General features: G+C 68.9%; 49 protein-coding genes and 1 tRNA gene (2 of these 50 running past the window's edge). 25 read left to right on the top strand and 25 right to left on the bottom strand.

What is annotated here, in order from left to right:
* Window positions 1-26, bottom strand: partial view of a PadR family transcriptional regulator gene (locus ACM26Y_RS09565; protein WP_416063308.1) — the 5' portion only. Its footprint begins 520 nt before the window's first position; the window shows 26 of its 546 coding nt (coding positions 1-26); it begins with the start codon at window positions 24-26; its stop codon lies beyond the left edge, outside the window.
* 164 nt (window positions 27-190) lie between these two features.
* On the opposite strand from ACM26Y_RS09565, the gene ACM26Y_RS09570 reads away from it, so the two are divergent.
* Complete coding sequence (locus ACM26Y_RS09570) at window positions 191-1,525, top strand: MFS transporter (protein WP_416063309.1); 1,335 nt, start codon at window positions 191-193, stop codon at window positions 1,523-1,525.
* On the opposite strand, the gene ACM26Y_RS09575 is transcribed toward ACM26Y_RS09570, so the two are convergent.
* Window positions 1,510-2,331, bottom strand: a complete 822-nt coding sequence (locus ACM26Y_RS09575; protein ID WP_371383366.1) for an acyl-CoA thioesterase — start codon at window positions 2,329-2,331, stop codon at window positions 1,510-1,512. The genes ACM26Y_RS09570 and ACM26Y_RS09575 overlap by 16 nt on opposite strands.
* A gap of 95 nt (window positions 2,332-2,426) precedes the next feature.
* Between ACM26Y_RS09575 and ACM26Y_RS09580 the strand changes: the two genes are divergently transcribed.
* Window positions 2,427-3,011, top strand: coding sequence for a TetR/AcrR family transcriptional regulator (locus tag ACM26Y_RS09580; protein WP_003936831.1), 585 nt, complete (start codon window positions 2,427-2,429; stop codon window positions 3,009-3,011).
* A 742-nt stretch (window positions 3,012-3,753) separates the two neighbouring features.
* On the opposite strand, the gene ACM26Y_RS09585 is transcribed toward ACM26Y_RS09580, so the two are convergent.
* The 3 genes from ACM26Y_RS09585 to ACM26Y_RS09595 form a co-directional block, all read right to left on the bottom strand.
* Window positions 3,754-5,199, bottom strand: coding sequence for an NAD-dependent succinate-semialdehyde dehydrogenase (locus tag ACM26Y_RS09585; protein ID WP_416063310.1), 1,446 nt, complete (start codon window positions 5,197-5,199; stop codon window positions 3,754-3,756).
* A gap of 131 nt (window positions 5,200-5,330) precedes the next feature.
* Window positions 5,331-6,200, bottom strand: coding sequence for an alpha/beta fold hydrolase (locus tag ACM26Y_RS09590; RefSeq protein WP_371383363.1), 870 nt, complete (start codon window positions 6,198-6,200; stop codon window positions 5,331-5,333).
* A gap of 34 nt (window positions 6,201-6,234) precedes the next feature.
* Window positions 6,235-6,642, bottom strand: a complete 408-nt coding sequence (locus ACM26Y_RS09595) for a hypothetical protein (protein ID WP_416063311.1) — start codon at window positions 6,640-6,642, stop codon at window positions 6,235-6,237.
* Window positions 6,643-6,860: 218 nt separating this feature from the next.
* On the opposite strand from ACM26Y_RS09595, the gene ACM26Y_RS09600 reads away from it, so the two are divergent.
* Window positions 6,861-7,829: a LysR family transcriptional regulator gene (locus ACM26Y_RS09600; RefSeq protein ID WP_040782521.1), complete on the top strand. Its 969-nt coding sequence runs from the start codon at window positions 6,861-6,863 to the stop codon at window positions 7,827-7,829.
* Between the two features lie 319 nt (window positions 7,830-8,148).
* Here ACM26Y_RS09600 and ACM26Y_RS09605 read toward each other — a convergent pair.
* From ACM26Y_RS09605 to ACM26Y_RS09620, 4 genes are all read right to left on the bottom strand, one after another.
* Window positions 8,149-8,957 (bottom strand): IS5 family transposase gene (locus ACM26Y_RS09605; protein ID WP_375295872.1). Its coding sequence is split into 2 segments (ribosomal slippage): window positions 8,149-8,607 and window positions 8,610-8,957, totalling 807 coding nucleotides; the frame shifts between segments, so codons are not numbered across the junction.
* A 48-nt stretch (window positions 8,958-9,005) separates the two neighbouring features.
* Window positions 9,006-9,923: an SGNH/GDSL hydrolase family protein gene (locus ACM26Y_RS09610; RefSeq protein ID WP_416063312.1), complete on the bottom strand. Its 918-nt coding sequence runs from the start codon at window positions 9,921-9,923 to the stop codon at window positions 9,006-9,008.
* Window positions 9,924-9,945: 22 nt separating this feature from the next.
* The gene (locus tag ACM26Y_RS09615; RefSeq protein WP_003936838.1) at window positions 9,946-10,785 is read right to left on the bottom strand and encodes an alpha/beta fold hydrolase; all 840 of its coding nucleotides are present in this window, start codon (window positions 10,783-10,785) and stop codon (window positions 9,946-9,948) included.
* 23 nt (window positions 10,786-10,808) lie between these two features.
* Entirely contained in the window at window positions 10,809-11,510 is a 702-nt protein-coding gene (locus ACM26Y_RS09620) for a TetR family transcriptional regulator (protein ID WP_003936839.1), read from the bottom strand.
* A gap of 95 nt (window positions 11,511-11,605) precedes the next feature.
* On the opposite strand from ACM26Y_RS09620, the gene ACM26Y_RS09625 reads away from it, so the two are divergent.
* From ACM26Y_RS09625 to ACM26Y_RS09635, 3 genes are read left to right on the top strand one after another with little or no spacing between them, the layout of a single operon-like run.
* Complete coding sequence (locus ACM26Y_RS09625; protein WP_416063313.1) at window positions 11,606-12,718, top strand: ferredoxin reductase; 1,113 nt, start codon at window positions 11,606-11,608, stop codon at window positions 12,716-12,718.
* Window positions 12,719-12,744: 26 nt separating this feature from the next.
* Window positions 12,745-13,938 (top strand): fatty acid desaturase family protein, encoded by a 1,194-nt coding sequence (locus ACM26Y_RS09630; RefSeq protein WP_289380425.1) that lies wholly within the window; start codon window positions 12,745-12,747, stop codon window positions 13,936-13,938.
* 13 nt (window positions 13,939-13,951) lie between these two features.
* Window positions 13,952-14,188 carry a hypothetical protein gene (locus ACM26Y_RS09635; protein ID WP_003936842.1) on the top strand — a complete coding sequence of 79 codons (237 nt, stop codon included), beginning with the start codon at window positions 13,952-13,954 and terminating at the stop codon, window positions 14,186-14,188.
* 90 nt (window positions 14,189-14,278) lie between these two features.
* Here the strand turns inward: ACM26Y_RS09635 and gdhA are convergent, their stop codons facing one another.
* Both gdhA and ACM26Y_RS09645 read right to left on the bottom strand, forming a co-directional pair.
* Window positions 14,279-15,622: an NADP-specific glutamate dehydrogenase gene (gene gdhA / locus ACM26Y_RS09640; protein ID WP_003936843.1), complete on the bottom strand. Its 1,344-nt coding sequence runs from the start codon at window positions 15,620-15,622 to the stop codon at window positions 14,279-14,281.
* 137 nt (window positions 15,623-15,759) lie between these two features.
* Entirely contained in the window at window positions 15,760-16,443 is a 684-nt protein-coding gene (locus ACM26Y_RS09645) for a GntR family transcriptional regulator (RefSeq protein ID WP_003936844.1), read from the bottom strand.
* A 153-nt stretch (window positions 16,444-16,596) separates the two neighbouring features.
* Between ACM26Y_RS09645 and ACM26Y_RS09650 the strand changes: the two genes are divergently transcribed.
* Together ACM26Y_RS09650 and ACM26Y_RS09655 are read left to right on the top strand one after the other, a co-directional pair.
* Window positions 16,597-18,255: an L-lactate permease gene (locus tag ACM26Y_RS09650; RefSeq protein ID WP_416063314.1), complete on the top strand. Its 1,659-nt coding sequence runs from the start codon at window positions 16,597-16,599 to the stop codon at window positions 18,253-18,255.
* Window positions 18,252-19,643: an FAD-binding oxidoreductase gene (locus tag ACM26Y_RS09655; protein ID WP_416063315.1), complete on the top strand. Its 1,392-nt coding sequence runs from the start codon at window positions 18,252-18,254 to the stop codon at window positions 19,641-19,643. The genes ACM26Y_RS09650 and ACM26Y_RS09655 overlap by 4 nt, the downstream gene beginning before the upstream one ends.
* 32 nt (window positions 19,644-19,675) lie before the next feature.
* Here the strand turns inward: ACM26Y_RS09655 and ACM26Y_RS09660 are convergent, their stop codons facing one another.
* A complete protein-coding gene (locus ACM26Y_RS09660) occupies window positions 19,676-19,930 on the bottom strand; it encodes a hypothetical protein (RefSeq protein WP_416063316.1) in 255 nt (84 codons plus the stop codon).
* Between the two features lie 184 nt (window positions 19,931-20,114).
* Here ACM26Y_RS09660 and ACM26Y_RS09665 point away from each other — a divergent pair, with 184 nt between their 5' ends.
* Complete coding sequence (locus tag ACM26Y_RS09665; RefSeq protein ID WP_416063317.1) at window positions 20,115-22,463, top strand: heavy metal translocating P-type ATPase; 2,349 nt, start codon at window positions 20,115-20,117, stop codon at window positions 22,461-22,463.
* Window positions 22,464-22,490: 27 nt separating this feature from the next.
* Here the strand turns inward: ACM26Y_RS09665 and ACM26Y_RS09670 are convergent, their stop codons facing one another.
* Together ACM26Y_RS09670 and ACM26Y_RS09675 are read right to left on the bottom strand one after the other, a co-directional pair.
* The gene (locus ACM26Y_RS09670) at window positions 22,491-23,120 is read right to left on the bottom strand and encodes a hypothetical protein (RefSeq protein WP_416063318.1); all 630 of its coding nucleotides are present in this window, start codon (window positions 23,118-23,120) and stop codon (window positions 22,491-22,493) included.
* Window positions 23,107-23,460, bottom strand: coding sequence for a hypothetical protein (locus ACM26Y_RS09675; RefSeq protein ID WP_289380407.1), 354 nt, complete (start codon window positions 23,458-23,460; stop codon window positions 23,107-23,109). Before ACM26Y_RS09675 ends, ACM26Y_RS09670 begins: the two co-directional genes overlap by 14 nt.
* A gap of 159 nt (window positions 23,461-23,619) precedes the next feature.
* Here ACM26Y_RS09675 and ACM26Y_RS09680 point away from each other — a divergent pair, with 159 nt between their 5' ends.
* The gene (locus ACM26Y_RS09680) at window positions 23,620-23,949 is read left to right on the top strand and encodes a DUF6191 domain-containing protein (RefSeq protein ID WP_003936851.1); all 330 of its coding nucleotides are present in this window, start codon (window positions 23,620-23,622) and stop codon (window positions 23,947-23,949) included.
* On the opposite strand, the gene otsB is transcribed toward ACM26Y_RS09680, so the two are convergent.
* Together otsB and ACM26Y_RS09690 are read right to left on the bottom strand one after the other, a co-directional pair.
* The gene (otsB, locus tag ACM26Y_RS09685) at window positions 23,946-27,197 is read right to left on the bottom strand and encodes a trehalose-phosphatase (protein ID WP_416063319.1); all 3,252 of its coding nucleotides are present in this window, start codon (window positions 27,195-27,197) and stop codon (window positions 23,946-23,948) included. The two genes, ACM26Y_RS09680 and otsB, sit on opposite strands and share 4 nt — an antisense overlap.
* Before the next feature lie 198 nt (window positions 27,198-27,395).
* Window positions 27,396-27,563 (bottom strand): hypothetical protein, encoded by a 168-nt coding sequence (locus ACM26Y_RS09690; RefSeq protein WP_017681093.1) that lies wholly within the window; start codon window positions 27,561-27,563, stop codon window positions 27,396-27,398.
* 104 nt (window positions 27,564-27,667) lie between these two features.
* Here ACM26Y_RS09690 and ACM26Y_RS09695 point away from each other — a divergent pair, with 104 nt between their 5' ends.
* Both ACM26Y_RS09695 and ACM26Y_RS09700 read left to right on the top strand, forming a co-directional pair.
* On the top strand, window positions 27,668-28,189 hold the full coding sequence (locus tag ACM26Y_RS09695) for an NUDIX domain-containing protein (RefSeq protein WP_040782516.1): 522 nt from the start codon (window positions 27,668-27,670) through the stop codon (window positions 28,187-28,189).
* Window positions 28,186-29,055: an SDR family NAD(P)-dependent oxidoreductase gene (locus ACM26Y_RS09700; RefSeq protein ID WP_416063320.1), complete on the top strand. Its 870-nt coding sequence runs from the start codon at window positions 28,186-28,188 to the stop codon at window positions 29,053-29,055. The genes ACM26Y_RS09695 and ACM26Y_RS09700 overlap by 4 nt, the downstream gene beginning before the upstream one ends.
* Before the next feature lie 96 nt (window positions 29,056-29,151).
* On the opposite strand, the gene ACM26Y_RS09705 is transcribed toward ACM26Y_RS09700, so the two are convergent.
* Window positions 29,152-29,225, bottom strand: a tRNA-Arg gene (locus ACM26Y_RS09705).
* Window positions 29,226-29,384: 159 nt separating this feature from the next.
* Between ACM26Y_RS09705 and ACM26Y_RS09710 the strand changes: the two genes are divergently transcribed.
* The 7 genes from ACM26Y_RS09710 to ACM26Y_RS09740 are packed head-to-tail and all read left to right on the top strand — an operon-like array spanning window position 29,385 to window position 38,231.
* Window positions 29,385-30,266 carry an FAD binding domain-containing protein gene (locus tag ACM26Y_RS09710; protein ID WP_371383350.1) on the top strand — a complete coding sequence of 294 codons (882 nt, stop codon included), beginning with the start codon at window positions 29,385-29,387 and terminating at the stop codon, window positions 30,264-30,266.
* A 4-nt stretch (window positions 30,267-30,270) separates the two neighbouring features.
* On the top strand, window positions 30,271-30,750 hold the full coding sequence (locus ACM26Y_RS09715) for a (2Fe-2S)-binding protein (protein ID WP_059174771.1): 480 nt from the start codon (window positions 30,271-30,273) through the stop codon (window positions 30,748-30,750).
* The gene (locus tag ACM26Y_RS09720) at window positions 30,747-33,143 is read left to right on the top strand and encodes an aerobic carbon-monoxide dehydrogenase large subunit (protein ID WP_416063321.1); all 2,397 of its coding nucleotides are present in this window, start codon (window positions 30,747-30,749) and stop codon (window positions 33,141-33,143) included. Before ACM26Y_RS09715 ends, ACM26Y_RS09720 begins: the two co-directional genes overlap by 4 nt.
* Window positions 33,144-33,172: 29 nt before the next feature.
* Complete coding sequence (locus ACM26Y_RS09725; protein WP_416063322.1) at window positions 33,173-34,060, top strand: XdhC family protein; 888 nt, start codon at window positions 33,173-33,175, stop codon at window positions 34,058-34,060.
* A gap of 25 nt (window positions 34,061-34,085) precedes the next feature.
* A complete protein-coding gene (locus ACM26Y_RS09730) occupies window positions 34,086-34,955 on the top strand; it encodes an AAA family ATPase (protein WP_416063323.1) in 870 nt (289 codons plus the stop codon).
* Window positions 34,952-36,166: a vWA domain-containing protein gene (locus ACM26Y_RS09735; protein ID WP_416063324.1), complete on the top strand. Its 1,215-nt coding sequence runs from the start codon at window positions 34,952-34,954 to the stop codon at window positions 36,164-36,166. Before ACM26Y_RS09730 ends, ACM26Y_RS09735 begins: the two co-directional genes overlap by 4 nt.
* Before the next feature lie 31 nt (window positions 36,167-36,197).
* Complete coding sequence (locus ACM26Y_RS09740; RefSeq protein WP_416063325.1) at window positions 36,198-38,231, top strand: cytochrome c oxidase assembly protein; 2,034 nt, start codon at window positions 36,198-36,200, stop codon at window positions 38,229-38,231.
* Here ACM26Y_RS09740 and ACM26Y_RS09745 read toward each other — a convergent pair.
* Entirely contained in the window at window positions 38,228-39,085 is an 858-nt protein-coding gene (locus ACM26Y_RS09745; protein WP_416063326.1) for a tryptophan-rich sensory protein, read from the bottom strand. The two genes, ACM26Y_RS09740 and ACM26Y_RS09745, sit on opposite strands and share 4 nt — an antisense overlap.
* 113 nt (window positions 39,086-39,198) lie before the next feature.
* On the opposite strand from ACM26Y_RS09745, the gene ACM26Y_RS09750 reads away from it, so the two are divergent.
* Window positions 39,199-40,326, top strand: coding sequence for an alpha/beta hydrolase family protein (locus ACM26Y_RS09750; RefSeq protein WP_416063327.1), 1,128 nt, complete (start codon window positions 39,199-39,201; stop codon window positions 40,324-40,326).
* A gap of 2,816 nt (window positions 40,327-43,142) precedes the next feature.
* Here the strand turns inward: ACM26Y_RS09750 and ACM26Y_RS09755 are convergent.
* From ACM26Y_RS09755 to ACM26Y_RS09785, 7 genes are all read right to left on the bottom strand, one after another.
* Entirely contained in the window at window positions 43,143-44,939 is a 1,797-nt protein-coding gene (locus tag ACM26Y_RS09755; protein ID WP_416063328.1) for an ABC transporter ATP-binding protein, read from the bottom strand.
* The gene (locus ACM26Y_RS09760) at window positions 44,936-45,424 is read right to left on the bottom strand and encodes a lasso peptide biosynthesis B2 protein (RefSeq protein WP_051446098.1); all 489 of its coding nucleotides are present in this window, start codon (window positions 45,422-45,424) and stop codon (window positions 44,936-44,938) included. Before ACM26Y_RS09760 ends, ACM26Y_RS09755 begins: the two co-directional genes overlap by 4 nt.
* Window positions 45,411-45,647 (bottom strand): PqqD family peptide modification chaperone, encoded by a 237-nt coding sequence (locus tag ACM26Y_RS09765; protein ID WP_416063329.1) that lies wholly within the window; start codon window positions 45,645-45,647, stop codon window positions 45,411-45,413. The genes ACM26Y_RS09760 and ACM26Y_RS09765 overlap by 14 nt, the downstream gene beginning before the upstream one ends.
* 20 nt (window positions 45,648-45,667) lie before the next feature.
* Window positions 45,668-47,539 carry an asparagine synthase-related protein gene (locus tag ACM26Y_RS09770; protein WP_416063330.1) on the bottom strand — a complete coding sequence of 624 codons (1,872 nt, stop codon included), beginning with the start codon at window positions 47,537-47,539 and terminating at the stop codon, window positions 45,668-45,670.
* A 16-nt stretch (window positions 47,540-47,555) separates the two neighbouring features.
* Complete coding sequence (locus ACM26Y_RS09775) at window positions 47,556-47,666, bottom strand: lariatin family lasso peptide (RefSeq protein WP_103079657.1); 111 nt, start codon at window positions 47,664-47,666, stop codon at window positions 47,556-47,558.
* Window positions 47,667-48,789: 1,123 nt separating this feature from the next.
* Entirely contained in the window at window positions 48,790-49,317 is a 528-nt protein-coding gene (locus ACM26Y_RS09780; RefSeq protein WP_152442234.1) for a hypothetical protein, read from the bottom strand.
* Window positions 49,318-50,140: 823 nt separating this feature from the next.
* Window positions 50,141-51,622: a hypothetical protein gene (locus ACM26Y_RS09785; RefSeq protein WP_416063331.1), complete on the bottom strand. Its 1,482-nt coding sequence runs from the start codon at window positions 51,620-51,622 to the stop codon at window positions 50,141-50,143.
* A 985-nt stretch (window positions 51,623-52,607) separates the two neighbouring features.
* On the opposite strand from ACM26Y_RS09785, the gene ACM26Y_RS09790 reads away from it, so the two are divergent.
* The 5 genes from ACM26Y_RS09790 to ettA form a co-directional block, all read left to right on the top strand.
* Window positions 52,608-53,246 (top strand): ScbR family autoregulator-binding transcription factor, encoded by a 639-nt coding sequence (locus tag ACM26Y_RS09790; RefSeq protein WP_416063332.1) that lies wholly within the window; start codon window positions 52,608-52,610, stop codon window positions 53,244-53,246.
* A 202-nt stretch (window positions 53,247-53,448) separates the two neighbouring features.
* A complete protein-coding gene (locus ACM26Y_RS09795) occupies window positions 53,449-54,339 on the top strand; it encodes an SRPBCC family protein (protein ID WP_416063333.1) in 891 nt (296 codons plus the stop codon).
* 169 nt (window positions 54,340-54,508) lie between these two features.
* On the top strand, window positions 54,509-55,591 hold the full coding sequence (locus tag ACM26Y_RS09800; RefSeq protein ID WP_416063334.1) for a lipase family protein: 1,083 nt from the start codon (window positions 54,509-54,511) through the stop codon (window positions 55,589-55,591).
* Window positions 55,592-55,669: 78 nt separating this feature from the next.
* Entirely contained in the window at window positions 55,670-56,806 is a 1,137-nt protein-coding gene (locus tag ACM26Y_RS09805) for a lipase family protein (RefSeq protein WP_416063335.1), read from the top strand.
* An 80-nt stretch (window positions 56,807-56,886) separates the two neighbouring features.
* Window positions 56,887-57,671, top strand: partial view of an energy-dependent translational throttle protein EttA gene (gene ettA / locus ACM26Y_RS09810; protein ID WP_003937117.1) — the 5' end (the start) only. Its footprint extends 889 nt past the window's final position; the window shows 785 of its 1,674 coding nt (coding positions 1-785); its start codon is at window positions 56,887-56,889; the stop codon falls past the right edge of the window.

Here is a 57,671-nt window from a genome sequence, read left to right on the forward strand (position 1 = left end):
GCGAGCAGCGCGTGTTCCAGTGCCATATCGCGAGTATGCACCGAGGTGCATATGCAATCAAGTGCACACCGGAGTCGACGTCCGCGAACCTCCCAGTCGGCCGCGAACGCGATTGCGTTCGCGGCCGACCGCGGAGCGCGCGGATCGTCAGAGGCCGGTTCTCGGCGCGGCGATCTCCTAGGCTGCGGGCATGAGCGCGCACACGGACGCCGTCGCCGGGATCGGGGAGGCTACCTCGCGGCGCCAGGTCTTCGCCTGGGGCATGTGGGACTTCGGGTCGTCGGCCTACCACGCGGTGGTGCTGACCTTCGTCTTCTCCGTGTATCTCACCGATGCCGTGGGCGACGACCTGCCGGGGTCGATGTCGGCGAGCACGTGGCTGGGGTGGGCGCTGGGCCTCTCGGGGTTCTTCATCGCGATCACCGCCCCCGTCTCGGGCCAGCGCTACGACGCGACCGGCCGACGCAAGCGGTCCCTCGCGGTGCTGTCCTACGCCGGCGTCGCGCTGATGGCGGCAATGGTTTTCGTGCGTGACGACCACCGCTACCTGTGGCTCGGCCTCGTGCTGCTGGGGGTGTCGTCCGTCGTCGTCGAACTCGCGCAAGTGCCCTACAACGCCATGCTCCGTCAGGTCTCCACCGACGAGAACATGGGCCGGGTCTCCGGTCTGGGCTGGGCCATGGGCTACGTCGGCGGACTGCTGCTGTTGCTGCTCGGGTACTTCGGTTTCATCGCCGGCGACGGCGACACCCGCGGCTTCCTCGGGGTGAGCACCGAAGCCGGTCTCAACATCCGCCTGGTGGTGCTGGCCGCGGCGGTGTGGTTCGCGATCTTCGCCGTCCCGGTGCTGCTCGCGGTGCCCGAGGTTCGGCCCACCGGCGTCGATCCCGGCGCGGAACGGGCCGGGATCGTGCAGTCCTACCGGGTGCTGCTGCGCGACCTGCGCGAGCTGTGGGCGATGGACCGGCGCACCGTCGGCTACCTCGGCGCATCGGCACTGTTCCGCGACGGATTGGCAGGGGTGTTCACGTTCGGCGCGGTGCTCGCGGTGAACGTGTACGACATCGACGCCGCCGACGTGCTGCTGTTCGGTGTGGCGGCGAACGTGGTGTCGGCGCTCGGCGCCCTCGCGGCGGGTCGCTTCGACGACCGGGTCGGACCCAAGGCGGTGATCGTCACCTCGCTCGCCGCGATGATGGCCGTCGGCATCGTGCTGCTCGTGGTGTCGGGGCCGGTGATGTTCTGGATCTTCGGTCTGCTGCTGTGCCTGTTCGTCGGACCCGCCCAGTCGTCGGCCCGCACCTTCCTCGCGCGCATCACCCCCGCCGGGCGGGAAGGCCAGATGTTCGGGCTCTACGCGACGACGGGCCGCGCCGTCTCGTTCCTGGCTCCGACCCTGTTCGCTCTCTTCGCCTGGACGTTCGGCGCGGACCGGGCCGGCATCGGCGGTCTGCTCGTCGTGCTCGGTGCCGGGCTGGTGGCGCTGCTCGCGGTGCGGGCCCCGGAGAGTCAGTCCTTGAAGTAGACGAGCTGGTGGCTCGTGGCGAGCAGCGTGCCGTCGCGGCCCCACAGCTGGGCGGCCTGGTCGAAGTAGCCCTGCGAGAAGCGGTGGGTGCGCGCGGTGCCCAGGACGAAGTCGTCGCCCTGGGTGTCGAGTTGCGCGGCGTCGGCGTGGAAGTACACCGTCAGAGACACGGTCCCGGCCGGCATGTACCGGCCGCGCCGCAGGAACACCCTCGGGTAGAAGACGTCGCTCAGCGCCGTCAGGGCCGGGAAGTCGAGCGGGCGGGCCGGAGTGTCGCGCACCCACAGCGTGGTGGTGGAGTCGGGGTGCTCGCCGGCGTCCTGCTCGGGCACCGCGCCCTCGACGAACCGCATCTCGTAGTTGCGGGCCCAGGCGATGAACTCCGGAAGGGTCTGCGCCGGAACCGTCTCCGCCGACGGCACCTCCGGAACGTCGAGCTCGGTATCCGACCAGGTGTCGCGGCGGGTGCCGAACACGGCGGTGGCGGTGGTGGCGACCACGCCGTCCTGGGTCAGCTCGAGCTGCCAGTGCTGATTGGTGCGGTTGGTGCGGACCGCTCGCACGGTGATGTCGAAGTCGCCGTCGGCGACCGGTCCGGCGTAGTTGACGGTCAGGGAGATCGGGTCACCGAGCCGGTCCGGGTGCTGTTGAACGGCCCGCAGCAGGGCGGCAGCGGTGACGCCACCGAACGGACCGACCATGTTCGTGTAGTCGGGGGTGGTCCGACCCCGCGTGCGGCCGTCCTCCGCGGGCCGGAGGGTCACGGCGGCGTCGAAGGGGTGGGGCGGGGCGGCGATCTCGGTCACGACGACTCCTCGGGAAGAACGGGTCCGTTCCGGCGCGAACCGGATCTAAGTATGACAACATACATAGAAACCGGCAGCAAGAGCGGAGCAGGAACATGGCCAGGCGTAGCGACCCGACCAGCGGTCCCCGTGCCGCGATGATCCGCAGCGCGATCCGGCTCATCCGGGAGCGGGGCGTCGCCGCGACCTCGTTCGCCGACGTGCTCGCCCACAGCGGCGCGCCGCGCGGGTCGGTCTACCACCATTTCCCCGGCGGAAAAGCGCAGCTCGTCGAGGAGGCCACGCGCAGCGCCGCCGAGCACCTGGGCGACGGGATGACCCGGGTGCTGGAAGCCTCGGACACCCCCGACGCGCTGCAGGCGCTCGCCGACCTGTGGCGCCGCGGGCTCGAGGACGGCGACTACGCGGTGGGCTGCCCGATCGTCGCGGCGGCCCTGGGCACCGAACGCGGCGCCCGCGACGTCGCCGGGGAGGCGTTCGGGACCTGGTCCGACCTGCTCGGCGACGCCCTCGTCGCGGACGGGGTCGGTCCGGAACGCGCACGGTCGCTGGCGGTGCTCGTCGTCGGCGCCCTCGAGGGCGCGTTGGTGCTCGCCCAGGCGCAACGCAGCTCGGCGCCGCTCGACGCGGTGGTCGACGAGCTCTCGGCCCTGTGCCGGTCGGCGATCGGCCAGGCTTAGAGCATGTCTCATTTTGGTGCGTTTCTCGAGGCAGGTCAACGCGGCGGCGAGTTGCAGAATCCGGCGAAGTGCACTCCGTGCCGTTCGTAGCGGATGGTCAGTCGGCGGTAGCCGGTCAGCCAGGGGTACCGAGGAGGTAGTGCCGCACGAGCGAGTGCGGTAACCACCTCTCTGGTGAAGGACCCAACGGCTCGGCGGGTCCTTCACCAGACGCCCCGGCGCACAAGGGGACAGCAATCGAGCTGAATGTCACCGCATACGAGTGGCGGCACATACCACCCGAACCAGCGGCCTTACAGGTGACTCACGATGCACAAAGGTCAGTGCCGCGGCGAGCGCTATTCGAGGACAGTGACATTCGCTGGGTTGGGTGCCACCGAAGGATGGCGGCTGCGGTTCGGTGCCCGCGGCCGACACACACCGCTGTTCGCGAATATCACGGGCGGACAACTCGTCGAGGTCGATATCGAGCACCGGCGCGCGCAGGCCCCGCACCACGGAGTATCTGCTGCGCACCCTTGGCCGATGGGTGCGCGGGCGCGATCACGTCGAGTTGGCCAGCGATCTCAGCGTGCAGGGTGACGCACAGGGCGTGAACCACGTCGATACAGGGTGGCCGTAGACCGAACGCAACGACGTCCTCATCTACGGGCACAACGCTTTCGGTGTCGTCATCAGGTTCGTCTGAGTGATGGGTCCTGGCACGGGCCGGCAACGCTTCCGGACCATTCTGTGGCTCTGATCAATGTGCAATGTACTTCGTGGCGAGGTACTCGTCGATTCCTTCGACGGATCCTTCGCGGCCGAAGCCGGATTCCTTCACCCCTCCGAAGGGTGCGGCCGCATCGGCGATGATGCCTCGGTTGATCCCGACCATGCCGGTCTCGAGTGCGTCGGCGACTCGGGAGGCACGGTCGAGACTCCGGGTGTAGAAGTACGCAGCGAGCCCATATTCGGTGTTGTTTGCCGTCGCGATCGCTTCGTCCTCCGTGTCGAAGGTGGTGATCGCGGCAACCGGGCCGAAAATCTCCTCCCGCAGCAGACGTGCATCGAGACTCACGTCGTCGAGAACTGTCGGGGCGTAGAACGTTCCCGGGCCGTCGGGACGGACACCGCCGGTGCGGAGGCGTGCACCCTTCGCGACGGCGTCTTCGACCAGAGCATCGACGGTGGCGCACTGTTTCGCGGTGATCAGCGGTCCGATGTCGGTTCCCGCTTCGAGACCGTGTCCCGTGCGCAATGCACCGATGCGTGCCGTGAACTTCTCGCTGAACTCTTCTGCGACGCTACGTGCGACGTGGAATCGGTTGGCTGCTGTGCATGCTTGGCCGCCGTTGCGGAATTTTGCTGCCATCGCGCCGTCGACCGCTGCATCGACATCGGCGTCGTCGAACACGAGGAAGGGGGCATTGCCTCCGAGTTCCATCGACGTTCGCAGGAGTCGGTCCGCTGATCGGCGAACCAGCAGCTTGCCGACGCCGGTGGATCCGGTGAACGTGATCTTGCGCAGTTCAGCGCTGTCGATCAGTGGAGCGGTCAGTGCTGCGGCATCGGAGGTGGGCAGAATCGACAGCACACCATCGGGCAGACCCGCATCTGCGAAAATTTGGCCGACCAGCAGCATCGTCAGGGGCGTTTCGGCCGCTGGTTTGACGATGATCGGACAGCCGGCAGCCAGTGCTGGACCGATCTTGCGCGTGGCCATGGCCAGCGGAAAGTTCCAGGGGGTGATGGCCAGTACCGGTCCAACCGGTTCTCTGGTGACGACAATGGTGCCGGTTCCCGACGGGGACGGGGAGATTCGCCCGCTGATACGGGTTGCTTCCTCGGAAAACCAGTGCAGGAATGACGCGCCGTATTCGACCTCCGCATACGCTTCGTGGAGCGGTTTACCCATCTCGAGAGTGATGGTGCGCGCGAAGTCGTCTGCCCGCCTGCGGATGAGTTCGAATGCGGTGCGCAAGATTTCGCCGCGTCGACGCGATGGGGTCCGCGCCCATTCCCCTTGCGCGGTGGTGGCGCGTTCGAGAGCGCGGAGTCCGTCTTCGGGCGCGGCGTCGGCGACGTGCGCAATCGCGGCACCGGTGGCGGGATCCTCCACGGAGAAGGTGATACCGGTAGACGAATCGACGAGCTTTCCACCGATCCAGAGTTGGGTCGGGACGCCCGCGGGGAGAGTGTGGGTCATGGCTCCTGCCGAGTTTGTGGAGGCTGAACGCCGCGCCGAGTAGCCGGCACGAAAGGGGCGCCGAGGCCGATTCCGTCGCCCGGGGTGTGGCCCCCATTGTTCAGCGACCACACCCGAGCGAGCGGCGGATTCTAGCTGGTGGCGACTGCCTTGCCGGCCTTGTCCTGGAGGACTTCGAGAGCCCGGATGAGGTATCCGCGGAAGACAGCGTGGTTCTCGCTCATCGGGAAGTGGCCGATCTCCTTCATCTCGATGAACTCGGCGTTCGGGATCTGCGCCGCGGTGCGTGCACTGTCCTCGGGGGTAGTGAGGTAGTCGTAGTCACCGGTCAGCATCACGACCGGGCACCGGTCCCCGTCGATGTCTGCGAGCTTTCCGCGCAGGTCGTGATCGACCGAGTAGAAGTGCAGGTCACCGCGGAAGGACTCGGAGCCCTGGCTGTAGTAGAACCAGGTCTTCCAGCGGTCGGCCTCCGGCGACTGCGGGGCCATGAGGTCCCACACGCCGCTGGCGCAGACCTGTGCCGCGTTGGCGTGAGGGTGCTGCCACCAGTCGAGGTAGAAGCCGGGCGAGTAGTCGGCACCCTCGACGGGAATGACGCCGGCGAAGCGGTCGGGGTGACGAAGCGCAAGTTGCAGTGCGATGTTCCCACCGAACGATGAGCCCATGAAGATGGGGTTCTCGAGTTCGAGCGCGTCGCACAGTGCCACGATGAAGTGGGCGTAGTGGTCCGCGGAGAGCTTGTACTCCTCGGTCCACCATTCGGTGTTCTCCGGCGGATCCGACTTGCCGTGCCGCGGCAGGTCGTAGGCGATGACACGGTAGTTCTCGGTGATCTCCTCGTCTTCGAGGAGACCGCGCCACTGGTGGTTGTGGCAGCCGGCGGTGTGCTGGCACACGAGGGGTTGCCCGGTGCCGTTCTCGAGGTAGAAGACCTTGTACAGCAGTCCGTCGACGTCCACGTCGACGTAGTGGCCGGTGACCGGGGAAATCTTGCTCATGAGTGTTCCTTACGGCTCGAGGGGGGTGAGAGGATCAGACCGGGACGCCGACGGCGCGCAGAAGCTCGATCTGGCGGGTGATACACCGCAGGTTCTGCATCAGCACCAGAATGTCGCCTTCGAGCTTCATGTCTCGCTGGAAGCTCGCAGCCCAGATGCCGTGGTACATCGGGGCGGGAACCGGGACGCCGAAGTTGCGCCAGGTGTCCGCGCTGGCACGCAGCGCGAACTGGTACGGCACATCCAACGGACCGGGGTCGATCGCGATGTCCACCACGTTGCCGCGGCTCATCTGGATGACGAACGTGTGGTCGGTCATGTCGAGCAGGTACGAGCAGGTGAAGTACTTGCCGTGCGCCTGGATCTCGGGGTCGGTGTTGTTCGCCTGGGTGAACGAGGCAGTCCAGTCGGCCGTGTCGAGGGCACGCGTAGTGACGGTCATATGGGATTCCTTCGATGAGGGAGACAGCGAGGCCGAGTGCGAGCACTCGCTCCGGTGGGCCGGGCCGAATCCGAGGAAGTGCTGCACTCCCGGATGCCGCGTCGGCCATGACAGCCATCACACCCCGTAGCTGCCGGGTGCGTCCAATACCTATCCAGCCCGGATCGATAGGCAACGACTACTGGTCTCCTCCGGAGGCGTTGTCTAACCTCGGTAACATGTACCCCCAGCTCGACCTGCGACTTCTGTCCTATTTCGTGGCAGTTGCCGAAGAGCTGCACTTCGGGCGCGCAGCCGCTCGCCTGCACATCGCTCAACCCTCACTGAGCGTGCAGATCCGCAAGCTCGAGCAGAACCTCGGCGCAGTGCTACTACTGCGCAGCAGCAGACACGTCGAACTGACCCCCGCCGGCCAGATCCTGCTCGACGAAAGCCGCCGGCTACTGGCGAACGCCGAACGAGCAATCAACCTCACCCGCGAGGCCGCCCACGGTATCAGTACCCGCAAATTGGTCATCGGCTTCCAAGGCAACGCAGCTGCCGAGCTCACACCCCACATCCTCAGCACGTTCCAGTCGCTGTATCCGGACATGCAGGTCCAGATGCATTCGCACGATTTCTCCGACCCATATGTCGGGTTGGCCGACGGATCCTCCGATGTAGCCTTCGTCCGGCCCCCGCTGCTGATGCAGGACTGGCTGGGCATGGAAACCCTGTTCGTCGAACCCCGTGTGATGGTCGTGTCAGCCAATCACCCGCTCGCCCAGTTGCCCGAGGTAAGCGTCCAACAGGTCACCAACGAGTTCTTCGTCGCACGCAAAGCACCCGAGAACTGGCGTAACTACTGGCTGGCCACAGAATCACGACAAGGCGAACCCGTCCGGGTCGGCGCAGACGTGGCCACCGTCGACGAATGTTTCGAAGCGATCCTCGCCGAGCGCGGCGTTGCATTCTCGCAAGCATCGACGCAACGCTTCTACAGCAGACCGAGCCTGGCCTTCGTGCCGGTGACCGACATTCCGCCCACAGCGCTGTCCATCGCCTGGCGGACGGACGTCGCGTCGAAGGCCGTACGCGACTTCATCGACACAGCACGTGCTGTGGCCTCACTCCACACCGTGCCCGGAGCGTGGTCCACCCGGCCTCACAACTCGATCACCGATGTCGCTCATCGCACGACAGGCTGACTTTCGCCTGACCCGTCGAGTCAGCGTTCCGCTCACGATGGTGCCTTCTCACCGAACTCACTGCTCGGCATGCGAGACCTGACCACCGCTGTCTCCACCGGTCCGCGTCTTCGATGCTCCCGCCGCCGGATTCGCCGAGTGCAACTATCCCGCCTCGCTCGTCTCCTCCATGCGTTGCCGCTGCCGGACCCCGTACGCCGCCTCTCTGACGGCGGCGTCGTCCTCGAGACCCGACCCAAGGGTCACAGTTTCACGCAGGACGACAACAGATCTCAATATGGGATCGTTTCCACGGGAGGAAATCCAATTAGAGCATGTCTCATGTGGAGAGCTTCTTGAAGCAGGTGAGCGCCGCGGCGAGTTGCAGGAAGCCGGTGAAGTGCTCGGCGTGGCGTTCGTAGCGGATTGTGAGCCTGCGGTAGCCGGTGAGCCAGGCGAGGGTGCGTTCGATCTTCCATCGGTGCCGGCCGAGGCGGTCGTTGCGTTCGATGCCGCGACGAGCGATCCGCGGGACGATCCGGCGCTCCCGCAACCAGCAACGGTGAGCGGCGGAGTCGTAACCTTTGTCGGCGCGCAGGCGACCCGGTTTGCGTCGTCGCGGCCCACGACGGGACCTGACCGCGGGAATGGCCTCGACCAGCGGCCGCAGCATGGTGCTGTCGTGGGTGTTCGCTGCAGAGACGCCGACAACCAGCGGAATTCCCTCGGCCTCGGACAGGACGTGGATCTTCGATCCTTTCTTGCCGCGATCGACCGGGCTGGGCCCGGTCAAAGATCCCCCCTTTTCGCCCGGACACTCGCGGCGTCCAGGATCGCTGCCGACCAGTCCAGCTCACCCGAGCCGCCGAGTCGATCGAGCACCTCGCGGTGCAGTTTCTCGAACACCCCCGCGCGTACCCAGGCCGTGAAGCGGCGATGCGCGGTCGGGACGCTGACCCCGAACGACGGCGGCAGGTGCCGCCAGGCGCAGCCGCTGGTCAATACGAACACGATTGCGGTGAACACCGCCCGGTCGTCGACCGGCGCACTGCCACCACCCTGCGGTCGGGGGGCGAAGGCCGGAATCAGCGGTTCGGCGATCTCCCACAACGCATCCGGCACCAACCGGATAGACAACTCGTCAACCACGAACTACATCATGCATCACAACCCACTTCATCCACGTGAGACACGCTCTTAGTCCGCGATCGTGACCAGCACCTGCTCGGCGGCGTTGCGATGGCCGTCCGCGTTGGGGTGCAGCGGGGCCGCCGGCTGGGACGGGAACAGGCCCTCGGTCCAGCGTTGCGCTGCCGGCTGGCACGCATCGTGCCCCACCGTGGACTCGCGCAGGTCGACGTAGTCGACACCCGCCGCGTCGGCCTGCTGCTGCATCACGGCATTGAGCCGGTCGATCTTCGCCTGCAGATACGTCGCGTCGTCCGGCAGGATCGGCTGGTCGGGATAGCAGCCGCCGTCCCGGATCCCGGTCGGGTAGCCGACCAGCAGGATGCGCGCCCGTGGGGCACGGTCGTGGATCTCGCGCACGATCGCGCCGTAGGTCGGGGCGAAGTCGTCGATCGCGCGATCCACGAGATCGACGCCGCCGCGGACGTTCGCGGTCGCGCACAGGGGCCCGGCCGGTGCCGCGGCCCTCCCGGACGAGCGGTCGAGCGCGAGACACGACCCGGCCAGGGCGACCAGACCGATGTCGTTGCCACCGATCCCGACGGTGACCAGCTCGGTGTCCGGGGTGAGCGCCTCGTACTGCGCGGCGACGGTGGCGCCCGACGAAACGACCTGGGGTCCGGCCAGATTCGCTGTCGTCGCCGAACTGCACGACACGTCGCGGAAGTCGTCGACGCCGAGCGTCTCGGCCACGGCGTGGGGATAGTTGCTGCCCGAGCGCGCGCACGCGGGGTCCACCTGGGGCGGAATCATCGGGCCTGCGGTGAACGAATCCCCCAGGGCCACATAGGAACTGTAGGCGGGGGCGGGATCGGACTCGGCCCCGGACCCGGCCGACGGCCCGGTGCCGGTACAGGCCGTGGCGGCCAGCACGGAGAGGGCGGCGGCCGCGACCACGCCGATCCGGCGGTGCGCTGTCGCGGTCACGGCCCCTCCTGCCGACATCCGCTCACGGCCGGTCGTCGATCCGGGCGAGGATCGTCTTCGCCAGCGCGTCCGGTGCCTCCTCCGGAATCCAGTGGCTGACGTCGTCGAGAACGACGAATTCGTACGGCGCGTCGACGAACTCGCCGCAGCGCTCGGCGCCCGCCCGGCCGAGTGCCGAATCGGCTGTGCTCCACACGTAGGTGGTGGGTACTCGCACCGGCGCGAGTTCGGAGAATTCGCGGGTCATCGCGCGGTACCAGTTGAGCGCGGCAGTCAGGGCGCCGGGCTCGGACAGCACGCGCACGTACTCGTCGATCGACTCGCGGCTGACCCGGTCGCCGTACATCGCGCGCAGCCGACGAGCATCGTCCTCGAGCAGGACGTGCTCGGCCTTTCCCTCCTGCCGGAGCAGCTTGATGTAGGCGGCGCGGGCCTGCTGATCGGCATCCTCGCGCAGCGCCCAGCCGTAGGCCGCGAGGTGCGGCACCGACACCGCGGTCAGGGTGCTGATGCGGTCGGGGTGGCGCGCCGCGACCTGCCAGGCCACGGCCGCCCCCCAGTCGTGCCCCACCAGGTGCACCCGGTCGAGCCCGGTCGCGTCGAGCAGTCCGATGACGTCGCCGACCAGCAGGTCGATGGTGTAGGCGGCCACGCCGTCCGGGCGGGCGCCGGGGGAGTACCCCCGCTGGTCGGGCACGAGTACCCGCAGTCCCGCCTCCGCGAGCCGTGGGGCGACGGACTCCCAGCTGCGGGCGGTTTCCGGGAAGCCGTGCAGCAGCACGACCGGCGTGCCGTCGACGGGCCCGGCGGTGTGGACGTCGAAGGTGAGGTCTCCGAGGGTGACGCGAGTGGTCTCGAGCATGGCGCCCACCGTACGGCCTGTCGTCAGCGGTGGGTAGGTTTCCAGGCCCCCATGCCGAGGACGATGAGCCGCATCTGCTTCTCCGCGCGCGCCAGGACCTCGGCTTCCGCCGGTCCGCCGGGCCGGTCCACGTCGAGCAGTTCGAGCACCACCTCGAGCATGGCGGTGACCAGGAGGTCGGCCGCCATCTCGAGGTCGTCGACATCCCACTCCGCCATGCCGGGCATGCGGGAGAGGTCGACGGACAGTTCGCTGGTGATCAGCCGCAATTCGACGGTGACGGTGCGCGCGACGGCCGGCTGGCCGCCGTGGCGTTCGCGGGCGAGGAAACGAAACGCCTGTTCGTGGGCGCGGACCTGCCGCACCAGGGTCTCGAGCGATGTCCGCGCCGAGGACGGGCTGCGCGTGCGCCGGGCCTCGCGCAGCAGCCGGCGGAGCATGCGCATGGTGTCGGCGGCGAGCGCGACACCGAGTTCTTCCATCGAGTCGAAGTGACGGTAGAACGCCGTCGGCACGATTCCGGCCCGCCGGGCCACCTCGCGCAGGCTCACCGTGGCGAAGCTGCGATCGGCCGAGAGTTCGAGCGCCGCGTCGAGCAGGGCCTGGCGGGTGCGCTCCTTGCGCGCAGCCCGCGTCGCGGGTTCGGGAACGGGGGCTGCGGACACGGATCCGAGTCTAGGCAGTGCGGTGAACCGGCGGCCGAGGACGGGGGTGACGGCGGCCACATCGACGTTGACAGCGGACCGGGCCGCCCTGGCACACTGAGTTCAGTGCACGTTTGTACACTGAAATTGGATTCTCGCTCGAGAGGAGCGACGCCATGACACTGCTTCACCGCGCCCGACGCGCCGCGGGGCCGGACATCGGCCGAAAAGTCCTGCTCGAGGCGCTGCGCGTGCTCTCTGCGCCGCATCACCCGGACCGGTACCTCGAACTGGCCGATCCTCTCCTGGCTGTGCAGCGCACCCGGGCCCGGATCACGCACGTTGACCGAACCGTCCCCGGGTCGGTGACGCTCGAGTTGCGTCCGGCCCGGCCCCTCGAATTCCGGGCCGGCCAGCACCTGCAACTCGGTGTGGTGGTGGACGGCGTGCGGCACAGCCGCACCTACTCGCCGGTGAGTTCCCAGCATCGCGCCGACGGGCACATCCAGCTCACCGTCGGAGTGCGGCCGGGCGGTGTCGTCTCACGGCACCTGCACGAGCACGCCGCCGCGGGCGACGTCGTCGATCTCGCGGCCGCCGCGGGCGAATTCTGCCTGCCGGCGCGGCGACCGGAACGGCTCGTGCTCGTCAGCGGCGGCAGTGGCATTACTCCGGTGCTGTCGATGCTGCGCACCCTCGCCGACGAGGGTTACTCCGGGACCGTCGCCTTTCTGCACTACGCGCCCACTGCCGCGCACGTGCCGCACCGCGAGTCCATCGAATCCCTGGCCGGCACCCACCCCGGCATCGACGTGACCTTCGCCTACACCCGGGCGGCGGACGGTGCCGTGCGGGGTCACTTCGAGCGGGGCCATCTCGAGCGGGTCGCACCCTGGTTCGCCGGCGCGCCCGCCTACGTCTGTGGCCCGGTCGGCCTCGTCGACGGCGTGCGGGCCGTCTACGGCGACGCCGACGCCGCGCATCTGCTGCACACCGAGCAGTTCACCCCGCCCGTCGTGGTCCGCGACGACGACGCGACCGGCACCGTGACCTTCGCCGCCTCCGGGATCCACGCCGACAACAGCGGCGTCACCGCGCTCGAACAGGCCGAGGCGGCCGGACTCACCCCCGAGCACGGCTGCCGCATGGGAATCTGCCACTCCTGCACGGTGACCCGGCTGTCCGGCTGCACCCGCGACGTGCGCACCGGCGAGACCGACGACGAGCCCGGCGCCGAGGTGCAGATCTGCGTCAACGTCCCCCTCGGCGACGCGGCCTTCGACCTCTGACCCAATCGAAACACTTGGAGGACAGCATGTTCGGTTTGTCCCTTCCCCTTCCCGCCTTCCTGGCCGGCCGTCGCGAACCCGACCCGTCACCGGTCGTGCTGCGCCGCGAGCAGGTCGAGGAGATCGGCCGTGAACTCGACGCGCTGCGCGAACGCACCGTCGCCTCGCTCGGCGCGGCCGACCGTGAGTACATCTACCGCATCGTCGGGACGCAGCGCCGCTTCGAGATCGCCGGTCGCGCACTGCTGTTCGTGGGATTCCTGCCGCCGGCCTGGGTGGCGGGGGTGGCCGCCCTGAGCGTGTCGAAGATCCTCGACAACATGGAGATCGGCCACAATGTGATGCACGGCCAGTACGACTGGATGCGGGAACCGGAACTGAACTCCCGCAACTTCGAGTGGGACACCGTATGTCCCGCCGACCAGTGGCGGCACTCGCACAACTTCCTGCACCACACCTATACCAACATCCTCGGCATGGACCGCGACGTCGGCTACGGCATCCTGCGGATGGACCCGGCGCAGCGCTGGCACCCGTACTACCTCGGCAATCCCGTCTACGCGACGGCGCTGATGCTGTTGTTCGAGTGGGGCGTGATGCTGCACGACGCCGAGGTCGAGAACGTGGTCGCCGGTAAACGCAGCTGGCGCGACGTGATCCCGCTCGCCCGGGGCTGGTGGCGCAAGGCGCGGGGCCAGGTGATCAAGGACTATGTCGCCTTCCCGCTGCTGTCCGGGCCGATGTTCGTGCCGACGCTGCTCGGCAACGCTGCCGCCAACCTCGTCCGCAACGTGTGGGCCTTCTCCATCATCTTCTGCGGGCACTTCCCGTCGGGAGTGCAGTCCTTCACCGAGGAGGAGACCGCGCACGAGACGCGCGGCGAGTGGTATGTGCGCCAGTTGCTCGGCAGCGCGAACATCACCGGCACCCCGCTGTTCCACATCATGTCCGGCAACCTCTCGCACCAGATCGAGCACCACCTTTTCCCGGACTTGCCGGCGCACCGATACCCGGAGCTGGCACCCCAGGTGCGGGAGCTGTGCGAGCGGCACGGCCTGCCCTACAACACCGGCGGTCTGCTCGCCCAGGTCGGCTCGGTGTGGCGCAAGATCGTGAAGCTTGCCCTGCCGCCGAGCTGGGTCACGGAGGAACCAACGACGTCGGTGCTCATCGAGCGCAGCGTTCCGGTCGCGGGTACCCTCGCCCACGACAGCGCCTGAAGGGGGTACCGCCATGGTGGGTAGGTTCGAACGCAACAAGGACACGCTTCAGGAACTGACCGAGTCCGCGGCGACGCACGTCGGCAACATCGCGGGCATCATCACCGGTGCGGTCCGCGAGGTCACCCGGGAGATCGGGGACTGGATCAGCGACGGCATCGAGATGCGCGAAGCCGCCCGCAAGGCCGGAGCCGACGACGAGCGCAGCGCGGGTCCGTCGTCGTCCGAGCCGTCCGGCGGGCAGGTGTAAGTATCTCGGGCCGATCCGAGAACGCAGACACGGCGAGGGGCGGGCACCGGAATCCGGGTGCCCGCCCCTCGCCGTCGGCGTGGGTTCGGATCAGATGACGCCGAGTGCGAACATCGCGTCGGCCACCTTCACGAAGCCGGCGATGTTGGCGCCGTGGACGTAGTCGCCGGGCTTGCCGTACTCGGCGGCGGTGTCCACGCAGTTCTGGTGGATGTCGCGCATGATGCCGGCGAGGCGCTCGTCGGTGTAGTCGAAGTGCCACGAGTCGCGGGAGGCGTTCTGCTGCATCTCGAGGGCGGAGGTCGCCACGCCACCGGCGTTGGCGGCCTTGCCTGGGGCGAAGGCGACGCCCGCCTCGCGGAACACCGCGATGCCACCGGGGGTGGTGGGCATGTTCGCGCCCTCGGCGACGACGCGCACGCCGTTGTTCACCAGGGTCTTCGCGGCGGTCTCGTCCAGCTCGTTCTGGGTGGCGCAGGGGATCGCGACGTCGCAGGGCACGTCCCAGATCGAACCACCGGGGAAGTACTGCGCGTCGGGACGCTCGTCGACGTACTCGCTGATGCGGGCGCGACGGACTTCCTTGATGTCCTTGAGCAGCTCGAGGTCGATGCCGTTCTGGTCGACGATGTAGCCGGAGGAGTCGGAGCAGGCAATGGCGATGCCGCCGAGCTGGTGCACCTTCTGGATCGCGTAGATCGCCACGTTGCCCGACCCGGACACGACGACCTTGCGGCCCTCGAGCGAGGAGTTCACGGACTTGGCCATCTCCGCCACGAAGTAGGCGACGCCGTAGCCGGTCGCCTCCTTGCGCACCTGCGAACCGCCCCAGGTCAGGCCCTTGCCGGTGAGCACGCCCGACTCGTAGGAGTTGGTCAGGCGCTTGTACTGGCCGAACAGGTAGCCGATCTCGCGTCCACCGACACCGATGTCGCCGGCCGGGACGTCGGTGTACTCGCCGACGTGGCGGTGCAGCTCGGTCATGAAGGACTGGCAGAAGCGCATGATCTCCTGCTCCGACCGTCCCTTGGGGTCGAAGTCCGAGCCGCCCTTGCCGCCGCCGATGGGCAGGCCGGTGAGGGCGTTCTTGAAGATCTGCTCGAACCCGAGGAACTTCACGATGCCGAGGTTGACGCTCGGGTGGAAGCGCAGGCCGCCCTTGTATGGACCGAGCACGCTGTTGTACTGCACCCGGAAGCCGCGGTTGACGTGCACGTTGCCCTGGTCGTCGGTCCACGGCACCCGGAAGATGATCTGCCGCTCGGGTTCGGTGAGTCGCTCGATGAGTCCGGACTCGAAGTACCGGGGGTGGCGCTCGAGAACGACGTGCAGGGACTCGAACACCTCGGCGGCTGCCTGATGGAACTCGGGTTCACCGGCGTTACGCGCCTTCACCTGTTCGTAGATCTCTGCAATGCGGTCCGCGGTCGACACGCTCACCTACCTGACTGTGAGGAGACTGTTACATGGCGTTAACACGTTGATTCTAGGCGCAGGCACGAGACGTCCCGTCGAGGGGTGGCGACCACCCCCACACACGCGGCGTCTGCCCGGTGCGGCGGGGGAGGCGGCTACGCCGGTTCCGGGAGGGTGGCTTCCGGACCCGGGTTGCCGCCGAGCGCGGCGACGAGGCGTTCCCGGGCGCGCCCGAGGTGGCGGGTGATCGCCTCGACGGCCGCCTCGCCGTCGCCGGCCAGGACGGCGTCGAGGATCTGCTGGTGTTCGGCGGCGATGCTCGCGGTGGTGAGCAGCTGCTTGCCCTGGACCTGCACCATGCACAGCCGGACCTCGGAGACGAGCGAGCCGAACATGCGGCTGGTGCGCGGGCTGCCCAGTGCGTCCACCAGGGCGGTGTGGAAGCGCATGTCGGGTTCGACGACGGTGAGTGGGTCCGCCTCGGTCATGGCGGCGATCTCGGCATTGGCAGCCGCCGCCGCCGGCGGCGCCGTGCGGGTCTCGGCCAGCGCTCGCAGCACCACGGATTCCAGGTGGGCGCGGGTGCGGTAGATGTCGCGTACGTCCTCGGGACCCAGGTGGGGCACGCGGGCGGTCTTGTGGGCACTGCGCTGCAGCAGGCCCTCGCCCACGAGCTTCTCGATGGCCGCCTTGGCGGTCGGCCTGGCGACTTCGTAGGCGCGGGACACCTCGGCCTCGGTGAGCGCATCCTCGTGTGTCAGCTCACCGGCGAAGACCCGCCGGCGGAGCTCGAGGGCGAGGGCGTCGACGATCGACAGGGCTTCGACGCGTCCGGCCAACGCTCCGCTCCTTCCGGCTCTCCGCGCACCCGCACGGACCTGCACGAACACCTGCATTCTCGCACGACGCCGCACATGCACCCTTGACAGGTATGTGTACTTGTCTGACAATTTCTCCCGATCGGTGACAGGCATCACAACGAGAGGGCGTCCATGTACCAACAGACACTCGACCCGATCGGCGGTTCCCTCGCCTGGTCGGCCGTGGTCGCGGCGATTCCGCTGGCCGCGATGTTCGTCATGCTCGGCGTCTTCCGGTGGAAAGCGCATCGTGCGGCTCTCGTCGGCCTGGCGCTCGCCGTGCTCGTCGCCGTCGTCGGGTGGGGGATGCCGCTCGGCCAGGCGGCTGCCGCCACCGCCGAGGGCGCCTTCTACGGCCTGTTTCCCATCCTGTGGATCTTGATCAACGCCCTCTTCGTCTACCGGCTCACGGTGGTCACCGGCTGGTTCGAGGAGCTCGGCCGGGTCGTCCGGTCCGTCTCCGACGACCAGCGCATCCTGGCCATCCTCATCGCCTTCTGCTTCGGCGCGCTGCTCGAGTCGCTCGCCGGATTCGGCGCACCCGTCGCGATCTCCGCGGCGATGCTCCTGGCTGCTGGTATGGCACCGCTGAAGGCCGCGTGCACGTCCCTGCTGGCGAACACCGCTCCGGTGGCCTTCGGCGCGATGGGCGCCCCCATCCTCGCGCTCGCCGGGGTCACCGGCCTGCCGCTCGACGACCTGTCCGCGATGGCCGGCCGGCAGACACCCTTCGTCGCGGCCGTCGTGCCGATGGTGATGGTGTTCCTCGTCGACGGGCGCCGCGGAGTTCGGCAGACCTGGCCCGTCGCCGTCGTCGCGGGACTGACCTTCGGCCTCGCCCAGTTCGTCACCGCCAACTACCTCACCGTCGAACTCACCGACGTCGTCGCCGCGATCGTCACGGTCGGCGCGGTACTGGGCATGCTGAAGGTGTGGCAGCCGGGCGAGCGCCTGGTCGCCACGCCCGACTCCGCCCTCGCCGCACCGGTCGGCGCCGGAACGGGTGTCGGCATCGCCGCCCCGCCGTCGCGTTTCGACGTATACAGCCGGACCCGGCGCACCTTGCTGGCCCTCGCCCCGTACCTGACGATCATCGCGATCTTCACCGCGGCTCAGATCCCGGTCGTCAAGGCGTGGCTCGGCGAGATCGGCACCGTGTCGTTCCGCTGGCCCGGCCTCGACATCGTCGATGTCGACGGCACACCGCTGGCCGCGCAGACGTTCAAGCTCGACCACCTGAAGGCCACCGGCACCCTGCTGCTGCTCGCCGGAGCCTTCACGGCCGCGATGTACGGAATCGGGGTGCGCCGCGCCGTCCGCGCCTACGTCGACACGCTCGTGCAGCTGCGCTGGACCGTCGTCACCGTCACCTCGGTGCTCGCGCTGGCCTTCGTGATGAACCTGTCCGGTCAGACCGCCGGCCTCGGCATGGCACTCGCGTCCGCGGGCGGTGTGTTCGCCCTGGTCTCGCCGTTGATCGGCTGGATCGGTGTGGCCGTCACCGGCTCCGACACGTCGTCGAACTCGCTGTTCGGTGTCATGCAGGCGACCGCGGCGCAGCAGGCCGGTCTCGACCCGGTGCTCATGGCGTCGGCCAACTCGTCCGCGGGGGTGCTCGGCAAGATGCTCTCGCCGCAGAACCTCTCGGTCGCGGTCGCCGCAGTCGGCCTGGCCGGGGCGGAGGGCGTCGTCCTGCGCCGCCTGATCGGCTGGAGCCTCGGGTTGCTCGTGTTCCTCACCGTCGTCATCTATCTACAGTCCACCCCCGTTCTCGATTGGATGGTTCCGTGAATCCCGGCGCTGTAACCCTTGTCCCCGACACCGAGTCGGCCGTTGCCGCACTCGTCGACGTTCTCGGTGACGCCGTCGTCACCGACCCGGACCGGATGCTCGCCTACCGGCGCGACCAGTCGCTGCTCACGCCCGCCGGAATGCCGCTCGCCCTGGTGCGGGCGCGGGACACCGACGACGTCGTCGCCACCCTGACCGTCGCGCACCGGCACGGCATTCCCGTCGTCACCCGCGGTGCGGGCACCGGTCTCGCGGGCGCGGCCAACGCCCTCGACGGCGGCATCGTGCTCAGCGTCGAGAAGATGAACGCCATCCTCGAGATCGACCCTGAATCACGCACGGCTACAGTGCAACCCGGGGTGATCAACGGTGATCTCGCCGCGGCGGCGGCGGAGCAGGGGCTGTGGTACGTGCCGGACCCCGGCAGCCGCGCCGTCTCCACCATCGGCGGCAACCTCGCCACCAACGCCGGCGGCACCTGCTGCGCGAAGTACGGCGTCACGGCCGACCATGTCGCCCGCATCAAGGCGGTGCTCGCCGACGGGCAGATCATCCACACCGGTGCCACCACCCGGAAGAACGTGGCGGGACTGAACCTCACGCAACTGCTCGTCGGCTCCGAGGGCACCCTCGCCGTCATCGTCGAGGCCACGGTGCGGCTGCGCGCCGCCGCAACCGCGGCGGCCACGGTGGTCGCGAGCTTCCCGGACACCGCGCAGGCCGTCGCCGCGGTCCTGGCGATCCGCGAGCAGGCCGAACCGTGCCTCGTCGAGCTGATGGACCGGACCACCATCGCCGCCGTCGAGGACATGACGCACATGGGGCTCGACCAGACGGCCGGCGCGCTGCTGCTCGTCCAGTGCGACGGGCGCGACGCCGCCGCCGAAGCCGAGGTGTGCGCACTGGCCTGCACCGCGGCGGGCGCGACGGAGGTGTACGACACCGCCGACCCGGTCGAGGGGGAGGAGTTCATGGCTGCTCGGCGGGTGGCGCTCACCGCGCTCGAGCGGTGCGGCAGCACCCTCCTCGACGACCTGGCTGTCCCCGTGCCCCGGCTGCCCGAGATGCTCGCGGCCGTCGAGACGATCGCCGCGCGGCACGACCTGCTCATCGGCACGTTCGGGCACGCGGCGGACGGGAACCTGCACCCCACCATCGTGTTCGACGCCGCCGACGAGTCCGTCGCGCGACGCGCCCGGCAGGCGTTCGACGAGATGGTCGCCGAATGCCTGGCGCTCGGCGGGTCGATCAGCGGAGAGCACGGCATCGGGGTGCTCAAGCAGCCGTACCTGGAAACGCAGGTCGGCACCGTCGAACGTGCCCTCATGCACCGCATCAAGGCGGCGTTCGACCCGACCGGGATTCTCAACCCGGGACGCGGGATCTGACGACCCCGTTTCCTGCCGGCGAAGCCTGGGGGTCAGATACCGACGAAGTTCATCACTCGGGACACGGTCGTCGCGGTACCGGTCAGAGCGACCGCAGTCACCATCACCGCAGCGGCACCCGTCGAGACCGCGGCGCCGAGCGCGCCCCCCAGATTCGAGCGCCATCGGGACGTCGCGAGGGCGGCCTCCGCGGACGATATTCCCAGTGGGACAGCGTCGGGGCCGACGGTGGGCAATCGGAGCGAATCGGAGGTGGCCGGCTCGCGAATCGAATCGTCGGTGTCCACTATGTAACCTTTCGGTACTTCGGTGATTTCACCTCACGCCTCGAGGTATGAATCCGTTGTAGTCGAACAGGTTTCCGTGTGCCACCAGGACGAGTGTCCAATGCCCGACCGCCTCGGCTGGACCGTGCCGGTAACGTCGATGCGGAGCAGTCCGACCCGAACCGAGACGAGGTAGGGGGGCGTCATGACTGTCACGCCGGCCCTCGAGGCTCCGTGGCGGGAGCGGGTGCGCACGTGGGTCGAGCCGATCTTCCTCGCCGTGACCCTCACCGCGCTGGTGGCCGGCATCGTCGCCACGCTGTTCGATGCGGACGACGTCGCCGACGCGTGCTGGATCGCCGGCACCGTCGTCGCGATCCTGCCCGCCGTCTGGTGGGTGATCGACGCGCTGCGGCGCGGGCGCGTCGGGGTGGACCTGATCGCGGTGCTGTCCCTGGTCGGCACCCTGCTCGTCGGCGAATACGTCGCCGGGGCGCTCATCGGCGTGATGCTCGCGTCCGGGCAGGCCCTCGACGCTGCCGCGGAACGTCGCGCCACCAAGGACTTGCGCGCCCTGCTCGAGCACGCGCCGCACACCGCCCGTCGCCGCGTCGGCGACGAGGTAGAGGTCGTGCCGCTCGGCGACGTGGTGCCCGGAGACACCCTGGTCGTCGGACCGGGCGAGGTGGTGCCGGTCGACGGCTGGGTCACCTCCGAGCTGGCGGTGCTCGACGAGTCGGTCCTCACCGGCGAGCCGATGCACGTGCAGCGTCGCACCGGGGAGGCCGTGCGCAGCGGCGTCGTCGCCGCCGGCGGCGCCTTCGAACTCCACGCCCGCGCCACCGCCGAGGACAGTACCTACGCCGGGATCGTGCGTCTGGCCCGCGAGGCCGCCGCCGAGAGCGCGCCGGTGGTGCGGATCGCCGACCGGGTCGCCGCGTGGTTCCTGCCGCTGTCGCTGACGGTGGCGGGGCTCGCGTGGCTGATCAGCGGCTCGGCCACCCGCGCCGTCGCCGTGCTGGTGGTGGCGACCCCGTGCCCACTTCTGCTCGCCGCGCCCGTCGCGATCGTCTCCGGTCTCTCCCGCGCTTCGCGTCTGGGGGTGGTGATCCGCAGTGGCGGCGCACTCGAGAACCTCGGGCACGCGACCACCCTGGTGATGGACAAGACGGGAACGCTCACCAGTGGCCGGCCCGCCGGCACCGACATCGTCACCGCACCCGGCGGCGACGGCACCGAGGTGCTGCGCCTGGCGGCGTCCGCCGATCAGCTGTCCCCGCACGTGCTCGCCGAGGCGATCGTGCAGGAGGCGAAGATGCGCGGGCTGCCCCTGTCGCTGCCCACCGACGTCGCCGAGCAGGCCGGTACCGGCGTGGCCGCGACCGTCGACGGCCGCCGCGTCACCGTCGGCAGCCTGGTCCTGCCCGACGACGCGCCGGGCTGGGCGCGGGCGGTGCTCAGCCGCGCCGCCCTCGACGGCGCCGTCGTCGCCTGGGTCACCGTCGACGGCGATCTGGCCGGCGCCCTGCTGCTCGTGGACCCCCTGCGCCGCGACGCCGCGCGCACCCTGCGGCGGCTGCGCGCGGCCGGCCTGGACCGCCTGGTCATGCTCACCGGCGACCGTCGCGAACCGGCCGAGGAGATCGGTTCCGTCCTCGGCCTCGACGGCGTGTACGCCGAGCAGACCCCGGCCGACAAGGTGAACGGCGTCCGTGCCGAGCGGGAGGCGGCGGTCACGGTGATGGTCGGCGACGGCGTCAACGACGCACCGGCCCTCGCCGCGGCGACCGTCGGAGTCGCGATGGGTGCCCGCGGATCCACGGCGAGCTCGGAGGCGGCGGACATCGTGCTCACCACCGACCGGCTCGACCGGCTCGCCGACGCCATGGAGATCGCCCGCCGCTCCCGGCGCATCGCCGTGCAGAGCGCGGTCGTCGGCATGAGCCTGTCGCTGGTCGCCATGGGATTCGCCGCGTTCGGATACCTGCCCCCCGCGGTGGGTGCGCTGCTGCAGGAGGGCATCGACGTCGCGGTCATCCTCAACGCGCTGCGCGCCCTACGCGGCGACCGGGACCGGGAGCTGGCGCTGCCCGACGACACCGAGGCGATGCTGCACCGGTTCTCGGCCGAACACGACGTCCTGCGCGACGACCTGTCGCTCCTGCGCGACACCGCCCAGCTGCTCGCCTCCGGTGATCTGCCCGCCGCTCACACCGCGCTGCGCCGCACCGACACGTTCCTGTTCGACACGCTGCTGCCGCACGAACGGGCCGAGGACACCGAGCTGTACCCGGCGCTCGCGGTCCCGCTCGGCAGTGGGGAGGCGACCGCGACGATGAGCCGGATGCACGCCGAGATCGACCGCCTCAGCCGCCGCATGCGTACACATCTGGCGCAGGCCGACGCCGCCGGCGGGCTGAGCCCGGACCAGTGCGACGACCTGCTCGCCTGCCTGTACGGGCTGCACGCGCTGCTGCGGCTGCACTTCGTGCAGGAAGAGGAGAACTACTTCACCCTCGCCCCCGAGGCCGAACGGCCGGACGACTCGGTCTGACCGGCGCGGGCGGCCGGTTGCGGCGGCTCACACCCGGTTCCGCCGGTGCGATGTCTGCGCGGGGACTTCCGGTCGGCGCCGAGCCTCGGCCGCGATCATCGACAGAATCGGCCGGGCCATGGCCCGCACGAACGGTCCGACCGCCGTCCAGTATCGGCGGAAGAGTCTGCGGGCGCGTTCGTCGGTGCCGTGCACCCGGATCTCGGTGAGCAGGACGCAGGTCCGCGCGTCATACGGTAGGACGGTGAAACTCCATGTGCCGAACCCGCATTCGGGAACCGAGATACTCGACAGGGGCGCCCCGGGATCCCAGTCGACGCGGCCGTAGTCCGGCTCCCACCATCGGCCGACGAAGCCGAGCACGAGTTCGCGCCCCGGTTCCTCGGCGATGACCTCGAAACCGCCCTGCGGACCGATCAGGTCCGCAAGGCGGACCGAGCGGTGCGCCCGCACCTCCCGGCGCCGTGGTGTGCGCAGGGCGTCGACGGCGAGCCGGGCCAGATTGGGGGCGACGATCACCGGGGACCGCATGAAGTCGACGCGCCGGATCGCGGCGAAGGTGTCCGGAGCCGGGGCGTCGACCACCCGCGCGCGTACGACCCGCTGTTCGAAGACCGGCAGCTGCCGTTCGGTCGCCGGAGGTTCACCGTGCGGCATCGGTGCTCCCGGCGATCTGCGCTGCGCGGTTCGCCGACAGTTGCCGGACCATCACCCAGCGAGCGACGAGGTAGCCGAGGACACCGCCGTAGACGGCCTTCAGCACCAGGAACCACCCCGTCGACAGCCCGGACACACCGAGGAGGTGCAGCACCCAGATCGCGAGCACGGAGACAACCGCGGCCGCGGCCCCGAGCGACAAGCCGAGAGCGGACGCACCGGATGGCAACCGTGCCAGCCACCGACCGGGCTGCGGACCGTCGACCGCGTCGAGTCCTGCGCGCACCGCCCGGCGTACCCCGGCGGCGGAGAACCCGGCGACGAGCACCGAATAATCCACGGTCCATCCTCCCCATCCCGGCCCGCGGGAGCCGGCTCGTTCTCATCGTGAACCGCGGAACCGTGCTCGTTCCAGGGCCATTGGTCCCGAGAGGTCGGCGCCGACGGGACTCGGCGTCCTATCCTCGGAGATGTCGTCCGCCGCACCAGGAGGAGAGTCGTGTATCTGCTGGCAGGTGCAGTCGCGCTCGTCGCCGCGGTGCTGCTGCTCGATCAGCTCGGGTTGTGGGCGGAGCGGCGAGGCTGGGTCTACTGGCGCAAGAGGCGACCTCCGCTGGACGGGGGCGGTGCCGCGGGCGTGTTCGGGGAGATGCAGACACTGTTCTCGCCCTCGCACCGGCACGTGATCGACGAGGGCCGTTCCAAGCAGATGGCGCGGTCGGACACGGCCACCGGGGAAACCGAACGGATGACCCTCGACCTGCACGCGGGAATTGTGGCGATCGACGTTCGCAGTCGCGCGCCGCAGGACGGTCCGTCGTCGCACTAGCTCAGGCGAACCGTGCCTCCCGGCTGCAGGTGCGCGACGTGGCCGCGGCATTCGATCTCGATCGGCGCCTGGTTCCCGGGGCCCGCGCTCACCTGTACCTCTCTGCCCTTGATGCGCAGGCGAAGTCGGTAGCCCCGATAGAAGATGGGGAACTCCAGGGCGCCCAGCGGCTCGGGCCACTGCGGGGAGAACAGGAGCCGGCCACCTCGGGTCTCGAGGCCGGGCACGCACCGCTGCAGGAAGTCGACGCTGCCGGCCATGGCAGCGAGATGGATGCCTTCCATGGTGGTGCCGCCCTGGATGTCGGCGATATCGGACTTCAGTGCCTGGTAGAAGTAGTCCACGGCCTCGTCCCGGTGGGCTCGGGCCAGCACCCAGGAATGGACCACCCCGCTCAGGGTGGAGCCGTGCGAGGTTCGCGCCATGTAGTAGTCGATGGTCCGCGGGATGTCCTCGGTCGGGAACCGGTAGCCGAGCCGTCCCAGCAGTTCCTGCAGTTCGTCGGAGGACAGCAGATAGAACAGCATCAGCACGTCGGCCTGCTTCGACGCCCGGTAGCGGTTGACGTCGTCGCCTTCGGCCTCGAGGATCCGGTCGAGTCGCTGGATGTCGCCGCAGCGCCGCCGGTAGCCGTCCCAGTCCAGCTCGGCCAGCTCTTCGTACCCCTCGAACTGGCTGAGGACACGGTCGTGGAACGGGACGAACATCTTGTGCGTGATGTCTTCCCAGCGTGTCGTCTCCTGCGCGTGCAGCCCCAGCGCCTGGGTCAGATACGAGCGGATCTGCAGCGGGAGCAGTTCGAGTGTCTCGAGGGCCCGCAGGATCACCCAGACCGACATGACATTGGTGTACGCGTTGTTGTCGATCCCGTCGTACGGTGCGTCGGGGTAGCCGGAATGGAACTCGTCGGGGCCGATGACTCCCCGGATGCTGTACCGGCCGCGATCCTCGTCGTAGGAGGCGAGATCGGCGTAGAAGCGGGCGATCTCGACGAGCATCTCGGCGCCGTACTCGATCAGGAACTCCAGGTCGCCGGTGACCTGGTAGTACTGCCACACGTTGTAGGCGATCGCGATGCCGATGTGGTGCTGGCGCCGGCTCGGATCCGGGTTCCACCGTCCGGATCTGGGATTGAGGTGGAGCTGCGGGCTCTCCTCCCGGCCGTCGCTGCCCGACTGCCACGGGAACATCGCACCCCGGCGACCGGCCTCGCGTGCCATCCGGCGCGCCTCCCGCAGGCGACGGTAGCGGTAGCGCAGCAGCGACCGGGTCAGCGCGGGCAGCCGCAGGTTGAGCACCGGGAACACGAACAACTCGTCCCAGAAGACGTGTCCGCGGTACGCCTCACCGTGCAGCCCCCGGGCCGGCACGCCCACGTCGAGGTCGGTGGTGTTCGCCGAGACCGTCTGCAGCAGATGCAGAAGATGGAACCGGACGACGCGCAGGGCGTGGCCGTGACCCGGACCCTCGTAGTCGATGCCCAGGTGATCCCACAGATATCCCCAGGCGAGTACGTGGCCGTCGAGCAGTTCGTCGAACCGGCCCAGCCGGGGGAGCCAGCGGGCGGCTTCGTCGGCCGGTTCGGACACCGCCGGGTCGCGCCCGGTGAACACCGTCACGATCTTCTCGAGCGTCACGGGCCGGTCCGGCTCGACGTCGACGACGATCTCGTGTTCGATCCGGCCGTCGCCGCCGAGCAACCGGCACTCGCCAGCGACCGGCTCCCCGCCGCACCACACCGTGTTCCGGGCCGCCATCGCCACCGGTATCCGCGACTGGTTGGTCTGCACCGCCAGCAGCACCGAATCAGCCGACAGAGAGGTGGTCTGCAGCGGTTCGAGGTGCTCGTCGGCCAGGTCGCGGTAGCGCTCGACGAGGGAATTCCGGACTGTGCCGTCCAGCAGGGAACGGATCTCGACCCGGCCCGACCAGTCCTCGGCCACGATCGTCGTCTCGAGGGCACAGGCGTGCGGGACGTTCATGGCGACGAACCGGCGCTGCCGCACCGAGGTGGTGCGGCCCGCGGCGTCGCGGAAACGCAGCCGCCGGGTGAGGACGGCGCGGCGCAGATCGAGGTACTGGTGGTAGTCGAGCAGTTCGGCCGAGTCGAGGTCGAACCACTGCCCGCCGTCGACGCGGAAGGTCACCGGTAGCCAGTTCGGCAGGTTCACCAGACTCTCGTGGTCGACGATGCTCCCCGATACCTCGTCGTCGAGACGGTTGAAGATCCCGGCCACGTAGGTGCCGGGGTAGTGCACGCCGTCGGCCCGGGATTCCGGAGCGCAGCCACGGGTGGCGAAGTAGCCGTTGCCGACGGTGCAGAGGGCCTCGCGCAGCTTCTCGGTGGACGGGTCGTAACCGTCGAAGAACATCGTCCACGCGTCGTCCGGGGGCGGCGCGATCCCCGGATCGCTGCCGAGCAGATCCGCCAGCCGCTGCAGGATCTCGCGCACCCGGTCCGGACCGTCGACCGCGAACTGGGCCGTCGACCGCCGATCACCCTCCCCCGGGTGGCGCACGACGACGCCGATCCCGGTCGACGGCAGGGCCCCGAACGCATCTTCACCGGCGAGGTCGTCGCCGATGTAGACCGGCATGGGGTCGCCTGCGCCGCGGACGTGCTCGAGTACCCAGGCCACCGCCCGTCCCTTGTCCCACTCGACGTCGGGGCGCAGTTCGGTGACGTCGCGTCCGTGCGTGACGCGGAGCGCGCCGTCCCGGCCGGCCGCATCGCGCACCGCCGCGAGGACCTCGCCCATCCGGTCCGCGGCGACGTGGCGGTGATGAACGGCGACAGCGAAACGCTTGGGTTCCACCAGAACGCCGGGCACGTCGGCCAGGCGGTCCCGGAGGGCGACGGCGATCCGCCCGAGGTCGGGCACCGCACGATCGGCGGCCTCGTGCCGGTGGTACGTGCCGTCCGGACCCACGAGCTCGAAGCCGTGGTTACCCGCGTACCAGAGGCCAGGCACGCCGACCCGTGCCTGCAGGTCGGCCACATCGCGGCCGCTGATCACGCCGACCGGGCAGTATCGGGCGAGCCGGGCGAGTTCGTCCGCCGCGCCGTCGACGAGGGTGGCCGCACCGGGATCGTCCACGAGGTGGGCGAGGGTGCCGTCGAAGTCCAGGAACACGGCGTAGCGACGGGTGCGCAGCATGGCGGTCGCCTGGTGCCGGGATGCCAACGCATCCGGGATCTCCGACAGCCGGCGGTCGTGGGGGCGCGATTCGACCGGGGGCCGCGTCATCGGCCCGGCTCGGATGGTGAGTACATGGCAGTCTGTCCCTCGGCGCCGTTGCGGAACAGGCCCACAGGAGTTTTCCCGATTCTACGATGTGCTCGCCGACGGGCAGGCCCGTTTCGATCGCCGGAACCCGCCCCTCGATGATCATCGGCGGACACCCGCCGCGCAGGCGTACGCGCGAACCGGCACCGCTGTCCGGAGTCAGACCTCCAGCTGCTCGGCCTCCTCGATCGCCGCCTGCAGCTGGTCCAGCAGCGCGCGGGCCTGCGCGATGTCGAGAGCGACACCGAGGCCTTCCGGCAGGTCGAGCACGACGCCGGGTCCGTTCGCGCGGGCGGTGACGGGATGATCGCCGGTCGTATCGGTCACGGCTGGGTCCTTCCGGTTCGGGGCACGGTTGCCGGGTCTCAGTCTGCCCGGAAGAACTACCGTGTGGGTGCGGGCGCACAGGCCGGTGCCGGAAGGGTGGATCGATGGCTGTCATGAGCGCCGGGATTCTGCTGTACCGGATCGACGGTGCCGGTGTGCTCGAGGTGTGGATCGTGCATCCGGGTGGCCCGTACTGGACCGGCAAGGACGAGGCGGCCTGGTCGATTCCCAAGGGTGTGTACGGCGACGACGAGGATCCGTTCGCCGTGGCGCTACGGGAGTTCGAGGAGGAATGCGGGATGACCGCGCCCGCGGTGGACTACGAGATGCTCGGCCGGTTCAAGCAGCCCTCCGGGAAGATCGTCACCGTCTACGCCGCCGAGACCGCCGCGGATCTCGCCTTCGTCGGCAGCAACACCTTCGACCTGGAGTGGCCGCCGCGGTCCGGAAAGGTGCAGAGCTTCCCCGAGGTGGACGACGCTCGCTGGTTCCCGCTCGCCGTCGCGGACGTCAAGCTCGTGAAGGGGCAGCGCCCGATCCTCGCCCGGCTACGTGAGCGGGTGCACGCGGCCGGCCGGTCGTCCGCGGGGACGCCCGGGAGCGGAACGGAGGACGCGGGCAAGTGAGCAAGACCGTGCTGATCACCGGGGGCGGGCGGGGGCTCGGCCGGGTCACGGCCGGGAAGCTCGCCGCCCGAGGGCACCATGTTCTGCTCACCGCGCGTACCCGGGCTGCCGCGGAGGACGCCACCGAAGCGATACAGCGCACCGATCCCGACGCTCGGGTCGAGCCGCGCTGGGTCGAGCTGTCCTCCCTGCAACAGGTCCGGTCCTTCGCCGTCGCGGAAGCCGAGCGCGGCGAACCGATCGACGTGCTGCTGCACGTCGCCGGCATCCTGCAGACGAGCAAGGAACGCCGGCTCACCGTCGACGGGTACGAGGAGACCCTCGCCGTCAACGTCCTGGCCCCTTTCCTGCTCACCGAACTGCTCATGCCCGCACTCGCGCGCAGTCCGTCGGCGCGTATCGTCACCGTCGCCTCGCGGTTGCACCTGCCCGGATCCCGCGGCGCGCCGGTGGATTTCGACTTCGCCGACGTCCAGCTCGAACACGGTTACAACCCCGACCGGGCATACAAGAATTCGAAGCTGGCGGTGCTGTGGTTCACCTACGAACTCCAGCGCCGCCTCGAGGGGCGTCTGATCACCGCGAACGCCGTGTGCCCCGGTTTCGTGCCCACCACTGCGGCCGCGAGCACTCGCGGCCTGATGCGGCTGTTCATGGCGCACGTATTACCGCACATGCCCTTCGCCACGTCCGTCGACGCGGCTACCGATTCGCTGGTCTTCATGGCGGTCGACCCGTCGCTCGACGGGATCGGCGGCCGGTTCTACGGCGAGTACCACGAGATCGACTCGAGCCCGCAGTCCCACGACGTCGCGCAGGCCCGGCGGTTCTGGGAACTCGCCGAACGCCTCACCCGCGTGGTGTGACCGCACAGCCCACGACCGGCACAGCCGCGCGGGCGCCGGTCAGCCGCGGCGACAATAGGGGGCGCGGCTGACCGGGAACGCCGCGGATGCTGACGGTGCCCCCGGCAGGACTCGAACCTGCGACCTAGAGATTAGAAGGCTCTTGCTCTATCCAGCTGAGCTACGGAGGCGCGGCCAAAATCTTAACCGCTTGCCGGTACGGGCCGGACCGAGGCCCCGGCGCTGCCGGGACGGTGGGCTCGCCTGTCCCGATCGGGGGACGAATCCGCCGGTCGTCCGGCATGCGCGGGCATACACTCCGTAGGTAGTTGAAATGTGAGGTATGCCACATGCAAGTACCTTCGGCTTTCGAATACGAGCGCGCCACCGGCATCGAGCACGCCATCGCTCTACTGGACGAACGCGGCGAGGAAGCCCGGGTCGTCGCGGGTGGGCACAGCCTTCTGCCGATGATGAAACTCCGGCTCGCCGCCCCCGAGTGTCTGATCGACATCAACGACCTGGCCGGCGAACTCGGCTACATCACCGTCGAGCCCGACGTCGTGCGGATCGGCGCGCTGGCGCGGCACCGCGAACTCCTCGAATCCGAGGCGCTCGCCGAGATCTTCCCGATCTTCCGGGACGCCGAACGGGTCATCGCCGACCCGGTGGTGCGCAACCGCGGCACGATCGGGGGGTCGCTGTGCCAGGCCGATCCGGCCGAGGACCTGTCCACCGTGTGCCAGGTCCTCGACGCATCGGTCGTGCTGCGCGGTCCGGGCGGCGGCCGGACGCTGACGATGGACGAGTTCCACCTGGGCCCGTACGAGACGACCGCCGCCGCCAACGAACTGCTCGTCGAGGTCCGGCTGCCGCGACGGGGACGTGGGTCGAGCGCCTACGCCAAGGTCGAGCGACGAACGGGGGACTGGGCGATCGCCGCCGCCGGTGCCGCGGTGTGGATGAGCGACGGCGCCATCGACGACGCCCGCGTCGGCCTCACCGCGGTCCGGGCAGATCCGCAGGCCCTGGCCGGCATCTCCGACCGGCTGCGCGGCGCGACGCCGTCCGAGGACCTCTACCGCGAGGCCGGCGAACTCGCCGCCGCCGCGAGCGACCCGGTCGCGGATCAGCGCGGGACTGTCGACTACAAACGCCACCTCGCCGCGGAACTCACGGTGCGGACCCTGCGCCGCGCCGTCGAGCGGCTCACCACCTCCGAAAGGGGTTGACCCGATGCGGGTTTCGATGAGCGTGAACGGGGACGAGGTCAGTGCCGAGGTGGAACCGCGGCTGCTGCTCGTCCACTTCCTGCGCGATCACCTCGGCCTGACCGGCACGCACTGGGGCTGCGACACCAGCAACTGCGGCACGTGCGTCGTCGCCGTCGACGGCGAGCCCGTCAAGTCGTGCACCATGCTCGCCGCGATGGCGAGCGGTCACGACGTGCGCACCGTCGAGGGACTCGAGCGCGACGGTGTGCTCGACCCCGTGCAGGAGGGCTTCATGCGCTGCCACGGGTTGCAGTGCGGCTTCTGCACCCCCGGCATGATGATCACCGCCCGCGCCCTGCTCGACCGCAACCCGGACCCCGACGAGCAGACCATCCGCGAGGCGATCTCCGGACAGATCTGCCGCTGTACCGGCTACACCACCATCGTGCGGTCCGTCCGCTGGGCCGCCGAGCACCCCGCCACCGAGAAGGCGCCGTCATGACCGCCGTCGACCCGACCCCCGAGCTGCTCGACACCGTCGACAACGACGAGAAGCCCTGCGGCCACGGCCGCATGCTGCGCAAGGAGGACCCGCGGTTCATCCGCGGACACGGGCGCTTCGTCGACGACGTGCAACTGCCCGGCATGCTGCACCTGGCGATCCTGCGCTCCCCGGTCGCGCACGCGAAGATCCTCGGCATCGACACCAGCGCCGCGCAGGCCCACCCGAAGGTGCGGGCCGTCGTCACCGGCGCCGACCTCGCGGACAAGGGTCTGGCCTGGATGCCGACCCTGTCCAACGACGTCCAGGCCGTCCTCGCCACCGACAAGGTCCGCTTCCAGGGCCAGGAGGTCGCCTTCGTCGTCGCCGAGGACCGGTACTCGGCGCGCGACGCCCTCGAACTCATCGACGTGGAGTACGACATCCTCGATCCGGTCGTCGACGTCCGTCGCGCGCTCGCGCCCGAGGCCCCGGTGATCCGCACCGATCTCGAAGGCAAGACCGACAACCACTGCTTCGACTGGGAAACCGGGGACGCCGCCGCCACCGAAGCCGCGTTCGCGAAGGCCGACGTGATCACCCGGCAGGAGATGGTCTATCCCCGGGTGCACCCGGCGCCGATGGAAACCTGCGGTGCCGTGGCCGATTACGACCGGATCACCGGCAAACTCACGCTGTGGTCGACGAGCCAGGCGCCGCACGCCCACCGCACCCTCTACGCCCTCGTCGCGGGCCTGCCCGAACACAAGATCCGCGTGATCGCCCCGGACATCGGCGGCGGGTTCGGCAACAAGGTGCCCATCTATCCCGGATACGTCTGCGCGATCGTCGCCTCCCTCGTGACCGGTAAGCCGGTCAAGTGGATGGAGGACCGCAGCGAGAACCTGGTGAGCACCGGCTTCGCACGCGACTACGTGATGGTCGGTGAGATCGCCGCGACCCGCGAGGGGAAGATCCTCGCGATCCGCACCCAGGTCCTCGCCGACCACGGTGCGTTCAACGGCACCGCCGCCCCGGTGAAGTACCCGGCCGGTTTCTTCGGGGTGTTCACCGGCAGCTACGACATCGAGGCCGCCTACTGCCACATGACCGCCGTCTACACCAACAAGGCGCCCGGCGGCGTGGCCTATGCGTGCTCGTTCCGCATCACCGAGGCCGTCTACCTCGTCGAACGGCTCGTGGACTGCCTGGCCTACGATCTCGAGCTCGATCCGGTGCAGCTGCGGCTGCAGAATCTGCTTCGCCCCGAACAGTTTCCGTACACCAGCAAGACCGGATGGAAGTACGACTCCGGCGACTATGCGACCACGCTGCGCAAGGCGGCGGAAATGGTCGGGTACGAGGAGTTGCGCCGCGAGCAGGCCGAGCGCCGCACGCGGGGCGAACTGATGGGCATCGGCGTGGCGTTCTTCACCGAGGCCGTCGGTGCCGGCCCACGCAAGGACATGGACATCCTCGGTCTCGGCATGGCCGACGGCTGCGAGCTGCGCGTGCACCCCACCGGCAAGGCGGTGGTGCGGCTGTCGGTGCAGACCCAGGGTCAGGGCCACGAGACGACGTTCGCGCAGATCGTCGCCGAGGAACTCGGCATCCCACCCGAGGACATCGACGTGGTGCACGGCGACACCGACAACACCCCGTTCGGTCTGGGCACCTACGGCAGCCGGTCCACCCCGGTCTCCGGCGCGGCCGCCGCCCTCGTCGCGCGCAAGGTCCGCGACAAGGCCCGGATCATCGCCTCCGGCATGCTCGAGGTGTCCGTCGCCGACCTCGACTGGACCAAAGGCTCCTTCCACGTCAAGGGTGATCCGACCGCGTCGGTGACCATCCAGGACATCGCGATGCGGGCGCACGGCGCCGGCGATCTGCCCGAGGGTGTCGAGGGCGGACTCGAGGCCCAGATCTGCTACAACCCCGAGAACCTCACCTACCCGTACGGGGCGTACTTCTGCGTCGTCGACGTCGATCCCGGTACGGGCGAGGTGACGGTGCGCCGGTTCCTCGCCGTCGACGACTGCGGCACCCGCATCAACCCGATGATCATCGAGGGCCAGGTCCACGGCGGAATCGTCGACGGCATCGGGATGGCGCTGATGGAGATGATCGAGTTCGACGAAGACGGCAACTGCCTCGGCGGCTCGCTCATGGACTACCTCATCCCCACGGCGATGGAGGTGCCGCACTTCGAGACCGGATTCACCGTCACCCCGTCGCCGCACCACCCGATCGGCGCCAAGGGCATCGGCGAGTCCGCGACGGTCGGCTCGCCGCCCGCCGTGGTCAACGCCGTCGTCGACGCCCTGCGCCCCTTCGGGGTGCGGCACGCCGACATGCCGCTGACTCCGTCGCGGGTGTGGGAGGCGATGCAGGGCCGGCCCACCCCGCCGATCTGACCGACCGGCCCCGAACCAGGGAGAGTCACATGGACCTGACGGTGCGTGCCGCGGAACTGACCCGCCGGCGCCGGGCGTTCGTCCGTGCCACCGTGGTGCGCGCCCAGCGGCCGACGTCCGCGCGGCCCGGCGACTGCGCGCTGGTACTGGACGACGGCACGATCGAAGGCTTCGTCGGTGGCCAGTGCACCGAGACCTCGGTACGGGACGCCGCACGGCAGGCCCTGACCACGGGGGAGAGCACCCTGCTGCGGGTCCTGCCAGGCACTGCGCAGACCTTCCCCGACACGCCGGGGGCCGTCGTCGCGGTCAATCCGTGCCTGTCCGGCGGTGCGACGGAAATCTTCCTCGAACCGCAGCTACCCGCCCCGATGCTCGTCGTGTCGGGGTCGACGCCGGTGGCCGAGGCCGTCGCGGACTTCGCCGCGCGGCTCGACTTCGCGGTCGACCGCCTCGAGCCCGGTGCCGCGCCCGCCGCCGACGCCGTGGCCGTCGTCGTGGCGAGCCTCGGTGGCGAGGAACCGGGTGTCATCCGGGCCGCCCTCGACGCGGGGATCGGCTATATCGGACTCGTCGCCAGCCGCCGGCGCGGCGCCGACGTGCTCGCGCAGGCCGAGGTGCGCCCCGACGAACGAGCGCGCGTGCACACCCCCGCGGGTCTCGACATCGGGGCGCGCACCGCCGCGGAGATCGCGTTGTCGATCGTCGCCGAACTGGTGCAGGCGATCCGCCGCGAGAATCTCGGATCTCCCGCCGCGCCGATCGCATCCCCGCGCACCGCGGTGGACCCGGTGTGCGGAATGACCGTCACCGTGACCGCCGAGACCCCGCATCTGTCCGACGCCGGCACGGATGTGTGGTTCTGCTGCCCGGGGTGCCGTCGCGCCTACGAGAAGGAACACGCCACGTGTTCGTGACGGGGTCGGCCCCGGGAGCCCGCCGATGAGCGGGTTCGACGGCGTCGACGACGTCGTCCGCCGGTTCGACGACCGGGACTACCTGCTCGACGAGGGCACCGCCACCGCCCTGTATCTCGCGGTGGAACTCGGCCGGCCGCTGCTGCTCGAAGGCGAACCCGGCGTCGGCAAGACCACGGCCGCCAAGGCTCTCGCCGCCGCCCTCGGCACCGAACTGATCCGGTTGCAGTGCTACGAGGGTCTCGCCGCGAGCGAGGCGCTCTACGACTGGAACTACCAGCGGCAGCTGCTCGCGATCCGGCTCGCGGAAACCCGCGGCGAGACGTTGCGCGAAGCCGACCTCTACACCGAGGAGTTCCTGCTCGAACGGCCGGTCCTGCGCTGCGTGCGCCACCGCGGGCCCACCGTCCCGGTGCTGCTCATCGACGAGATCGACCGGGCCGACGACGAATTCGAGGCGCTGCTGCTCGAGTTCCTCGGCGAGTACTCGGTCACGATCCCCGAACTCGGCACCCTCTCCGCCGCGCAGCCGCCGATCGTCGTGCTCACCTCCAACCGCAGCCGCGACCTGCACGATGCGCTGCGCCGGCGGTGCCTTTACCACTGGATCGACTATCCGGACCGGGACCGCGCCGTGGCGATCCTGCGCCGCACCGTCCCCGCCGCGAACCTCGCCCTGGTCGAATCGGCCGCCGACTTCGTCGCCTCCGTGCGCCGACTGGACCTGGACAAGGCGCCGGGGATCGCCGAGACCATCGACTGGGTGTCCGCGCTCGTGGCGCTCGGCGTGACGGACCTGGTCCACCCCGGTGCGGTGGCGACGCTGACCGCGCTCGCCAAGACCCCCGACGACCGGACCACCATCCGTGCCGAATACGAGGAGTTCCGCGCGTGAGCAGCGCGCTGCTGCTGCGCAGCGTCGACCTCGCCGCGTTCACCGTCGCGCTCACCGACCGGTTGCGCCGCGGCGGGGTGCCCGTCGCCCCGACCGCCGCCGCGACCCTGGTGCGGGCGCTGCGCCTGCACCCGCCGCGCACCCGCAGTCGCCTGTACTGGACCGCGCGGGTCGCCCTCGTCGACCGGCAGGACGCGCTGGAGGCATTCGACGCCGTCTTCGCCGAGGTCTTCGACCAGCAGGTGATCGCCGTCGACCCGCACGCCCGGCGCAGCGGCCCCGACGGGACGACGGGCGCGGGGGAGACCACCGTGCCGGGGCCGCACGCGCCACCCGGGGCGCCGCAGGCCGGTGTGCCGTGGCACACCCGCGGCCCGCGCCGCTCCGGAGACCCCGGCGAGACGGCCCGGCCCGGGCCGTGGGCGCCGAGCCCCGTCGAGATCCGCGCCGACCAGCCGTTCGGCGACCTGCGGCCCGAGGACCTGCGCCTCCTGGGCCAGTGGCTCGAGCAGGCCCGCGTGCGCTGGCCGCGGCGCCCCGGCCGCCGCCGCACGCCGCACCACCACGGCCGCCTCGACGTGCGGGCCACCCTCGCCGCCTCCCGGCACACCGGCTTCGAACTGGTCCGTCTGCGCCGGGCCCGGCCGATCCGCCGGCTGCGCCGGATCGTGGTGCTGTGCGACGTGAGCCGGTCCATGCACGGCTACGCCGACACCTACCTGCACCTGATGCGGGCCGCGGTGCGCGCCGGCGATGCCGAGGTGTTCGCGTTCTCCACGAGCCTGACCCGGCTCACCGCGACCCTGGCGCACCGCTCCGCCGAGCACGCCGTCGCCCGGGCCAACGACACGGTCGTCGACCGCTACGGCGGAACCCACATCGCTCGCAGCTTCGAGGCGTTGCTCGCCTCCCACCACGGCAACCTGCTGCGCGGCGCTGTCGTGTTCGTCGCCTCCGACGGGTGGGACAGCGACGATCCGCAGGCGCTCGGCCGGGCGGTCGCGCGGATACGTCGCCGCTCTCACCGGCTGGTGTGGCTGAACCCGCGGGCCGGCCGACCCGGCTACCGTCCCGAGACCGGGCCCATGGCGGCCGCGCTGCCGCACTGCGACGCGCTGCTCGCGGCCGACACCCTCGCCGCCCTGCGCGCGGTGTTCGATCTCGACCCGGTCGCCGGGCGGGTGGCGCACGTCTCCGACGGCCCGTCGTAGCGGCGCTCGCCGAGGTCCTACCCTGGTAGGTATGGCATCACCCGAGCTCGCGTCGGCCGCGCCGACCTCCTCACCGCCGGCCGGGCGGCGCAACACGTCGGCACTGTACGTCCTCCTCGGGCTCGTCGCCGCGGTCGTCGCGCCGATCGTGGTCGGCCTGTCCGCCGCGCAGGCACTGGTGCTGCTGGGCATCCCGGACCCGGGACCGCTCACCACCTACGGACTGCCCGCGGTGCGGGCGATCGCGGAGATCGCGGCCGTCGCCGCGGTCGGATCGTTGTTCTTCGCCGCGTTCCTGGTGCCGCCGCAGCGCACCGGGGTGCTGGACGTGGGCGGCTACCGAGCCGTGCGCACCGCGGGCACCGCCGCCCTGATCTGGGCGTTGTGCTCGGCGGTGCTGGTGCCGCTGACCCTGTCCGACACCTCCGGGCAACCGCTGGCCGAGGCCCTGAAGCCGGAGAACCTGTGGGGCGCGATCGGGCAGGTCGACACCGCGCTCGCATGGGCGTGGACGGCGGCGCTCGCCCTGATCCTGGCGGTGCTGATCCGCGCCGCGGTGCGCTGGTCGTGGGTGCCGTACCTGCTGCTGCTGTCGCTGGTGACCCTGATGCCGCTGGCCCTGACCGGGCACTCGTCGTCGGGCGGGTCGCACGACATGGCCACCAACAGTCTCGTGCTGCACCTGGTCGCGGCGTCGGTGTGGGCGGGCGGCCTGTTCGCCCTGCTCGCCCACGGGTGGCGCCGCGGCGCGCACACCGACCTCGCGGCCCGCCGGTTCTCGTTCGTCGCCGGGCTGGCGTTCGCGGTGATGGCCCTGAGCGGCGTCGTCAACGCCGCGGTGCGGTTGCCCGCGGACGAGTTGCTCACCAGCACCTACGGCCGGCTGATCGTGGCCAAGGCGCTGGCACTGATCGTCCTGGGTGTCCTCGGGTGGATGCAGCGGCGCCGCGCGCTGCCCGCGCTGGAGGCGAATCCCGACGATCGGGGCGCGCTCGTCCGGTTCGCGGCCGTCGAGGCCGTCATCCTCGCCGCCACGGTCGGCCTGGCCGTGGGGCTGGGCCGCACCCCGCCGCCCCCGCCGGCGACGGTGCCGTCGCTGCTCGAGGTGGAGCTCGGCTACAACCTGGACGGCCCCCCGACGCTCGGCACCCTCTTCTTCGGGGCGTGGCGCTTCGACCTGATCTTCGGCACGGCCGCCCTCGTCCTCGCGGTGGCCTATGCGATCGGGCTGTGGACGCTGCGCCGGCGCGGCGACAGCTGGCCCGTCGGCCGGTCCATCGCCTGGTTCTCCGGCTGCTTCGTGCTGTTCGTCGCCACGTCGTCGGGCGTGGGCATGTACTCGCCGGCGATGTTCAGCGTGCACATGGGCGCCCACATGGCGATGTCGATGCTGGCGCCCGTGCTGCTCGCCCTCGGCGGGGCGATGACCCTGGCGTTGCGGTCCTTCACCCCGGCGGGCCGCGACGGCTACCCCGGTCCGCGGGAGTGGCTGCTGGCGTTTCTGCACAGCCCGCCGTCGCGGTTCTTCACCCATCCGGTCGTGGCGTCGGTGATGTTCGTCGGCGGCTTCTACGCGCTGTACCTGGGCGGGATCTTCGAGGCCAACGCCGACAGCCACGCCGCGCACGTGCTGATGAACCTGCACTTCCTGATCAGCGGCTACCTGTTCTACTGGGTCGTGATCGGCGTGGACCCGTCGCCGCGGGACGTGACGCCGGTGACGAAGCTGGCGATGGTGTTCGGCTCCCTGCCGTTCCACGCGTTCTTCGGCGTGACGTTGATGAGCATGGGCACGGTGATGGCCGAGTCCTACTACCGCGGGCTCGGCCTGGCCTGGAACAGCGACCTGTTCGCCGACCAGAAGGTGGGGGGCAGCATCGCCTGGTCGGCAGGGGAGATCCCGCTGGTGCTGGTCATGCTGGCGCTGCTGGTGCAGTGGTCGCGCAGCGACGAGCGCACCGCGCGACGGGTGGACCGCGCCGCCGAACGCGACGACGACGCCGATCTCGCCGCCCACAACGCGATGTTCGCCGAGTTGGCCCGCCGGGACCACGAGGGCCGCTAGGTGCGCCGCCGCCGCGCGGCCTCGGTGCGCTGCCGCCGCGCGGCCTCCGTGCGCAGCCGCACGATCACCGCGGACAGCACCGCCACGCCCGCCGCGGCGCCTGCCGTGACGGCGGCCGGGGTGGAGGTGAATCCGGTGTCGCCGCTGCGGGCCACCGCGATCCACACCAGGCCCCACGCCATTGCCCCGGCGACGGCGAGCCGCCCGTGCCCGGCGACGGCCAGGAGCACCGACACCGCGGCGACCGCGACCAGGACGATCACCGCCCAGATGTCGGCGCCCAGCGAGAACGGGTCGACGTCCGCGGCGCGCAGCGCCGCCGCCGTGTTCGCGACGGTGGCCACCGCGACCCAGCCCAGGTACAGGAACATCGTGCCGTCCACGACGACGGCTTCCACGCGGGACGAGGGCGCGGTGCGGGTCAGGCCGAGGAAGATCCGGACCAGCACGGCCAGCAGCGCGACGATGACCGCGACGCTGAGCGCGAGCAGTTCGAGCTGCACGACCAGGATCCACGCGGCGTTGAGCAGCATCGACGCGGCGATCCACCAGCCGAGCGCCCGCTGGCGGGGATCGGCGTGGTGCGCCGGCAGCGCCTGCCACACCGCCAGCGCCAGGAGACCCGCGTAGATCACCGACCAGATCGCGAACGCCGGACCGCCCGGCGCCACCGCCGTCGTATCGGCCGACAGCGCCCCGTCGGCCACCTCGGAGATCGGTGTGCCCACCACAGCCCCGGAACCGAGGAAGGACAGAGCGACCGCGGCGATCGCCGACACGGCGACGCCTGCGACGCAGAGCCGGTCGAAGGAGGTGGCTTGAGGTCGCGTCGAGCTCGCCGGGAAAGTCGTCATCTCCGGAAGATGCCCGGCGCCACCGTGTCCGAAACGTCCCGTCTGCCAGGGCGGCGCTGCTAGGTTTGAGCGCCTGTAGGTTCGAGCGCCTGCACCGACGACGGGAGGACGCGATGAGGGGAACCGGGTGGCGGCTGCGGGCACTCGCATGCATCGGGGCCGTGGCTGCCGGGCTGGTCGTGCCCGCGACGGCCGGCGCGCAGCCCGGGCCCGGCACGGTGGTCGCGGTCGAGTCACTGCCCGGTGAGCTGTCGGTGCCGGGAGCGGCCACGGCCGAGCGACTGACCTTCCGCACCCAGTGGCGATCGGGTGCTTCGACGACCGCCTCGGGTGTCCTGTACCTGCCCCCGGGTCAGGCGCCCGACGGTGGCTGGCCGGTCGTGTCGTGGGCCCACGGCACCGTCGGCGTCGGCGACGAGTGCGCCCCGTCGCGCAACCCGCGCACCGACCGCGACCGGACGTACCTCGGGCACTGGCTGTCCCGGGGCTACGCCGTGGTCGCCTCCGACTATCCCGGCTTGGGCAGCGACGGGCTGCACACCTACCTCGACGGGCCGAGCGCCGCGAACAGCGTCGTCGACGTCGTCCGGGCCGCCCGCACCGCCGAGCCGTCGCTGTCGAACCGCTGGATCGTGATCGGCCAGTCGCAGGGCGGCCACGCGGCGCTGCACACCGCGCTCCTGGCGACGTCGCGGGCCCCCGAACTCGACTTCCGCGGCATGATCGCCACCGGCGCGCCGTCGAACCTCGAGACGCTGTTCCCGTTCGGCGGTCCCGGCTTTCCGGACCTGGGCCTCGACGGAACCACCGTGTTCCTGTCCTACGTCCTGGCCGGTCTGCGAGTCGCACGGCCCGACGTGGACGTGAACAGCTACCTCACCCCGGTCGGGCGGGACGTCGTCGACGACGCGGAGCGGCTCTGCTACGCCGAACTCAGCGACCGCGTCGACGGCATCGGAGTGGGGGAGATCCTCGCTCGCCCGCTCAGCGACGACCGCATGCGCGCGGCCCTCGCCGACTACATGGGAGTGCCCACCCGTGGCTACGACCGGCCGCTGTTCCTCGGCCAGGGATTGCGCGATCAGGTCGTGCCGGCGCCGCTGTCGTTCAAGCTCGTCGCCGACCTGTGGTCCGGGGGTACGAACGTCGACTACCGCACCTACCCCAACGGGCATTCCGAGACCATGTTCGACGCACTGCCGGCCACCACGCCGTTAGCGGCGACCCTGTTCGGCGGGTAGAGCCGGCTGCTCGGTGCGGGGCCCGGTGACCGTCGAGGCTGCTGCAGGTCGACGCGAAGACTGTGGTCGTCGGCGGGGCCGAGGCGATCGAGGGCTGTGCGCTGCGCCCTGAGGTCCAGCGTCGGGCGTAGCCGATCAGGACTCAGTCCAGAAGGCGACGAAAGTGCTGTTCACGCCAGCTGTACGAGACTGACGTGCAGGACGGCCAACCAGGACGGTTCGCGACCGGATTCTCCAGGACGCGATCGGATGCTGAGGAGGTGCCGGTGTGCTGTATGCGGATCGTCAAACAGGACTGCTCCAAGAGCTGATTGACTGGAGTGCGTGACCGACAGCGAAGGAACGGCGTCAGCAATGCGAACGACTGTGATTCTCGGTGTGGTGGGCTTGGCGTGCGGGGTGGCCGCCGCCGGAATCCACCTGTGGTGGTGGTCCTCCCAACCCAAGATCGACATCGTCTACGACGGTGCGTACGAGCCTTTGCCGGATGTGCCGATGTCTTCGAGGTACACCTCGTGGCCTCTAGAGACACCCGAGACGGGGCTGTGGCTGTATGTCGCCCTCGTTGTTGTTCCCACGGTGCTTGGAGTGCTCGCCGGCCTCCTCGCTGGGTGGTCCGGGTGGGGGTTGGCTCGCCGCAAGTGTTGAATCGCAGGAGATCGTTCAACCACCGACAATCAGCACGGTGAGTAACGGTTCTTCATCACTCTGCGGTGAATTAATACTACACAGCACAGAGATTTCCGATTGAGTACACGGCTAAACGATTATTTGGGGCATTCACATTCCTCTCCTCCGAAACCGACGGAAGCAGCTCCAATTTCTTTCAGTCGCGCAATGGAAGCCGCCGCAAATTGCTCAGGACTCCTGATATCAATTATGTCGCCCGGCAGAAAAAACCCACCAGAATCCATTTGACTTCGAGAAGGAAGAGGCCAGCGCACCAAATAGCATCGACCATTGCGTTTCCGCTTCAGGACCAATTCAACTTGACCCCCACTGGACAATCTCATCGAGACGGGTTGGATGTCGGCACTGATGGCACTTATTCGCGATACTCCCCCTCTGAGTCCGTCAAAGGCGCGCCGAAAGACGGAATCTCCATCCGGCGGAGAAACGATCATGTCGTGCCAGTATCGCCCTCTGCTGTCGAGGTAAGGGAGATAGAAGGGAACATCCAACGAGCGGTACACTGTCGATAGCCCCCCACAACCGTCCAAAATTTGCAGTATTGAAAACTTCGGCTCCCCGTACGAGAATTTCCACCAGTCGAAGTTCGACGGAGCGTATACTCCCCACCCGGAGCGCGAAAGGAAGTAACACACCTGAACCACGCTGTCCGCACCTTCATTGGGATGATATACATATATCGGCGGGTGAAGGTCGGAAATTATTTTGCGTGCGATAGCGATCGCATTCATCGGCCCAATCTTACCGCCCAAGAAACTAACGAGCAGTAGACGGTTTCCTCTCTCGGGATCAAATCCACCATCATCATCAACGGTTTCCCACCGAGCGGACAATGTAAGAAGCTTACCACCAGATTCCACCCGCCGGATGTCGATTGGGCGTTTTATATTCTCGATCTCCGCCAGAGAAATTGGACTCGTGCGATTACGCCAGATTTCATGCATTAAAATCATCTCCACGCACGTGGGGGTGCGTCTGCATGCGTGCCGCACCCCCACGTGTCATACGAACGGATTCGAATTGCAGTCCAAGCCACGCCCCATCAGTCGGCGAGCCCCTCGTCGTACGCGATGTCGAGCAACGCCGCCGTGACCCATTCAGCACAACGGAGTCCTGCGTCGTCTTCCTGGCCATTGTCATTGTAGTCGCAGTAGACCGTCTGAAGGCCGAGGGGAGTTCCGGCTGGCATCCCACCTTGTGGGTCGTAGTCCGCTCCGCCGGTAGTCGATACCCCCACGACATGGAGTTGCTCAGCTCGGTCGCAGCTCGCATCGGGGGCGTCGTATGCGCATCCCTCCCCGAATGCTGACCATGCATGGTAGTTCCATCCGCTTCCTCCCCACGGACTGGAGACTTGGTTGACGTTGGATGAATTCACACCGCCTTTACGGCGAGTACGGCTTCCTCCTGGTGCCATCCAACTTGCGGACGACCGATCCAATGACGGTTCTGCACTTTGTCGAGTCCGAAACCTTTTCCATCGTTCAGCTCGTCCTGAGAACCGGCCGGAACGCAGTACCACCCGCGGCGGATAGGAATTGGTTGACTTCCTGTCCTACTGTTAACGATCGTATCGAGCACCTCATCGCTGGCATAGTTGGGGAATACCGGGTTTTGTGGGGTTCCTGTACAACTCGCCTGATCCGCTAACGCGTACCCTGGACTTACGATGAATCCGAACGGAATTAGTAGAAGCCCAGCCGCGGCGACCAAAATTTTTCTCATTATTGATCGAGTCCTCTCAGTACCACAGAGTCTTGTAGTCAAATGTTCCGTCCGGATTAATCCTCGATATCACGGATCCTCGCGCCAGCTGTGGCCGGCGCGGGCCAGGTCGAATGCGGCGCGGTGCAGTTGCTGGTCGACGCTCATCGCATGCTCTCCTGTCGGTGTACCCGCCCCTGGCGGGACGGCTTCGGCCGGGCGGTGTCGTCGGGGTCGACCTACTGCATCATGCGCAAGCGCACAAGCGGGTCGGGACATGCCGGGCGACGGTCGGGGCAGCGAGCGCCCCGGCCGAAGCGAGCACGAGGGATCGGCGACAGTGCGGCAACCCCGCTGCAGGAAGGGGGCGGGTCCGATCTCGGCGATGGTGCCACGGACTTTTTCTGCCCTCGTTGCCCCGCTTACCGGTGCATTTCGGTGGTGCCGTCGATCTCAGCCAGTGGTCGGGGGTCTGGTAGGTGAGGTTGCGACCCACCGAGGCCGCTTTCGACCAGGGATTGGTAATGCGGGGAGGTGCTCATCAGATCGGTGTGTTGTCCGCAGGCGGCGATTTTTCCGTCCGCGAGGACGATGATCATGTCGGCGCTGCGTACGGTGGCAAGCCGGTGGGCGACGATGATCACGCTGGTGTGCTCCCGGAGCTCGTCCAGCGCCTCGAGGAGCAGCTTTTCGTTTCGGATGTCGAGGTTGGATGTCGGTTCGTCGAGGAGTGCGAGGGGACGGCCGGACAGGATAGCCCGAGCCAGGGCCAGTCGTTGGCGTTCTCCGCCGGACAAGGTGCTGCCGCGGTCGCCGACCGGAGCGTCGAGCCCGCCGGGAAGTCGGGAGACGAGCAGAGACAGGTTCGTTGCTTCGAGTGCTGACCACAGTTCGTCGTCGGTGGCGTCCGGGCGAGCGAGAAGCAGGTTGTCTTTGATGGTGCCGTGCAGGACGGGAGCGTCCTGTTCGACGATCGTCAGCGCCGATCGGACGTCCGCGGGGCTCAGCGCGGAATACTCGCATCCGTTGAGGCGGATCGATCCGGTTGCCGGCGGGTAGAACTTGCCGATCAGGGAGAGGATGGTGGTCTTCCCTGCGCCGGAAGCACCGACGATGGCCAAGGTGGTGCGGTGGTCGAGGGTGAAGGACACCTCCTCGAGGATTCGGCGATCGCTGTAGGCGAAGGAGACGTGGTCGAATTCGAGAACAGGGGTAAGCGGCCGCGGTGGCGGTGGTGCAGCAGCGGATGCGGCGGGCGGCACGGGTTGGTCTTCGGTGGCGAGCGAGAGCGTCGTATGGACGCGATCGAACGAGCCTAGGGCGATCCGCAGCGAGATCACTCCCTGGAACACGTTCGACAGGGGAAACAGCGCGTACATGGTGAACAGGAACAGGGTCACCAAGGTGCCCAGTTCGAGGGATCCGTTGGCCACGCGGATGCTGCCGATCAGCAGGATCAGCAGGAACGATCCCGATGTGGACAGGCGGATGACGGGGGTGGCCAGCGCGGTCAGCGCCGCCGACCGGATACCGGCGTCGTACGCGGTGTGGGCGGCGACGACGATGGCCGCTTCTTCCCGGCGTTCGGCGCCGAAGATGCGGATCGTGCGGATTGCCGAGATGCAGCGTTCGAGGTTGGCGGCCAGCGACCCCACGGCGGACTGTTTGTCGGCGGCGGCCTGCTGGATTCGGGACAACGCCAGGCTGGCCCCACCGAAGGCGATCGTGGTGATCACGAGTGCGACCGTGAACAGCAGAGGGTCGAGATAGCACATCACTGCTGCCGCGACACCGACAGCCAACCCGCCGGTGGCGACCTCGATCAGGTTCTTCGGCACCTGGCTCAGCAACGCCAGGTCGGTGGTGACCTGAGAGAGCAGGTCGCCGACGCGGGTGGCGTGGACGTGTTCGATCCGCAACGCCAGCACCTGGCGGGCAAAGCGCTCCCGAAGCGCGAGCACGAGCTGTTCCCCGACGCGTTCGAGCAGGTAACGTCCCGCGGACTCGGTGGCGCTTTGCAGGAGAAAGACCGTGACGAGCAGCAGGGAGGGAGCGAGGATCGGGGAGGACGTGGAGATGCTGTCGACGATGTGTCCCGCCAGCAGGGGTTGTGCCAGCCCGAGCACCGTCGCTAACAGCGTGACCGCCGTGGCCACGACCATGCGTCCGCGCCATCGGCCGAGGTAGGACAGTAGTTGGGTGTAGCGGGTGAGCGTCACGAGGACTCCTGGCCGAGATCGCTGGGTGGGGTGGCCGGGGGTGGCACGGTCATGAGGGTGCGATACGAGCTGGGCTGGCCCAGCTCGGCGACCAGACGTCCCTCGGTTTCGAGCCAGGCATGGGCACGGAAGGGTGGAGCGGCGGGGATGCCTGTGCACCAGATCGGCCACGAGCCGTCCGTCCGCAGCAACAGGCACGCAGCGATCGAGCGGGGAAGGCAACCGAACCGGCCCGCACAGGTGGGGTCGTGCTGTACCACTGCCAGGACGGCGCGTTCGGCTTCGTCGTAGCGCGCCGGTCGCGCTCGTCGCGCCAGGAAGGTCAGGACCCGGTGCAGTGTCCAGGGGGTCAGTCGCGCCAGCTGCTTGGCGACGAGCACACTGGCGCCGACCTTGACTTTGGACCGCCACGGGAGTTCGAGCCCGGTCTCGGTGGGGTGCAGGGCCACGTCGGACAGGACGGGGCGGTCCTTATCGAAGGTCATCGTCGATCAGTCCGCTCTGGGCCAGCTGCTGCAGATAGGAAAGCAGGTCCGTGCGAAGAGCATCCAGCGGCACGTCGTAGCGATCGTGCGGTGCGCGGACGGCACGGTCGGGATCGTTCGTGTCGAGCAGCGCAGTGATCATGTCGGCGCCGATCTCGTTGACTTGGAAGTAGGAGCCGTTCTTCTGGTCGAGCAGGACGGCTCCGTAGTCGGTGCGGGTCATCGATACCGAGTTCCGAAGTTTCATCCGGTCTTGTGCCTCCGTTCCGATGAGCTGTGTCCTGGGCGGGTCGGGGACGAGCTGCGGTTGTCGACGGATCGGAGCCAGGCCTCGCACGCGACGGTCATGGCGAGATCGTTGTTGTCGAACAGTGGCGTGTCGGGTTGCCGGAGCAGGGGATACAGGCGGTGAGGGTCGATGAGGCCGGCCTCGACCAGTTTCGAATCCGCGAAATACGTGCGGATCGCCGAGGCGTTGCGCAGAAGCGCTTGGGCCTTGTCGGCGTTGTGTGCACCTTTCGTGGTGCGGCGCTGGAGGCTGTCCGGCAAGAATTCCTTGAAGGCCTCGAGCAGAAGTGGTTTGTATCGGTACGGATCCAGACGGTGGTCGATTCGCACCGAGAGTGCAGCGTTGATGACGCGCTCGTCGAGGAAGGGCGCGACGACGCCGATGCCGCCACGGAAGTGAGCGATGTCAGCGACACCGCGCACCACCCGAGAAATCTCGTAGATCGCGCCGAGTTCCTGGTGTCGGCCGGGGGAAGGGGCGAGAGGGTGCAGTTCGCTCATCACGCGGATGCGCGCTGCGATCGCGTCGGTGACCTCGGCGCTCAGCCAGTGTGGAACGACAGCTTGCCCACCCCAGGACAGCATCGCCGCATGGGGATCCCTCGGGGCCGACGACAGATAGGTCCGGTGCAGCCAGCTCCGGTAGGAGCCGGGCGCAATCAGCTGGCGCGCCAGGTCGGACCCGCGCCAGCGATACATCGACCGGTATGCGCGAAGGCGTCTGAGGGCTGTGAGGGGGTGTGTGACGAGCAGGTCACGACTGAGGGCAGGGTGGGCCAGGAAGAGCTGGTCCCCGCCGTATCCGGTGAAGTGCACTTCCGTCCCGACAGCGCGTGCCAGGTCGGTGACGGCATTGAGCCGACTGTGGCTGCCGATCGCGATGCTCGGCTCGTCGAGCGGATAGCGGGAGGCGTCGTCGAGTTCGTCGTATTCCCAAGGCAGTTGGTCCGGCTGGAGGAAAGTGTGACTGTCGAGCGGCAACCTGGTGGTCAGCTCCCGGGCCCACTGCGCATCGGAGTTGAATTCGTCTCTGCTGACCGCGGTGATCCCGTGCAGCTCGAAGGGCAGCTCCTCGCGATGCTTGTGGATCTGGAGTGTGGCGGTGAGGGTCGAGGAATCGAGTCCGCCGGAGATCTCGCAGGTTGCCCGTGATCTTCCGGAGAGGTGGTCACCGACAGTCTCGAGAGTCGCCGAGGTGACGAGTTCGGCGCCGGCCGCGAGGTCTTGGTCGGGGAAGGGCGGGGTCCACCATCGGTGCAGGCGTGCCGGATCCGGTCCGCCGAGCTGGAGGAAACTGTGAGGAGGGACGGCTGTGATGTTCTCCCAGCAACACAGTTCCGCGAGAGGATGCTGCAGCGGCTCGAGCAGGCGCATCGCCAACGAGATCCGATCGACCGGAAACTCGCCGATGCTCGCAAGCAGGCGGGCTCGGCTGGAAACCATCGTCGCGCCCGCCACATCTGCATAGAAGACCCGGTGCAGCCCGGACGCAGATCCCTGTACCCGGATCCGGCCGTTGATGGAGGCAACAAGCCAGTACGGCCCGGCGAGTTGGCCGAGGTGTGCATCGAGGTGTAACAACGACGGCGCCGTGGCCAAGACATCGGTCAAGACACGCTCCGGGACCGGCGCTGGGCCTATCACGACGAGGGTGTTGCCGCGCATCATCCCTGCACTGAGCCGCAGGTGGCTCGCCTGCACGTAAAGGCGAACGGGGTCGTTGCCGGCCGACAAGTCGAACATTCGTGCCTGAGCGAGGTGCTCACGGACCACGGCCGGCTGATGGTCGCCTCGGATGAGCACGAACGAGTCGACGTCGCTGTCCATGAGCACCTCGCGTGAGTCAGTTGAACTTACCTACCCACTCGACCCACCAGATCCCTCCCCCAGAGGTGATCTGGGAAAAGGCCCCGCGGCTGAGCAGCGTGGGAGCTGTGTACTCCTTCTTGTTCATGGTTCCCTCCCTTCCGAAATCGACATGTCGAGGGCGGACGTCCATGAAAACCGGTCGACTGGAATGCTATTAAGGCGGAAGAGGACTACAGCGCGAATGACATACTGTGAAACTGAAATGTTATGTGGTATATGGGCTTTTCACATCGGACAGGGGTCCCGCTCGGCAGGGCGCTGCGGTGCAGCGCTCCCCGGAGCCGGGGGCCAGAGCCACCTCGCAGCACGTCGGATCGACGACGTTCCTGCAGGTGGGCAATGCGGCCACTCCACCGGATACCACCTCGAGGCGGATCCGGTCGGCGTCGGCGACGGTCGCGGCGACGCCGTACACGAAGGGTTCTCCTGTTTGGTCGTGTACGAAGGCTGCATCGGGGCGTCGAGACAGGTCGGCGATCGGGGCGGGTGCCGGGCGGGAGCGGGATGTGCTGTTTGGGGATCGTCAAACAGCACACCCCGAGCGAAGGTCAGTTGCAGCGCAAGAGGTGTGCCATCGTCGCGAGCAGGTGGCACTTCAATGTCCAACCCCGGCCACCGCGTCTGCTGCCAGTGCAGTCGACGAGGTACCGGGATGAGGGGTGGGGTACCCGAAGCGGCGAGCACCTACGGCCGGATGCGCGAATCGGTCAACGAAGGGCGTGCTCGCAGCCACCCCGGCGCGCACGACAGGTCGAGAGTGCGCTCCGAACTCCTTCGTGATGCTGTTCCAGTCCTTGAGCCTCACCCCCACATTCTCCTGTTTCGCCGTACCTATTCGGAATACTGCGCCAAGCCGCGCCTCTCACGTTCGCATTGCTTCCGGAGTTGCGCTCGATGATCAAAATCGCCTGGCGAAATTTTTAAGAAGTAGCGGCGAAGGAAGAATTTGAGGGGCGCGGACCAATGCTTCCCCGGATTCTTGTACTGCATTGGACAATGGACGTGCGCGAAGATTCTCGTCTTGTCGTTCTGAATTTTTCTCCTTCCAGCGTGAGGACCCGCGTGAAGGCCGTAGTTGTGAATATATGGATTGTCTTCTGACACCACTGCCGCATTAGCCGCAAGGTGATGGTTTGCAGCTCGTTGGAGTGACGTTGCTGTATGACTCGACTTGGCTCCTGCCCAAGTAATACGGGCCAATCCTGGCACTACCGGAGGCTGGGATGAATGCAGGGGATATGGCGTCCATCGTTCATGATGGCTATCATTGCGAGTTTTTCGCGCCAACGCGCTCGCAGCACCGCAAGGATGAACCCGTCGTCAGCGACATCCGCCTCGTATTCGTCGATGGAGCTTTGCGTCACGCCGCTGCGCACATCGGCTGCGAGGAATCCTGCGAGAACCGTCCACGCGACCTCGGGCGGGCGACCGTCCGCAGAAGGCGATCCAGCTTGTTTGACGCTCAAGCGCTGGATGAAGGAAGGGCGGAAGGTCCGCGCCGGAGCCTGCAACGGCAGCATGACCGTTGTCACGAGCGGAGGAGTGCACCAGCGCCCGTCGACGTGGTTCACCAATGCAACCGACCGTGACTCGGAGTTTCGAACTCCCACAGCAGCAATGGTGTCTCGGACCACGAGCAGGTACGGTTCCCAGCTCACCTCGACGTCGTCCGTACGGTTGCGGACCACTGCAAGAGCACTCGCAACGGCCGGATGGTCTTCCCAACTGTCGCTCACACGATTCACCTTAGAACGCTGTTGCCCGGGGCGATATCGAGGTCAAGCAGGAAACGAGTTCGCGGCCAGGAGACATCGAGACTGCGCATGTCCATCAAGTCGTGCTGCCGCGGCGTGGCGGAACCGAGCCGGCTCAGGTGCGAAGAGCTTGACCGGTACTGGCTCGCCGGACGACCGCATGTGTCATGCTCGGTTATGGCCTGGTCGCAGCGGTACCTCCCGCCGGATACCGCCGAGATTGGAGCTCTCGCCCACGGACCTCGCATCCTGGCCAGAGCACCGGGGATCCTTGTTGGGCTTCGCTCGATTGTCGCGTATTCGTCAGGACTGGACCTCGCCGTTGTGGCGGTCGCTGCCGGTCCTCAAGCCGACGCAATGAGGAGCCAGTTTACGGCCCCGGCAGAGATCGATGCCGAAACCGGACAGCCGTACCGCGGCGAACTCCGTCGGGAAATGATGCAATTGCGCGCTCTGGAGGATTCGCGCCTACAGCCGGTCTTGTATCGCAGTACCGAGGGATTCCACCAGAAACCGAATAGTTACCGGCGCGAGTACTTGTACGAGATCAGTGATCTCCCTCATACGACAGAGCTACCGCTGGTTGCTGCGTGGCCTGCAATTGGGCTGGATCCGGTAACAACTTATCTGGAGATTCCTACAGCGGAGGTACTTCAGGCCGCGATTATTTCCCTGCTTTAACTGGTGAACAAACGCAACCGGTGCACAAGAACTATCGACCATTCCGGGTTCACAGCCGGACGTGGGAATTGTCGCTGATACCACGTCCGGCTGCGTGTGCTTTCGTCCAGATCACGTGCGCTCGTCAACAGTAGATCTGGGCATCGCTGTTGACGACCTCCGAGTCCCAGTTTCCATGAAAACCTTGCGCCTCGAACTCCACATGGTACTGGTGGAGCGGTTTGCACGGCGCTGCTACTGCGTACTCGTCGTAGTAGTCGGGGGGCGTGTTGTCGACTGTCTGATTCACCTCTCGGTAGGTGGATCCGTCGTATTCCCACAGCGTAAGGGTCGCTATCCAGACGTCGGGGGGATACGAGCATCCAACCTCAGCGACGATGGTCACCCACAGCGGTCCACCGGGAACGATCGGTTCCGCCGCCCCGGACTTGTACGGGTTCATCTGGCACGAAATGCTGTCCGGAACTGCTTGCTGGCGGCGTGCATCGGGGGCGCTGGGGATCCCTTCCAGGAGATCGATACTCCAGTTCGGATTCCACTCGATCGCGCCTCCTTGGAAGTCTTGTCGCACCCCGCCGTTGAATGGGAATTCATCACCGGTCGGATAGCCGTAGCTACCGGACTCGTACCCTGTCGCCGACCAGGCTTCCAGGATCGGTCCGGTAACCGGATGCGCCCCATGACTCGGGTGCCAGTAGATGACGCCGCGTTCGAAGCGGTCCATCTGACCTTGCCCGTCGGGCAGGCCGATCTGGTCCTGGATGGGATAGCCGAGGAGAGTGCCCCCCGGCGCCAAGCCACCGACCGAGTTGTACTTGTCGCGGAGCGGTCCGTTGCGGATGGCGGAGCCGATGGCGTTCTGGAAGGCGACGTAGATTGCGCCGTCCTGGAATTCCTGGCGGCGGCCGCCATCAGGGAGAACAACCTCATCGGTGGTGGGGTACTTCAGCCAGCCGGCTTCGTAGCCGTGGACGCCCCACCGGTGGAGGAAGCTGTTGACCACCGGGTGTGCGCCGGAGGCGGCGGACCAGTAGATGGGGCCGTTGGCGAAGGTGACGCGTTCGCCGGTGCCGCCGGGGTTGAGGATGTTCCCGCTGGTGGGGTACGACAGGAAACTCGCCGGCCCACCGAGGCTGTTGTACTTGTCCCGGATCGCCCCGCACACCTCGAACCACGAGGGCCAGTAGACCTGGCAGCTCGAAGCGGTCAGGCTGCGGGAGGACCTCAGGCGTGCCTCGGCGATCTCGGCCTTGTCGGCGTCCTCCTTGGTGAACGGGGCCGGGACCTCTTCGCGGTCCGAGCGCATCTGCCCGGGCACCAGCGTGGATTTGGGGTTGTCGGTGGGGTGCCAGTCCGGGTCCGGTTCGGCGGTCTTGGACGAGCGGGCCGGATCGTCCGGCGGCACCGGCTGGTCGGCGGCCGGCGGGGCCGGCCGCAGCTCGGCCGGCAGCGGCGCCACCGTCTCCGCCGGCGGCGCCTGCGCCGGGGCAGGGGCCTGTGCGGGTGCAGGGCCCGCGTCGGTGCGGGAGGTGTCCGGGCGCGGTGTGTCAGGGACCTGCGCGGGCAACGCCTCGGTGGCCGGGGTGAGGGTGGTCCAGTCGGGCACGGCCGGTGGCGTGGTCTCGCACGGCGGGTCCGTCGCCGGCGTCGTGGTGGTCGTGGCCGCGGGTGTGGTGGTAGGGGCTGCGCACGGATCCGCGGCGGCCTCGGGTGCGGCGGCCGGTGCGCGGTCCGGGGTGCTTGCCGGGCCCGACTGCGTCGTGCTTGCCGGGGCCGACTGGGTCGGGGTGGTCGGGGCGGCGGGAGTGGTGGGTTGGGCCAGCACCGCGGTGGGGCCGGTGGCGACCAGCAGGGCGGTCGTGCCGGCGAGCACGCAGCGGGCGGCCCATCGGCGTCGGGGCGGGCGCAGGGCACGGCGACGGAGCGATTCCATTCGAGACCTACCGTCTTTCGCATGAACAAGGTCAGCGGTGGCGCCATCGCTGCCGGAAACCTAACGGGGTCTCCCACCAACCACACTCGTATCCGGTAACACTTCCATCACGGAAACCATCCGCCCGGTATTTTCATAGAAGGGCGGTCGATTCCGACATTTCGGCGCTCCCCCCCAAGGCTCGAATAGTCCCTGCCCGCTGGCCGCTCGGCGGGCCGGATCAGACGCCGAGCCGGGTGCTCACCTCGCCGACAGTGCTAGGTGGTGTGCTTGCGCGGCCGCCTTCCGCACTCGACGTCGAGCGCCCGCACACGTGCCCGGCGACGAACACCGCGGTCAGCACGGCGCCCGGGCGGCGTGTGACCGTCCTGCCGCGCCGGCCCAGCCGGCCTGGTGCGGTGACGGAAGCGTGCTCCAGAGCCGGTACCGGCGCGAGTCCCTGACCCCCGAGGACGCCGGTCGGCACCGACCTCGGCGCCGACGCTGTCCCGGTCCGTCCGCGCGGGGCGGACGGACCGGGCGCTCGGGGGTCTCGGCGGAGACGGCGGCGCAAGGTGCGTTTCCCCGCTGCCCGTAGGCTGTCCGGGCGGTCGGACGTGGGGGCCGCTACCGGGATCCGGAGGGAACGGCGCCGCGAGGCGGGCGGGAAGGAGGGGTGGTGGGGACCAAGCAGCACCGGGGCCGGGTCACCCGGTTCCACTTCGTCACCGTCGCGGCCGAGTTGTTCGCCGCCGCCGGGTATCACGGGGTCAGCACGGGCGAGATCGTCGCCGCGGCCGGCTCGAACAAGGGCGCGCTGTACTACCACTTCCGCTCCAAGGACGACCTCGTAGCGGCGATCATCGACGAACAGCACCACCGCTCGATCGCCCTCGTCCAACGGGTCACCGCCACCGACGCCCCACCGCTCGAGCAGATCGTCATGCTCAGCCACGCCCTCGGCGAGCAACTACAGGAGAGCGCGCTGGTGCGGGCCGGGCTACGCCTGTCCACCGAACTCGACCACGTCCCCGTCCACCCGTACCGGGACTGGATCGGCGCCTGCCGGGCGCTGCTCGACCGCGCCGCCGCTGACGGCGATCTTCACGCTGGTCTGGACCTGGATGCGGTGGCCCGGTTCGTGATCGGGGCGTTCACCGGTCTCCAACAGCTGTCCGGGTTGCTCACCGACCGCCGCGACCTGCCGCGGCGGATCGACGAGCTGTGGGCGCTGTTGCTGCCCACGCTCGTCGCCGACCCCGGCCGGCGTGACGCGGTGCGCCGCGCCCGCTGGGCACGCCCGATCCCCGTCGCCTGAACCAGTCCATCGGCGCAGTCCACGGCAACGATCGTCGAACAGCACAGCCGCGACGTAGGCAGCCTGGGCCCGTAGAGCGGTGACCTCGAGAAACCCTGACCGGCCGATCCCACGTTCCCGATGGCCGGCGGAGCGTAGCGTGCGAAACGTGTGATCCGGGGGCCGTAGTTCGGGGAGAGTCAGGACGGAAGGGATCGGACCGATGGCGAAGATGAGCCGCGCCACCACGATCGAGGCGCCCGTGGCGGAGGTGTTCGAGTTCGCGAAGGACGTCGGGAAGTTGTGGGTCTGCTTTCCCGACTGCGCGGTGAGGGACGTCGACCTCACCCCGGACGGGGTCGGGACGAGTGCCGAGTGGTTCGAGAAGCTGCTGGGCCTGCACCTGAAAGGGCGCGTGGAGTACACCGAGGTCGTCCCCGGCGAGCGCATCGTGGCCCGATCCAGCATGGGACCGGTCTGGACCTTCACGTTCGCGCCGCAGGACGGCGCGACGAGCCTGACCTTGGACTGCGAATGGACACTCGACGTGCCGGTCGTCGGGGTGCCCGTCGAGGAGTTGATGTTCAAGTTGAGCGGGGGTGACATCGAACGGATGCTCGCCACCGTGAAGGCACGGGTCGAGGGTGCCAGGACTCCGGCCGCGCCGCCGAGCGCGCGTGCGGCGCAGAGCATCACGATCGATGCCCCCGTCGAGAAGGTGTTCGGGTTCGCGCGCGACATCGGGAAGCTGTGGTCCACTCACCCGAACATGGCGGTCCGGGAGGTCCACTCGACCCCGGACGGTGTCGGGTCGAGCGCCCAGTGGTTCGGAGGACTCCTGGGCCTGCACTTCGAGGGTCACGTCGAGTACGTCGAGGTCGTCCCCGACGAACGCATCGTCGTCCGGTCGACGCCCGGGGCGGGCATCGAGTTCCTGTGGACGTTCACGTTCGCGCCCGCGGACGGCGGCACCGAGGTGAAGCTGGAAGGGACCTCGCACGTCGCCGTCCTCGTCGCCGACGTCCCCCTCGGGGATCATCTCCCGAAATGGACCGAGAGCAGCATGCAGCAGATGCTGGCCCACCTGAAGACCCGGATCGAGCGTGCGGGCTGACCCGAGCCGGACGCGCCGGGTGCCGAGTCACACCCTCACAGGGGCCGGCACGCCATCCCCGAGTGCGCGTCCTCGTCGCGAGGAGACCCGAGGAGATCGGGGGACGAGCCGACTCCGTCGCGAGAGCGGGGTACGCCGGGCACTGTGGGCGGTCTGCGCCTCGTCGGCCGTGTTGTTCCCGGCCGGGCTGTGCCCGCCCGTCGCGATCGCCGAACCGGCGCCCGGGGCGGTGATGTCGGTGGAACCGCTGCCACCCGAGCTGTCCGTGCCGGGCGCTGCGGTCGCCGAGCGGTTCACCTACCGCACCCAGTGGCGCTCCGGTGCCGCCGCCGTCGACACCGGGGTGCTGTTCCTGCCGCCGGGCCCGGCACCCGAGGGCGGCCGGCCGGTGGTGTCGTGGGCCCACGGCACCGTCGGTCTCGGCGACGACTGTGCCCCGTCGCGCAACCCCCGCGTCGACCGGGAGCAGCGGTATCTCGCGCACTGGCTGTCGCAGGGCTACGCCGTGGTGGCCGCCGACTACCCCGGACTCGGCACCGACGGCCTGCACACGTATCTCGACGGGCCCACGGCTGCGAACAGCGTGATCGACGTCGTGCGGGCGGCGCGCACAGTCGAGCCGTCCCTGTCGCCGCGCTGGGTCGTCGTCGGGCAGTCGCAGGGCGGGCACGCGGCACTGCACACCGCGCACCGGGCCACGTCGCGAGCACCGGAGCTCGACTTCCGCGGCGCCGTCGCCACCGGGGCGCCGTCCAACCTCGAACTACTGTTCCCGTTCGGCGTGCCCGGCTTCCCCGACCTCGGGCTGGACGGCCTCGTCCCGTTCAGTGCCTACATCATGGCCGGGCTGCGGGCGGCACGACCCGACCTCGGGGTCGACAGTTACCTCACGCCCGTCGGCCGCGAACTCGTCGACGCCGCCGAGCGCCTCTGCTACAGCGAGCTCGAGGACCGCGCCGCCGGTGTGGCTGTCGGGCAGCTGCTGTCCCGGCCGCTGGGTGACGACCGGATGCGGGCCGCGCTCGCGGACTACCTCGGCGTCCCGGCCCACGGTTACGACCGGCCCCTGTTCCTGGGCCAGGGCCTGGACGACCGGATGGTGCCCGCACCCTTGTCGGTCAAGCTCGTCGCCGACCTGTGGGCCGGCGGCGCCGACGTCGACTACCGCACCTATCCGGCCGACCACTTCGCCACCCTCTTCGAGGCCCTCCCCGACACCACGAGGTTCGTCGCCGCCCGATTCGTCCGGTAACGCCGGACGGTCGGCGACCGACGTGCGAGGTGGTGCCTGCCGACGACCGGCACGCGCGTCGGACGAGCGGAGGATTTCATGGGCCGGACCAGGCGGTGGCGGTGGGCGCTGTGTGCGGTCGGTGCGGTGCTGGCGGGCGGGCTCACCCCGTCCGTCGCCGGGGCCGAACCCGCAGCCGCAGACCCCGGCACGATCGTCTCGGTCGAGCCGTTGCCGCCCGAACTGTCGGTGCCCGGCGCAGCGGTCGCCCAGCGGCTCACGTACCGCACCGAGTGGCGCTCCGGCGCGCCGGCCGTGGGCACCGGGGTGCTGTTCCTGCCTCCGGGCCCCGCTCCGGAGGGCGGCCGCCCGGTGATCTCCTACGCCCACGGCACCGTCGGCATCGGCGACGACTGCGCGCCGTCGCGGAATCCGCGCGCCGACGTCGAGCGGCCGTACCTCGAACACTGGCTCGCCCAGGGGTACGCCGTCGTGGCGGCCGACTACCCGGGACTGGGCACCGACGGCGTCCACACCTACCTCGACGGCCAGAGCGCCGCCGACAGCGTCGTCGACATCGTGCGGGCGGGCCGTGCCGCCGAGCCGTCGCTGTCGCCGCGGTGGGTCGTCGTCGGTCAGTCGCAGGGCGGGCACGCGGCGCTGCACACCGCACACCGGGCCCCCTCGCGGGCGCCGGAACTCGACTTCCGCGGCACGGTCACTACCGGGGCGCCGTCCAACCTCGAGCGGCTGTTCCCGTTCGGCGGGCCCGGATTCCCCGACCCGGGTTTCGAAGGTCTGGTCGCGTTCAGCTCCTACATCTTCGCCGGACTCCGCGCCGCCCATCCCGACCTGGACGTGAACAGCTACCTGACCCCTACCGGGCGGGAGTTCGTCGATGCGGCCGAACGACTCTGCTACAACGAGCTCGACGCGCTCGCCGGCGACGTCCGGGTCGGCGATCTGGCGGCGCGGCCGCTGTCCGAGGGCCGTTTCCCCGCCGTGTTCGCCGACTACCTGGGCGTCCCGACCAGCGGGTACGACCGCCCGATGTTCCTCGCCCAGGGCATCCACGACACGATGGTCCCCGCGCCGTTGTCGGCCGGGCTCGCCGCCGACCTGCTGGCGGCGGGCGCCGACCTCGACTACCGGGTGTACGTCGCCGGGCACAACACGACCATGACCCGTTCCCTGCCCGACACCACCCCGTTCGTGGCGCGGCTGTTCGCCTCGTAGCCGGTCCGCTTCCGGTCTCACCGGACCGGGCCGGTCGTCCGGGATGTGGTGTCCGCGGGTCGGCCCGATACGCTGGACCTATGGCGGAGTTCATTTACACGATGAAGAAGGTGCGCAAGGCGCACGGTGACAAGGTCATTCTCGACGACGTCACCATGAGCTTCTACCCGGGTGCCAAGATCGGTGTGGTCGGACCGAACGGCGCGGGCAAGTCGTCCATCCTCAAGATCATGGCCGGGCTGGACCAGCCCAGCAACGGGGAGGCTTTCCTCGATCCCGAAGCCTCCGTCGGCATCCTCCTGCAGGAACCGCCGCTCAACGAGGACAAGACCGTCCGCGGCAACGTGGAGGAGGGTCTCGGCGAGATCAAGGTCAAGCTCGACCGGTTCAACGAGATCGCCGAGCTGATGGCGACCGACTACTCCGACGAGCTCATGGAGGAGATGGGCAAGCTCCAGGAGGAACTCGACCACGCCAACGCCTGGGACATCGACTCGCAGCTCGAGCAGGCGATGGACGCCCTGCGCTGCCCGCCGCCGGACGAGCCGGTCACCCACCTGTCGGGCGGTGAGCGCCGCCGCGTCGCCCTGTGCAAGCTGCTGCTGAGCAAGCCCGACCTGTTGCTGCTCGACGAGCCCACCAACCACCTCGACGCCGAGTCGGTGCTGTGGCTCGAGCAGTTCCTCGCGAGCTACCCCGGTGCTGTCCTCGCCGTCACCCACGACCGGTACTTCCTCGACCACGTCGCGCAGTGGATCTGTGAGGTCGACCGCGGCAAGCTGCACCCGTACGAGGGCAACTACTCCACCTACCTGGAGAAGAAGGCCGAGCGCCTCGAGGTGCAGGGCAAGAAGGACCAGAAGCT

It is taken from the genome of Rhodococcus indonesiensis (assembly GCF_047782815.1).
Lineage (GTDB): Bacteria > Actinomycetota > Actinomycetes > Mycobacteriales > Mycobacteriaceae > Rhodococcus > Rhodococcus indonesiensis.

What these genes read in the sequence shown, in the direction of transcription:
- ACM26Y_RS09570 (WP_416063309.1), top strand. Translation starts at nt 191, where the DNA reads ATGAGCGCGCACACGGACGCCGTCGCCGGGATCGGGGAGGCTACCTCG.
- ACM26Y_RS09580 (WP_003936831.1), top strand. Translation starts at nt 2,427, where the DNA reads ATGGCCAGGCGTAGCGACCCGACCAGCGGTCCCCGTGCCGCGATGATC.
- ACM26Y_RS09585 (WP_416063310.1), bottom strand. Translation starts at nt 5,199, where the DNA reads ATGACCCACACTCTCCCCGCGGGCGTCCCGACCCAACTCTGGATCGGT.
- ACM26Y_RS09590 (WP_371383363.1), bottom strand. Translation starts at nt 6,200, where the DNA reads ATGAGCAAGATTTCCCCGGTCACCGGCCACTACGTCGACGTGGACGTC.
- ACM26Y_RS09595 (WP_416063311.1), bottom strand. Translation starts at nt 6,642, where the DNA reads ATGACCGTCACTACGCGTGCCCTCGACACGGCCGACTGGACTGCCTCG.
- ACM26Y_RS09600 (WP_040782521.1), top strand. Translation starts at nt 6,861, where the DNA reads ATGTACCCCCAGCTCGACCTGCGACTTCTGTCCTATTTCGTGGCAGTT.
- ACM26Y_RS09615 (WP_003936838.1), bottom strand. Translation starts at nt 10,785, where the DNA reads ATGCTCGAGACCACTCGCGTCACCCTCGGAGACCTCACCTTCGACGTC.
- ACM26Y_RS09625 (WP_416063313.1), top strand. Translation starts at nt 11,606, where the DNA reads ATGACACTGCTTCACCGCGCCCGACGCGCCGCGGGGCCGGACATCGGC.
- ACM26Y_RS09630 (WP_289380425.1), top strand. Translation starts at nt 12,745, where the DNA reads ATGTTCGGTTTGTCCCTTCCCCTTCCCGCCTTCCTGGCCGGCCGTCGC.
- ACM26Y_RS09635 (WP_003936842.1), top strand. Translation starts at nt 13,952, where the DNA reads ATGGTGGGTAGGTTCGAACGCAACAAGGACACGCTTCAGGAACTGACC.
- ACM26Y_RS09650 (WP_416063314.1), top strand. Translation starts at nt 16,597, where the DNA reads ATGTACCAACAGACACTCGACCCGATCGGCGGTTCCCTCGCCTGGTCG.
- ACM26Y_RS09665 (WP_416063317.1), top strand. Translation starts at nt 20,115, where the DNA reads ATGACTGTCACGCCGGCCCTCGAGGCTCCGTGGCGGGAGCGGGTGCGC.
- ACM26Y_RS09670 (WP_416063318.1), bottom strand. Translation starts at nt 23,120, where the DNA reads ATGCCGCACGGTGAACCTCCGGCGACCGAACGGCAGCTGCCGGTCTTC.
- otsB (WP_416063319.1), bottom strand. Translation starts at nt 27,197, where the DNA reads ATGACGCGGCCCCCGGTCGAATCGCGCCCCCACGACCGCCGGCTGTCG.
- ACM26Y_RS09695 (WP_040782516.1), top strand. Translation starts at nt 27,668, where the DNA reads ATGGCTGTCATGAGCGCCGGGATTCTGCTGTACCGGATCGACGGTGCC.
- ACM26Y_RS09710 (WP_371383350.1), top strand. Translation starts at nt 29,385, where the DNA reads ATGCAAGTACCTTCGGCTTTCGAATACGAGCGCGCCACCGGCATCGAG.
- ACM26Y_RS09715 (WP_059174771.1), top strand. Translation starts at nt 30,271, where the DNA reads ATGCGGGTTTCGATGAGCGTGAACGGGGACGAGGTCAGTGCCGAGGTG.
- ACM26Y_RS09720 (WP_416063321.1), top strand. Translation starts at nt 30,747, where the DNA reads ATGACCGCCGTCGACCCGACCCCCGAGCTGCTCGACACCGTCGACAAC.
- ACM26Y_RS09725 (WP_416063322.1), top strand. Translation starts at nt 33,173, where the DNA reads ATGGACCTGACGGTGCGTGCCGCGGAACTGACCCGCCGGCGCCGGGCG.
- ACM26Y_RS09730 (WP_416063323.1), top strand. Translation starts at nt 34,086, where the DNA reads ATGAGCGGGTTCGACGGCGTCGACGACGTCGTCCGCCGGTTCGACGAC.
- ACM26Y_RS09740 (WP_416063325.1), top strand. Translation starts at nt 36,198, where the DNA reads ATGGCATCACCCGAGCTCGCGTCGGCCGCGCCGACCTCCTCACCGCCG.
- ACM26Y_RS09745 (WP_416063326.1), bottom strand. Translation starts at nt 39,085, where the DNA reads ATGACGACTTTCCCGGCGAGCTCGACGCGACCTCAAGCCACCTCCTTC.
- ACM26Y_RS09750 (WP_416063327.1), top strand. Translation starts at nt 39,199, where the DNA reads ATGAGGGGAACCGGGTGGCGGCTGCGGGCACTCGCATGCATCGGGGCC.
- ACM26Y_RS09760 (WP_051446098.1), bottom strand. Translation starts at nt 45,424, where the DNA reads ATGACCTTCGATAAGGACCGCCCCGTCCTGTCCGACGTGGCCCTGCAC.
- ACM26Y_RS09765 (WP_416063329.1), bottom strand. Translation starts at nt 45,647, where the DNA reads ATGACCCGCACCGACTACGGAGCCGTCCTGCTCGACCAGAAGAACGGC.
- ACM26Y_RS09770 (WP_416063330.1), bottom strand. Translation starts at nt 47,539, where the DNA reads ATGGACAGCGACGTCGACTCGTTCGTGCTCATCCGAGGCGACCATCAG.
- ACM26Y_RS09775 (WP_103079657.1), bottom strand. Translation starts at nt 47,666, where the DNA reads ATGAACAAGAAGGAGTACACAGCTCCCACGCTGCTCAGCCGCGGGGCC.
- ACM26Y_RS09795 (WP_416063333.1), top strand. Translation starts at nt 53,449, where the DNA reads ATGGCGAAGATGAGCCGCGCCACCACGATCGAGGCGCCCGTGGCGGAG.
- ACM26Y_RS09805 (WP_416063335.1), top strand. Translation starts at nt 55,670, where the DNA reads ATGGGCCGGACCAGGCGGTGGCGGTGGGCGCTGTGTGCGGTCGGTGCG.